This window comes from Dehalogenimonas alkenigignens, from assembly GCF_001466665.1.
Taxonomy (GTDB): Bacteria; Chloroflexota; Dehalococcoidia; order Dehalococcoidales; family Dehalococcoidaceae; genus Dehalogenimonas; species Dehalogenimonas alkenigignens.
Window position 1 is genome coordinate 1,261,013 of sequence record NZ_KQ758903.1, and the last position, 57,671, is coordinate 1,318,683.

At 51.0% G+C, this 57,671-nt stretch carries 48 protein-coding genes and 2 tRNA genes (2 of these 50 running past the window's edge); 21 read left to right on the top strand and 29 right to left on the bottom strand.

The features are described from left to right. The 7 genes from DEALK_RS06640 to DEALK_RS06670 all read left to right on the top strand — a co-directional run. A protein-coding gene (locus tag DEALK_RS06640; protein ID WP_058439477.1) for an NADH-ubiquinone oxidoreductase-F iron-sulfur binding region domain-containing protein crosses the window boundary here: on the top strand, positions 1–169 show its 3' portion. Its footprint begins 1,706 nt before the window's first position; the window shows 169 of its 1,875 coding nt (coding positions 1,707–1,875); its start codon lies beyond the left edge, outside the window; the stop codon is at positions 167–169. A 3-nt stretch (positions 170–172) separates the two neighbouring features. Further along, entirely contained in the window at positions 173–913 is a 741-nt protein-coding gene (locus tag DEALK_RS06645; protein ID WP_058439478.1) for a 2Fe-2S iron-sulfur cluster-binding protein, read from the top strand. A 38-nt stretch (positions 914–951) separates the two neighbouring features. Continuing rightward, a tRNA-Pro gene (locus DEALK_RS06650) sits at positions 952–1,027 on the top strand. 130 nt (positions 1,028–1,157) lie between these two features. Further along, a complete protein-coding gene (locus tag DEALK_RS06655; RefSeq protein ID WP_244881589.1) occupies positions 1,158–1,817 on the top strand; it encodes a molybdopterin-dependent oxidoreductase in 660 nt (219 codons plus the stop codon). Between the two features lie 53 nt (positions 1,818–1,870). Next, positions 1,871–2,176 carry a hypothetical protein gene (locus DEALK_RS06660; protein ID WP_058439480.1) on the top strand — a complete coding sequence of 102 codons (306 nt, stop codon included), beginning with the start codon at positions 1,871–1,873 and terminating at the stop codon, positions 2,174–2,176. Between the two features lie 45 nt (positions 2,177–2,221). Then, positions 2,222–3,142, top strand: a complete 921-nt coding sequence (locus DEALK_RS06665; RefSeq protein ID WP_058439481.1) for a PAC2 family protein — start codon at positions 2,222–2,224, stop codon at positions 3,140–3,142. Next, positions 3,123–3,941 (top strand): PAC2 family protein, encoded by an 819-nt coding sequence (locus DEALK_RS06670; RefSeq protein WP_058439482.1) that lies wholly within the window; start codon positions 3,123–3,125, stop codon positions 3,939–3,941. The genes DEALK_RS06665 and DEALK_RS06670 overlap by 20 nt, the downstream gene beginning before the upstream one ends. On the opposite strand, the gene DEALK_RS06675 is transcribed toward DEALK_RS06670, so the two are convergent. Next, positions 3,938–4,633, bottom strand: coding sequence for a hypothetical protein (locus tag DEALK_RS06675; protein ID WP_058439483.1), 696 nt, complete (start codon positions 4,631–4,633; stop codon positions 3,938–3,940). The two genes, DEALK_RS06670 and DEALK_RS06675, sit on opposite strands and share 4 nt — an antisense overlap. A 68-nt stretch (positions 4,634–4,701) precedes the next feature. After that, complete coding sequence (locus tag DEALK_RS06680; protein ID WP_058439484.1) at positions 4,702–5,157, bottom strand: ferritin family protein; 456 nt, start codon at positions 5,155–5,157, stop codon at positions 4,702–4,704. Between the two features lie 128 nt (positions 5,158–5,285). On the opposite strand from DEALK_RS06680, the gene DEALK_RS06685 reads away from it, so the two are divergent. Next, positions 5,286–6,137: a universal stress protein gene (locus tag DEALK_RS06685; RefSeq protein ID WP_058439485.1), complete on the top strand. Its 852-nt coding sequence runs from the start codon at positions 5,286–5,288 to the stop codon at positions 6,135–6,137. A 114-nt stretch (positions 6,138–6,251) separates the two neighbouring features. Next, on the top strand, positions 6,252–6,917 hold the full coding sequence (locus tag DEALK_RS06690) for a ribulose-phosphate 3-epimerase (protein ID WP_133240191.1): 666 nt from the start codon (positions 6,252–6,254) through the stop codon (positions 6,915–6,917). A 10-nt stretch (positions 6,918–6,927) separates the two neighbouring features. On the opposite strand, the gene rpiB is transcribed toward DEALK_RS06690, so the two are convergent. The 3 genes from rpiB to DEALK_RS06705 are packed head-to-tail and all read right to left on the bottom strand — an operon-like array spanning position 6,928 to position 10,072. Further along, positions 6,928–7,392, bottom strand: coding sequence for a ribose 5-phosphate isomerase B (rpiB, locus tag DEALK_RS06695; protein WP_058439487.1), 465 nt, complete (start codon positions 7,390–7,392; stop codon positions 6,928–6,930). After that, entirely contained in the window at positions 7,385–9,397 is a 2,013-nt protein-coding gene (gene tkt, locus DEALK_RS06700; protein ID WP_058439488.1) for a transketolase, read from the bottom strand. The genes rpiB and tkt overlap by 8 nt, the downstream gene beginning before the upstream one ends. A gap of 24 nt (positions 9,398–9,421) precedes the next feature. Further along, on the bottom strand, positions 9,422–10,072 hold the full coding sequence (locus DEALK_RS06705) for an SLOG cluster 4 domain-containing protein (RefSeq protein WP_058439489.1): 651 nt from the start codon (positions 10,070–10,072) through the stop codon (positions 9,422–9,424). 318 nt (positions 10,073–10,390) lie between these two features. Between DEALK_RS06705 and DEALK_RS06710 the strand changes: the two genes are divergently transcribed. Continuing rightward, positions 10,391–10,864: an Hsp20/alpha crystallin family protein gene (locus DEALK_RS06710; RefSeq protein ID WP_058439490.1), complete on the top strand. Its 474-nt coding sequence runs from the start codon at positions 10,391–10,393 to the stop codon at positions 10,862–10,864. A gap of 52 nt (positions 10,865–10,916) precedes the next feature. On the opposite strand, the gene DEALK_RS06715 is transcribed toward DEALK_RS06710, so the two are convergent. From DEALK_RS06715 to malQ, 4 genes are all read right to left on the bottom strand, one after another. Continuing rightward, on the bottom strand, positions 10,917–11,948 hold the full coding sequence (locus DEALK_RS06715) for a response regulator (RefSeq protein WP_058439491.1): 1,032 nt from the start codon (positions 11,946–11,948) through the stop codon (positions 10,917–10,919). After that, positions 11,932–12,363: a response regulator gene (locus tag DEALK_RS06720; RefSeq protein ID WP_116632717.1), complete on the bottom strand. Its 432-nt coding sequence runs from the start codon at positions 12,361–12,363 to the stop codon at positions 11,932–11,934. The genes DEALK_RS06715 and DEALK_RS06720 overlap by 17 nt, the downstream gene beginning before the upstream one ends. Positions 12,364–12,491: 128 nt before the next feature. Beyond that, a complete protein-coding gene (locus DEALK_RS06725; protein WP_083496390.1) occupies positions 12,492–14,960 on the bottom strand; it encodes a DUF3536 domain-containing protein in 2,469 nt (822 codons plus the stop codon). Further along, a complete protein-coding gene (gene malQ / locus DEALK_RS06730) occupies positions 14,896–17,040 on the bottom strand; it encodes a 4-alpha-glucanotransferase (RefSeq protein WP_058439494.1) in 2,145 nt (714 codons plus the stop codon). Before malQ ends, DEALK_RS06725 begins: the two co-directional genes overlap by 65 nt. 120 nt (positions 17,041–17,160) lie before the next feature. On the opposite strand from malQ, the gene glgP reads away from it, so the two are divergent. After that, complete coding sequence (gene glgP, locus DEALK_RS06735; RefSeq protein WP_058440079.1) at positions 17,161–19,314, top strand: alpha-glucan family phosphorylase; 2,154 nt, start codon at positions 17,161–17,163, stop codon at positions 19,312–19,314. 8 nt (positions 19,315–19,322) lie between these two features. On the opposite strand, the gene DEALK_RS06740 is transcribed toward glgP, so the two are convergent. Next, positions 19,323–20,525 carry a glycosyltransferase gene (locus DEALK_RS06740; protein ID WP_058439495.1) on the bottom strand — a complete coding sequence of 401 codons (1,203 nt, stop codon included), beginning with the start codon at positions 20,523–20,525 and terminating at the stop codon, positions 19,323–19,325. Here DEALK_RS06740 and DEALK_RS06745 point away from each other — a divergent pair. Beyond that, a complete protein-coding gene (locus DEALK_RS06745) occupies positions 20,506–21,189 on the top strand; it encodes a Crp/Fnr family transcriptional regulator (protein ID WP_058439496.1) in 684 nt (227 codons plus the stop codon). The genes DEALK_RS06740 and DEALK_RS06745 overlap by 20 nt on opposite strands. A gap of 284 nt (positions 21,190–21,473) precedes the next feature. Here DEALK_RS06745 and DEALK_RS06750 read toward each other — a convergent pair whose 3' ends face one another. From DEALK_RS06750 to DEALK_RS06800, 11 genes are all read right to left on the bottom strand, one after another. Continuing rightward, complete coding sequence (locus DEALK_RS06750) at positions 21,474–22,289, bottom strand: YihY/virulence factor BrkB family protein (RefSeq protein ID WP_058439497.1); 816 nt, start codon at positions 22,287–22,289, stop codon at positions 21,474–21,476. Positions 22,290–22,335: 46 nt separating this feature from the next. After that, positions 22,336–23,460, bottom strand: a complete 1,125-nt coding sequence (locus DEALK_RS06755) for an AI-2E family transporter (protein WP_083496394.1) — start codon at positions 23,458–23,460, stop codon at positions 22,336–22,338. Positions 23,461–23,532: 72 nt separating this feature from the next. Continuing rightward, positions 23,533–23,766 carry a YtxH domain-containing protein gene (locus DEALK_RS06760; protein ID WP_058439499.1) on the bottom strand — a complete coding sequence of 78 codons (234 nt, stop codon included), beginning with the start codon at positions 23,764–23,766 and terminating at the stop codon, positions 23,533–23,535. Between the two features lie 2 nt (positions 23,767–23,768). After that, positions 23,769–24,053: a hypothetical protein gene (locus DEALK_RS06765; protein WP_058439500.1), complete on the bottom strand. Its 285-nt coding sequence runs from the start codon at positions 24,051–24,053 to the stop codon at positions 23,769–23,771. A 150-nt stretch (positions 24,054–24,203) separates the two neighbouring features. Continuing rightward, on the bottom strand, positions 24,204–24,797 hold the full coding sequence (locus tag DEALK_RS06770; protein WP_058439501.1) for a phosphatase PAP2 family protein: 594 nt from the start codon (positions 24,795–24,797) through the stop codon (positions 24,204–24,206). Next, entirely contained in the window at positions 24,775–25,170 is a 396-nt protein-coding gene (locus DEALK_RS06775) for a hypothetical protein (protein ID WP_058439502.1), read from the bottom strand. Before DEALK_RS06775 ends, DEALK_RS06770 begins: the two co-directional genes overlap by 23 nt. 351 nt (positions 25,171–25,521) lie before the next feature. Then, positions 25,522–26,556 carry a dual-specificity RNA methyltransferase RlmN gene (gene rlmN, locus DEALK_RS06780; protein WP_058439503.1) on the bottom strand — a complete coding sequence of 345 codons (1,035 nt, stop codon included), beginning with the start codon at positions 26,554–26,556 and terminating at the stop codon, positions 25,522–25,524. Positions 26,557–26,681: 125 nt separating this feature from the next. Further along, positions 26,682–28,082: a cobyrinic acid a,c-diamide synthase CobB gene (locus DEALK_RS06785; RefSeq protein WP_058439504.1), complete on the bottom strand. Its 1,401-nt coding sequence runs from the start codon at positions 28,080–28,082 to the stop codon at positions 26,682–26,684. A 96-nt stretch (positions 28,083–28,178) separates the two neighbouring features. Then, entirely contained in the window at positions 28,179–28,973 is a 795-nt protein-coding gene (locus DEALK_RS06790) for a DUF7839 domain-containing protein (protein WP_186007589.1), read from the bottom strand. A gap of 92 nt (positions 28,974–29,065) precedes the next feature. Continuing rightward, positions 29,066–29,138 (bottom strand) — tRNA-Lys (locus DEALK_RS06795). Positions 29,139–29,245: 107 nt separating this feature from the next. Then, a complete protein-coding gene (locus DEALK_RS06800; RefSeq protein WP_058439506.1) occupies positions 29,246–29,740 on the bottom strand; it encodes a hydrogenase maturation protease in 495 nt (164 codons plus the stop codon). A gap of 160 nt (positions 29,741–29,900) precedes the next feature. On the opposite strand from DEALK_RS06800, the gene glgB reads away from it, so the two are divergent. The 3 genes from glgB (at position 29,901) to uvrA (ending at position 36,248) form a co-directional block, all read left to right on the top strand. Then, a complete protein-coding gene (gene glgB / locus DEALK_RS06805) occupies positions 29,901–31,772 on the top strand; it encodes a 1,4-alpha-glucan branching protein GlgB (RefSeq protein WP_058439507.1) in 1,872 nt (623 codons plus the stop codon). Positions 31,773–31,793: 21 nt separating this feature from the next. Next, a complete protein-coding gene (locus DEALK_RS06810; protein ID WP_065128850.1) occupies positions 31,794–32,771 on the top strand; it encodes an ROK family protein in 978 nt (325 codons plus the stop codon). Between the two features lie 648 nt (positions 32,772–33,419). Continuing rightward, entirely contained in the window at positions 33,420–36,248 is a 2,829-nt protein-coding gene (gene uvrA, locus DEALK_RS06815) for an excinuclease ABC subunit UvrA (protein ID WP_058439509.1), read from the top strand. Here uvrA and DEALK_RS06820 read toward each other — a convergent pair. Further along, the gene (locus DEALK_RS06820; protein WP_065128730.1) at positions 36,245–37,084 is read right to left on the bottom strand and encodes an alpha/beta hydrolase; all 840 of its coding nucleotides are present in this window, start codon (positions 37,082–37,084) and stop codon (positions 36,245–36,247) included. The two genes, uvrA and DEALK_RS06820, sit on opposite strands and share 4 nt — an antisense overlap. Positions 37,085–37,161: 77 nt before the next feature. On the opposite strand from DEALK_RS06820, the gene DEALK_RS06825 reads away from it, so the two are divergent. Next, entirely contained in the window at positions 37,162–37,710 is a 549-nt protein-coding gene (locus tag DEALK_RS06825) for an HD domain-containing protein (protein ID WP_058439511.1), read from the top strand. Here the strand turns inward: DEALK_RS06825 and DEALK_RS06830 are convergent. The 5 genes from DEALK_RS06830 to ppsA all read right to left on the bottom strand — a co-directional run bounded on the left by DEALK_RS06830 (position 37,707) and on the right by ppsA (position 47,505). Beyond that, a complete protein-coding gene (locus tag DEALK_RS06830) occupies positions 37,707–40,301 on the bottom strand; it encodes an AAA family ATPase (RefSeq protein ID WP_058439512.1) in 2,595 nt (864 codons plus the stop codon). The genes DEALK_RS06825 and DEALK_RS06830 overlap by 4 nt on opposite strands. Before the next feature lie 369 nt (positions 40,302–40,670). Further along, on the bottom strand, positions 40,671–42,188 hold the full coding sequence (rpoD, locus tag DEALK_RS06840; protein ID WP_083496461.1) for an RNA polymerase sigma factor RpoD: 1,518 nt from the start codon (positions 42,186–42,188) through the stop codon (positions 40,671–40,673). A 24-nt stretch (positions 42,189–42,212) separates the two neighbouring features. Beyond that, complete coding sequence (gene dnaG / locus DEALK_RS06845; protein WP_165802712.1) at positions 42,213–43,973, bottom strand: DNA primase; 1,761 nt, start codon at positions 43,971–43,973, stop codon at positions 42,213–42,215. 75 nt (positions 43,974–44,048) lie between these two features. Beyond that, on the bottom strand, positions 44,049–45,086 hold the full coding sequence (locus tag DEALK_RS06850) for a deoxyguanosinetriphosphate triphosphohydrolase (protein ID WP_058439515.1): 1,038 nt from the start codon (positions 45,084–45,086) through the stop codon (positions 44,049–44,051). A gap of 160 nt (positions 45,087–45,246) precedes the next feature. Continuing rightward, complete coding sequence (gene ppsA / locus DEALK_RS06855) at positions 45,247–47,505, bottom strand: phosphoenolpyruvate synthase (protein ID WP_058439516.1); 2,259 nt, start codon at positions 47,503–47,505, stop codon at positions 45,247–45,249. 335 nt (positions 47,506–47,840) lie between these two features. Here ppsA and DEALK_RS06860 point away from each other — a divergent pair, with 335 nt between their 5' ends. From DEALK_RS06860 to DEALK_RS06880, 5 genes are all read left to right on the top strand, one after another. Further along, positions 47,841–48,407, top strand: coding sequence for a bifunctional nuclease family protein (locus DEALK_RS06860; RefSeq protein ID WP_058439517.1), 567 nt, complete (start codon positions 47,841–47,843; stop codon positions 48,405–48,407). A 128-nt stretch (positions 48,408–48,535) separates the two neighbouring features. Beyond that, entirely contained in the window at positions 48,536–50,332 is a 1,797-nt protein-coding gene (aspS, locus tag DEALK_RS06865) for an aspartate--tRNA ligase (protein WP_058439518.1), read from the top strand. 25 nt (positions 50,333–50,357) lie between these two features. Then, on the top strand, positions 50,358–51,722 hold the full coding sequence (gene tig, locus DEALK_RS06870) for a trigger factor (protein ID WP_058439519.1): 1,365 nt from the start codon (positions 50,358–50,360) through the stop codon (positions 51,720–51,722). Beyond that, complete coding sequence (locus tag DEALK_RS06875) at positions 51,719–52,339, top strand: ATP-dependent Clp protease proteolytic subunit (protein WP_065128732.1); 621 nt, start codon at positions 51,719–51,721, stop codon at positions 52,337–52,339. Before tig ends, DEALK_RS06875 begins: the two co-directional genes overlap by 4 nt. A gap of 157 nt (positions 52,340–52,496) precedes the next feature. After that, the gene (locus tag DEALK_RS06880; RefSeq protein ID WP_058439520.1) at positions 52,497–53,636 is read left to right on the top strand and encodes a type II glyceraldehyde-3-phosphate dehydrogenase; all 1,140 of its coding nucleotides are present in this window, start codon (positions 52,497–52,499) and stop codon (positions 53,634–53,636) included. A gap of 40 nt (positions 53,637–53,676) precedes the next feature. Here DEALK_RS06880 and DEALK_RS06885 read toward each other — a convergent pair whose 3' ends face one another. Then, entirely contained in the window at positions 53,677–56,877 is a 3,201-nt protein-coding gene (locus tag DEALK_RS06885) for an ATP-binding protein (RefSeq protein WP_058439521.1), read from the bottom strand. Next, positions 56,870–57,671 carry the 3' portion of a polyprenyl synthetase family protein gene (locus tag DEALK_RS06890; protein WP_083496396.1) on the bottom strand. 173 nt of this gene lie beyond the right edge of the window, so only the last 802 of its 975 coding nucleotides appear in the window; its start codon lies beyond the right edge, outside the window; its stop codon occupies positions 56,870–56,872. The genes DEALK_RS06885 and DEALK_RS06890 overlap by 8 nt, the downstream gene beginning before the upstream one ends.

Below are 57,671 nucleotides of genomic sequence, written 5' to 3' on the forward strand. Positions count from 1 at the left end.
CATTATCAATGAGAAATGCCCCAATTGCACGCTGTGTATCAAAGCTTGCCCGGCCGGCGCAATTACCGGACAGGGTAAGAAGCTTCCAGTTATTCTGGACCAGGTCAAATGCACCAAATGCGGCGCTTGCTACGATGTTTGCCGCCTCGGCGCCGTGGAGGTCAGATAACTAATGGCAATTAAACTAACCATCAACGGTCGGGAGTTCCAAGCTGAACCGTGTGACACAGTCCTTACCGTAGCCAAGGCAGCCGGGATTTATATTCCTACACTTTGCCACAGTGAAGCCGTCACAGATTACGGAGCCTGCCGTATGTGTTTGGTAGAAGTAGAGCGGCGCGGGCGTAAGCGTTTGGTGACAGCCTGCCTGTACCCTGTTGAGGAAGGACTTAAAGTCACCACCGACTCTGAAAAGGTCCTTCGAGTCCGCAGGACGGTTATAGAACTGCTGCTGGCCAGATGCCCGGGATCCGCCGCGGTGAAGCAGATGGCAGCGGCTTTAGGTGTCACCGAGTCGCGTTTCAGCATCGCCGATGAAAACAGCAAAAGTGATGCCTGCGTTTTATGCGGGTTGTGCACCAGGGTATGCGCCGAAGTGGTCGGTACTTCAGCTATCAGTCTAGTCAACCGGGGAACTGAACGCGAAGTCGCTTTACCTTTCTATAACGAAGCCGGCGATTGCATTGCCTGCGGTTCTTGCGCTTATATCTGTCCAACTGGCGCCATCAGTCTGGTGGACAGCGGAAATAAACGGATCATTTCTTGGCCTCAGGGCACTGTTGACTTTGCAATGAAGGCGTGCCTCAACTGCGGTACCCATTACGCCCCGGTGCGTCAAGTGGAATTCATGGCCCGAAAGTCGGGATTGTCGCCGAGCGAGTTTGATTACTGCCCGGACTGCAGGAAACTGTAATTGACTGTTCTCCGCTCGAATAATATACTCGCCACTTACGGGGTGTAGCGCAGCTGGTAGCGCGCAGCGTTTGGGACGCTGAGGTCGGAGGTTCGAAACCTCTCACCCCGACCAGTGATTGTTCTCCCGCGGTTAAGTAAAAAATCCCGTAGGCGAAATGCCTACGGGATTTTCACAATGCTTTTGATTTGACATAAACATATGTCTGCTGGACAATTATGGTATGAAAAGTAGTCATACAATTGTGAATATCTTGATATCGGCTGCTGCCGCTATTGCGGTAATGCTGTTATCATGGCAAGTCTATCAGAGGTATCAACCGGTGAGTCTTGACGGGGTCGAAATCAGAGAATATCAAGGCGAGATGCTCTCCTCAGTAGCTAACGATTTTCGTGAAAACTCAATAAAAGGTCCCCAGTTCATCGAACGCGAATCATACCGATTGGAAGTTTCCGGGCTGGTGAATAATCGCTTGAATTTAAGTTATAGCCAGCTGACAGAAGGTTTTCAGGATTACCAGAAAGTGGTGACCCTATATTGCGTCGAGGGTTGGGACGCTAAGATCCTGTGGCAGGGTTTGAAGGTTGAAGACCTGTTCATTCAGGCTGGACTCAATCCAAAAGCCAATACCGTAATCTTCCACGCGACAGACGGGTACACGACATCGTTTCCCATTGAATACCTCATTGAAAACGAAATATTGCTAGCCTACAAGATGAACGGGGTAACCATACCCCCGGAACGAGGATTCCCTTTAATTTTAGTGGCTGAAAGCAAATGGGGATACAAATGGATCAAGTGGATTACCAAAATTGAACTGTCGGACGACGTCAACTACCAGGGGTACTGGGAAAGCCGCGGCTATTCCGATTCCGGAGATCTGGATGAGGACTTCTTCAAATAATTGTTTGACTTTGCTTCAACAGTCCGGCAACAATAAGGCACACGGAGGCTTTAATGGGATCAAAAACTGTAACGCTTAAAGTCAATGGAACCGACGTTGCCCTTTCCTTTTTTGTCCAGACATACTTCGACCATGTTTTGGATGGAATGGCTACAGCCCTGGAGAGCACATGCAAAGCGGAAACTATGACAGTAGACGCTAAAGACAGCAGGGTAACTTTGGTGATCAACGGAGCTTCGGTACACCTGAATGAGTTCGTTGAGCGCATTATTTTTAATACCGTCCAGGGGATGGTCAGCAGTTTGCGAGGAGTGACACACTTAGAGAATTTTGTGATTGCCATTGGTCCTGGGAAATAACCCCTAACTTATTTGCTGAGCTATTTTTAATTCTAGGATATCTGCGTGAGTTATCGCTTAGTTGAGATCCCCGAGCTGAATGAACCGGATCTGATCGTAGGATGGCCGGGAATAGGTAGCGTGGGAATACTGGCGGTCGATACCCTGCGGCGCCAGCTTGAGGCTGATTACGCTGGTGAAATTGAACCTGAGCCGTTTTTCTACCCCAACGGAGTGGTGATTAAAAACGGCGTCCTTGAAGAATTGAATTTTCCTACAAGCCGGTTCTATTACAAACGGCTGCCGCAGCGTGACTTGGTTATGTTTATCGGGGAAGAACAACCGGCGGAAACAGGTTCAACCTACGCGTCCGGCGGCAAAGCGTTCATGATGGCAAACCTGGTTGTCGATGTGGCTCAAAAACTGGGCTGCCGCCACATCTTTACCTCTGGCGCTGCTGTCTCGGCTATCCATCATAATTACACCCCGGGGGTTTGGGTGGTGGCAACCGAAAAAACCTTGCTGGCGGAGATCGAATTAAAGCGGTCTGGTTCTTACCTGAGCGAACATCAAGGGAAGGGAACACAAGCCAATATCACCGGCCTCAATGGTTTGCTAATCGGCGTCGCCGCCAGGCGGGGCATCCCGGGGGCTTGTCTAATGGGTGAGGTACCTGACTACCTCGCTCGAGCACCATTGCCGTACCCATCGGCTTCGCGCTCTGTTTTGGAAATACTATCACGTTTTTATGATCTGCAATTAAATTGCAGCGACCTGGAAGAAATGCGCCGGCAGACCCTTGAGATGGCGGAACAATTTTTCAATCAGTTTCCTGATGAAATTAAAGCGAAGATATCCCAACGGGCTCAAACCCGGGTTGAAGCCGAGGGTGGCGAGGCGATAACTGAGGACGATAAACAATGGATGGCTGAACACATCGAAGACCTGTTTCGTCCCGGCTGGAATAATGATGACCGGGCAGCTTAAGTATCTGACAGATCCCGGGCTGGACAGGCCCGCTATGGTGGTCGGGTGGCGCGGCGATGCCGGTATGACCGGGGAGCGTGTGATTAAACTTATAAACCAGATTTTCAAAATGAAACCGCTGGCCGAGATTGAGCCGGTCGGCTTTTTTCAACTTTCCGGGGTCGAAGTCGCCAGCGACCTTGCCAAGCTGCCAGATTCGAGTTTCAGCTATTCCAAGGAGGCTCAGTTAATCGCTTTTATCTCAGACACTCCGGCTTATGAAGTCCATCAGTTTCTGGAACAAGTGTTAGATCTGGCAGCAAAACACAAGGTCAGTCACATGATCATTATTGGGGCCTTGCCTGTGATGGCTTCGCATAATACACCGAGCACCTTAATGGCCAATCTCTCAACACCTCTGCTCCGAGACTGGCTTTCCGGGGAAGGTGTGAAAGCAGATATGGACTATATATCACCGCCGGGACAAAAGCCCGCGATAGGGACCTATCTGACCTGGGAAGCACGTCAGCGTGGTGTCGAAGCAGTCTCTTTATGGTCGCCAGTGCCGTTTTACCTGGCGCCGCTGACTGATGAAACAGGTGCCGCCAGGATACTATCATTCCTGCGCCATAAACTTGCTTTGCCTGTTAATACCCAGGAGGCTGAAGATACCGCCAGGCGTCAGCGGGAAAAAATTGCCAGGCTTCGAGCCTCGGAACCCGAGGTGGAAAAATCCCTGTCGATGCTTGAATCAAACCTCAGCCTCACGGAATACGAAGCTGGGGCCCTGGCGGCGTCCGTGAGGCAGGCCTTAAGCTAATTACCGGTTACGTCAGACGCCGGAGTTCCATCCGATGGTGAGTCATCTGCCGAGGTTTCCGGTTCCACTTCTCGATCTTTGAGTTCCGTGGGATGATTCCGCAGATAACGATTGATTTCATCGAGAGACGGGGGGGATACACTAAAAACCTCAATACCCGCGGGATATTGTATGGGGTAGCCTTCTCTTAAGAAAAGCACCCCGGTTTCATCAGGCTTGATTGTTTCGTTTATCCTGGTGACCATGAAATCGTAACGCTTTTTCATGGCTGACCTGTAATTATCAGTCACCGTTTTGGCCACCTTGGTGCTGGCGAAACCCATCATGATGAACCGCTCCCAATCAAGCGTCTCCGATACCAGTTCCCGGTCTTCCAATTGAGAAACAACAGCTCCTGAGCTAACCAAGGAAACAACAATGGCGTGACTTCTAGGGGTATACTTTTCAAGGTGGGCGATTGCGGCATCGCCCGAATGATCGGCCCCTTCGTGGAACACATACTTTACCGGTCCGATACGGCTGGATAAATTCCGCAATTGTTCACTAACCTCTTCCCAATAGCGACTGAACAGTGCTGTATATTCTGGGGCAGCCTCAGGCCACTCAAAAATTAAAGGCACTACATAAAGCTTGCGTTTACCTTTGAATGACGCGGCTTCGGGGCGCTCGATTCTTCCGATTTCCTCACTCATCTTAAGTCCTTGTTTAAAAGATTTGGTCCAGGTTAAAGCAGAACTAGCCGGAAACACCGATCTAATAGCTAGTTTTCAGTATAAAAGAGGCGCTCGTAGAGAAGCTCAAGGCGCGCTTTGTGAGCTAATTCTTGCCAGGCTAAAGCCTGGCACAAGTTTTTCAGAGCTTCAGACCCGAACAGACCCATCAAGCTGGTATAAAAGGCGACGGAGGTTGCTTCTTGGCGGATGGCGAAAAGCAACGTTTCGCCAAGGTCGGCGCCGGACAGTTCGTCCGGAGATTTAAGGTGTTGAGTCGTTTTCAGGTCTGGTATCAACCCAGAAAGTCTCGAACTCTTCGTAATTTGATCTGGTTTCAGGTTTTTAACCATGGCCAGATGTACGTCTTCCTCATCAGCTAATTCACGGAGCAGGGCGGCTGCAGCCGGATCGGAGGTTGTTTCCGCCGCTTTGCGGTAGGTTGCCGACGAGGAGACTTCTTTGAACATAGCAGTTTCTAAGATCTCTGAGATTTCGTCGTTCATCGCACCTCGAGGTTGATATTTGATATTTCTGATCTACTGATTCTAGAATCCAGTGTTTAAAGTGTCAATTTCAATTGGCCTGTGACATTGATTCGGCTATAATTACTTCGAAACAGCGGAGATGCGAGATGACTTATTCCAAGATACTAATTCCACTTGACGGTTCCGAATCAGCTGAGTTGGCATTGCCCTACGCCAAGATGCTCGCTGAAAAAACGACCGCTTTAGTCCTGTTTAGCGTTTGCCCGGAAGATGAACTCCGTTTATGCCGCCTGAATAGCGCCTACCTCGGGATCCAGGCTGGGGTGTTGGCACAGGAGGGTTTCAAGGCTATAAGCCATACCGAACCGGGCGATCTTGCGGAAAAGATCAAAGACTATGTCGCCAACGAGCATGTTGATTTGATCACCGTTTGCCGGCAGGGTTACTCCGATTTGAGTCGGGAAGAGAAGGTTCTGCATAACCTGGTTTCCGAAAACTGTTCACTGATCTTGATAAAACCTGAAAGCCGCAAACCTCGGATTTCCAAGATACTTCTGCCGTTGGACGGTTCCATAGCGTCAGAGAATGTAGTACCCCATGTGATTAGACTAGCAAAGACGGCAAAGGCAGAAGTTGAGTTGCTTTCAGTGAACGCTTATCCGGAAATACCTTCAGACCGACCGCCGTCAGCTAAACCGAGTTGGGAAGAATACGCCTTGATCTTGATGAGAGAGGTGCGTGAACAGGCTTCCGCGTACCTCGAGCGCATTGCAAAAGATTTTCTGGCCGCAGGAATCAACGTAAAAACCAATGTCGTCTTTGGAGGCGCAGCAGATGGCATAGTGAGGGCTGCTGAAGATACCCGCGCCGACGTTATCGCGATGGCGACCCACGCCCGCAGCGGTCTTGACCGCTGGGTCTTCGGGAGCGTTGCCGCAACGGTCAGTTCGGAAACTAAGCTGCCGATGCTGTTGGTACGCGGCAGCGAACGTCCATAGTCAACTGCCAGCGGGCAGGCTTTCGTAATTAGCAGAAGAAACAGACTTCAGATTTTTATGCCGGAAAGTGCATTGAATTCGCCCTCCGCCTGTGAGATTTCAAAGAATAGTTGATTGAGTTACGACATGTGTCGGTGCGTAAGAATAGTTCCAGCAATTCTGACTGATGACCCTCAGAGGCTTCGGTTAATGGCGAAGCAATTAAAAGGCGCCGTTGACTGGGTTCAGGTGGATATTATGGATGGTGAATTTGTGCCATCCAGGAGCATCGGCTGGCGAGACATAAAATCGGTCAAGCTGCCGTTCGACTGGGAAGCCCACCTAATGGTCAATGAGCCGGAAACGTATTTTTCTGGCTTTAGATCAGCAGGTGCGCGACGTGTTACCTTCCATTTTGAAGCAAGCAAAGATCCATGTGGGGTGATTGACATCGCCCGTAAGCTTGGGCTGGAAGTGGGTATTGCGCTGAATCCCGAAACTCCGGTTTCGATGGCCGCCGGTCTATTACCGCTGATCGATAGTATTCTTATCATGTCGGTCATTCCCGGCTTTTACGGCTCGAAATTTATCCCGGAATGCCTGGACAAAGCTGGAAAGGTCAGGGCGCTGGCGCCGGATATTTCAATCGGCATCGACGGAGGCATCAAAGAAGCTAATATCGTGGAAGCGGCTCTAAGCGGGGTGGACGATATTTGCGTCGGCTCGGGCATATTCTTGAGCGGCGATCCTGCAGCCAATCACCGGCGGCTGCAAGGTATTGTTGATTCCGTCATGGCTTGAAGCGAACCGTTTACCGGTTAAGGAGGGCACGCCGTTCAATTTCCGTAATCTTATCGAGACGACGGCGGTACCTTGGTTCGTCGATGAATTCGGCGCCGAGAAACGCTCGGGTCAGTTCCAGGGCAAGCGAAAGGCCCAGGACTCTGGCACCAAGGCATAAAACATTCATATCATCATGTTCCACCGACTGATGTGCAGAATAAGTGTCGTGGCATACAGAAGCGCGAATGCCGGGGATTTTATTAGCCGTGATGCAGGCGCCGGCTCCGGATCCGCAGATTAAAAGGCCTCGCCGGGTATTGCCGGCATTAATTTCCCGGGCGATTTTTTCGGCATAATCCGGATAGTCGTCATCAGGTTGAAAATCACAGGCACCGAGATCAATAATGCGGTGGCCTTCACTTCGCAATAAAGGGACCAGGGCTTGTTTCAGAGCGAAACCTCCATGATCGGCGGCGACAGCCAGGTTAACCATCTATTTCTCCAATCAGTGTCCGTGCCGCCTTGGCAATGTGCTGGGAGGTGAATCCGAATTGCTCGAACAATACATTCCCAGGAGCGGAAGCCCCGAACCGGTCAAGACCAATGATAACGCCCCGGCAACCGACGTAGCGTTCCCAACCTAGAGAACGTCCAGCCTCCACGCTCACTCGCCGCCAGATTTCCGGCGGCAGCACTTGATCACGGTAAGCCTGCGGTTGGGCTTCGAACACCTCCCAGGATGGTAGTGATACGACTCGGCTGGCGATGCCTTCACCCTGGATGATTTTGGCTGCGGCTAGGGCGAAGTGCACCTCGGAGCCGGTGGCGATAAGGATTATCTTGGGATTGTCGTCAGCCTGCCACAGGATATAGCCGCCGCGCCGGGTCAGCGTCGCTGCCCCCATTTCCGTCCGGTCAAAAATCGGCAGCTTCTGGCGGGTGAGGACCAGTGCGGTCGGTCCGTCCTGCCGCTCTAGAGCCATTTCCCAAGCGAAGGCGGTTTCCGCGGCGTCGGCAGGCCGGATTGTTACGAGATTCGGCACTGAACGCAGGCCAGCCAGGTGTTCGACCGGCTGGTGCGTCGGTCCGTCCTCGCCCAGACCGATTGAATCATGAGTAAAAACATACACCACATTGAGTTCCTGTATGGCCGCCAGACGCACTGAAGGGCGCATGTAGTCATAAAACACAAGGAATGTGGCTCCGTATGGGATTATGCCGCCGTGCAGCGCCAGGCCGTTTAGGACTGCCCCCATGGCGTGTTCCCGGACCCCGAATTGAAGATTGCGGGCGGTAGAATTGGAGGCGCCAAAGAGACTCTCGAATTCCATAACTGTTTTGGTGGATGGCGCAAGGTCGGCCGAACCCCCCAGGAGGTTTTCGATTCGTTTGCCGATCAGGTTTATGATCTTGCCGGAAGCTTCGCGGGTGGCTAGCGGTTTCTCCGACGGCTTGAACATATTTTCTAAACCGTCGTTCCAACCCTGCGGCAGGTTCCCGGCCAGAAAATCCTGGAACTGCGCTGCTTCAACCGGGAATGCAGCCGTGTATCGGTTCATAAGACGCTGCCATTCTAACTGGCGGGCTTCCCCGATGGCTCTCGCGGACATGCTAGCATGGACTTCGGCTGGAATTTGGAATGGCTCAAGATGGGAGCATCCCAGACACTCTTTAGCAGCGGAAAGTTCAGCGTCTCCCAGAGGCTCACCGTGAGCCGCGCCGGTACCAGCCCGGGTAGGAGAGCCGTAACCGATGATAGTGCGGCAAATAATCAGTTTGGGTCTTGTGGTATCGCTTCGAGCCTCCGTTAAAGCGGTATCCACCGCTTCCGGGTCCATTCCGTCGATCGGTCCGATAACATGCCAGCCGTAGGCTCTAAAACGGGCACCCACGTCTTCGTTGAAATAATTTGCGGTATCTCCTTCGATCGTGATTTTATTATCATCATACAGGTAGATCAGTTTGCCCAATCCCAGGGCGCCTGCCAGGGACGCTGATTCCGAGGCAACGCCTTCCATGAGGTCTCCGTCAGAGCAAATGACATAAGTGTAATGATCAACAATACTGTACCCCGGTTTGTTGAATCGCGCCGCCAACCACTTCTCCGCGATTGCCATGCCGACTCCGTTGCCGAAACCCTGGCCCAGTGGCCCGGTGGTGGCTTCAACCCCGGGTGTCAGCCCATGTTCCGGGTGACCCGGTGTTTTTGACCCCCATTGGCGAAAGCTCTGGAGATCATCAATCGACAGATCATATCCGGTAAGGTATAGCAAAGAATAAAGAAGGGCTGAGGCGTGCCCGGCTGACAGCACAAAACGGTCACGGTCACACCATGACGGGTCGGCTGGATTATGTTTCAGGTGTTTTTGCCACAGGGCGTAAGTCATCGCGGCGGCGCCCATCGGCGCCCCCGGATGGCCTGAGGCAGCTTTTTGCACCATGTCAGCCGATAAAAACCGGATTACGTTTATGGAAAGTTTATCGAGTTTGCTGTTCATCAAAATCCTTTACTTATTTGTGGCCTAAATGGGACTGGCGATTCCATCCGGGTTGTGCTTTTCCATCATTGCGGTATATTGGGGCAACAGGATCTGTTTATACAAATCTTCCAGCCTGGTTAATAACCGCTCCGGCACCGTGTCGTAAATAACGGTCGCTCCGGTTTCTTTCTCGACCATCCGTATAATCTCAGCTAGATGTTCCGAAATGCCGCCGGTCCCCAGAAGCACGCCGATAATCTTCCCTTCATCGTATGCAATGGCGAATTCGCCCAGCGTGCCGGAACGGCCGCCGGCAAAGATCACCACGTCGCAGGAGCGTATATTTTCAATCTCTCGCCCCATCAACCCACTGCCTGTAAACACTATCGCCCGGTAGCCGCGAGTCGGTGAAGCGTACCTGGTGACATGCTCTTCAAGGTTGAGCGCAGGAGAGATGCCTACGACAAATCCGCCGGTTTCAAAAGCGCCGAGCACCGTTTCGTGGGGTATTCCTGGTGAAGCGCCGGTGATCAAGACGTACCCTCTCCTGGCGATGCAGCGTCCGAGTTCCTTCATCTTTTCTTTAGTAGAGTCAGGGATTATCCCTCCGGCTGAACCCATGATCCCTACGGTCATGACCGGGAAAGGGAATTTGTTGGTGTCAAGACGCCCGGCGCATTCAGTAATATCCATTCGCTTCCTGTAACTATTTATTAGAGCACATTCTACCGAAAAACCGGCCGTCTTAGCCAATGATGCCCTGGGCAATCGAGTATCAAGTTAGACCAAAATATGAATACTCGGAATAATCGCACCACAAATAGCTCGAGTGCGTAATTATGCGTGATAAATATCTATGATTAGTTAGAATTCTCCTATAAACCTTTAAATGTTTCTAGATGCGGTTGTCTAAAACACGACTTTTTGGTAAAAATGAATTAGCAATCAAACAACGAGATTGCTAATTTGAATCTAAGGCGTGTTATATAAACGCCGTAAAGGAGGAACAAGATGGTAATGCAGAGGTGGGATCCCGCGCGTGAGATGAGACAACTGGAGAATACCTTTGACAGATTGTGGCGTGGCTTTGGCAGGGGATGGCCGGCGGCGACCGAGCAGTGGATGATCCCGGTTGACGTCATTCAAAGAGCGGATGAACTCGAGGTCAAAGCGTCATTACCCGGAGTCGATCCTGAAAAGATCGATGTTTCGATTGAGGACAATGTATTGACTATTCAGGCTGAGAGTTCGACTGAGTCCGAAACAAAAGAACACGGGTACCTTGTCAGAGAGCGGTCATTCGGGAGTTTCTACCGCGCGTTGAGCCTTCCTGAATCAATTGACCCGAACAAGGTGGTTTCGAAGTACAACGATGGTGTCCTGTCAGTCGTCATGCCTAAGGCAGAGGAGAAAAAGAAGAAGCAGATAAAGGTGTCCACGACTTCCGCCAAAACAATTGAATCGACAGGAACAGCCAAGAAGTAGCTTTTAAGTCCAGTAACAGGGAGGGGTTTGATAATAGGCCCCTCCCTGTTTGTTAATCTTTCGCAGCTTCAGTGATGACGCGTCGAGCTTTAATAAAAGCTTCGACGACAGAAGGATCGAATTGGCTTCCAGAACACCTGGTTATTTCGCTTACAGCGAAATCCAGACTATTGGCTATCCGATACGGTCTTTCTGATGTCATGGCGTCAAAGGTATCTGCCAGCGCCAGAATGCGGGCACCAAGGGGGATACCTGTAGCGGCAAGACCATCGGGGTATCCGCCGCCGTCCCAACGCTCATGGTGATTGCGTACCATTGCCAATATAGATGTGTCTTCAACCACCGGGGCGAGGATATGTTCGCCGATAGCAGGGTGCTTTTCCATCTCAATCCTCTCCTCAGACGAGAGGATTCCAGGCTTGTGAAGGATAGTCCCGTCAATGCCGATTTTCCCGATATCATGAACCATGCCGGCAAGGCGCAGGCTTTCGAGCTGTTCATGTCCCAACTCTAGTTCAATGCCGATGCCAACCGCTATTTCCGAAACCCGTTGCGAATGCCCGGCGGTGTAGCCGTCTTTGGCATCGAGGGCGTGGGCGAGCGCCGTGATTGCGTTGAAGAAAGAAGCCCTGATCTTTTCGGCTTGTTGCTCGACTTTGGTTTCAAGATGCTGGCGATACTCACGGTTTTCTAATTGAAGCCGCCGTTTATCCAGTGCCCGCCAGATCGAAAACGTTACTTCATCAAGTTTGAATGGTTTGGTCAAATAATCATACGCGCCCTGTTTCATGCACTCTATGGCGGTGGCTGTCTCGTTTACCGCGGTGGCGATGATCACAGCGGTATCGGGATAATTAGCTTTCACTTCGGCAAGTAGATCCATGCCGCTTTTACCCGGCATTTTCATATCGGAAACGACAAGCGCGATTTCTCTATTAACGCTAAGAACGTTAAGAGCATCGTCGACGCTTCCGGCTTCAACGCAACCATAACCGTCATTGGCCAGCTTCTGGTGGAGCAGACGTCGTACGATTTGTTCGTCGTCGACGATCAGTACGGTTTCTTTACTACTTGCCTGATTCATAAGGCAGTTGTCCCAACACTGCAGTGACGATCTCGAGCAGTTCATTCGGCGCGAATGGCTTGGGCAGACTGGGGCGCCCGGATGTCTGGATGAATCGGGCGGTGTCGCCGGAGATGACATCGCCGGTAGTTAAGATAACGCTTGGAACAAGTTCCGGTCGTTTCACCTGGATCCACTTGAAGAGTTCTTCCCCACTAATCTGGGGTGTACGGATGTCCAGCAGGCAGATATCGTATGCGTTTGATTCAAGTAATGACTGAGCTGCCTGACCGTCAACAGCAACTGTCACTTTGAAACCTCGGCCGGTAAGAACCCTCTGGCATGCCATGCCGATTGCTGGTTCATCCTCGACCAGAAGTACGTGGATATCTCGTCTTTGATCTGGGACCTTCGCTTGAGGCTCAGACAAGTACAACCGCCTCCGATAGCACTGATCTCACCTGATATTGAATATTAATTAAGGAAGTATCTAACAGTAACACATAGATAACATAAATATCAATAGAATAGTGATGGTATTTTAGTACTGGCTGCCGAAGAAGATTAATCAATCTTAAAACCCAGGAGGCCTCCCAGGTGATTATGGATGCTGCCGCCTGTATTAAATGGACTTTTTCGACCATTAACTCTTGCAGACTCTGAAATCTTCGCAAACCACGCATTCTGCACGCGCCAGAGATTTAACTCAAGACCGGAGCCTTTGGCGATTTTCAAGAGGCCTTCGGCTATATCATGAGCCTCTTTGTCTTTAGGATTATCTGTGTAAGCAATCGTCAGTTCTTCCACTCGAGAAGCAAAATAATAAGAGACTGATTGTTCGTCGACCGGCAATCCCCAAAGACTCATTTCGTTCAAAGTGGACTGTATTGTTTTGAGATTGGGCCGTCTATTCTCAAGTTCACTTTGGAGTTCGCGGTTAAGAATGAAAGCCGCGGAAACACTGAGATGGGGAGGTATTGGCTGTCCCAGGTCGGAAATAAACCTGACCGTGTCACGGTACTCGTTGAACAGGCGGCGATGAGCTTTTTCGGCTCTCTGGAGGGTGACTGCGACAATGTTTTGGACGGCCGCGGCTTTTTCGTCACCGAACAACTCGGTCAATCCGTATATAGAACCGGGGAAGTGCTGGGTCAATGTTGAAAGACGGAGAGAGAAATCAGCTTCCGATGAACCGGATAACAGTTCAGCGTTTAGATCAGCCAAATTCGCGGTCGATGTGGAATCATCAGCCACGCCGGCGTGTACCTCGCGCACACCCCAGGCATAAGCAGCGCAACGAAAACGGCATGACTCGCCGGTCACCGTAGACGTGACTTCAATCCGCCCCATTATGGTTTTTAACATGCCCGATGCTGACTTTGTTACATTAGTAGCGTTGACTCGGAAAATATAATAAGTTGATTGAAGGGATTGTTTGGAAAATAATCCGTTGATTATGACATTCGCTCCAGCTCTTTTTAGATCGGTTTGCAGAGGCCGCACTTGCTGTTCGAAGATGTCTTTACCGCTTCCTAAAGCGGGCACATTGCTTCGGGCACCCGCCAGTAACTCAAGGAATTGGGATTCAGGGGATTCACCGGAAATTTCAGCGGCAAACTGTAAGGCCATTGCCGCCTGTTTTAACACCAGCACCGATTCAAGACCGCCTATATCGTCAAAGAACCAACCGCAACTTGTGAAGGCTGACTGAACTCTCCGTTCCATTTCAAGTAGCTTTAACACTGTGAATTTTTCAGAAGAGGTCAAAGGCCGGAGCGCCCAACGATTGAGAAAGCGATTGATGTTTTCTTTGGATCGATTACTGAACACCTCGATATAGCCATCGCGTGCTGCCCGGGGATTCTGCAGCAAACGGGAAGTTTCCTTTTCATAAACATAGCTAAGTTGGTCACTCAGTAAGTCCATGGCGCGGCGCAGTGGAGACCGCCAATCCTGGTTCCATCCCGGGTGTTGGCCGGTGTTGCAGCAGCAGCCACTTCGCCAGCGTTCTACACCATGGTTGCAGCTCCATGCTGAGTTTTCCTGTATCTCGACCTCATGATCCGGTGGGAAGAGGGATAAATACTCTCCTGGCGTGGTGACACGGACATCGGCTTTGTGTAATTGGTCGAAGGCTTGTGCCAGTGCCATTTCGCCGAATTTGTGGTGATGTCCGTACGTTTCTCCATCGGTTGCGATGATCACCAGGTTTTTGCCTTCGGGTGGGACGTAGGTTTCGAGAATACGGCCGGCTAATGAGTCGCCGCTGTGAAGCAGCCCCTCAAAAGCCACGCCGCGGGATAAACTCTCGTGGTAAAAGAACAGGGTGATGTTTTTACCCTTTGGAAGGCGGCAGTTGTAAGCGCGGGAGGTGTCGAAATTTCTACCAGCTTCGATCCATGTCCCCCCGGGAGGCCTGAACCTAGCCGCCTGGTGAGGGCTGAGAATGGTGAATTTAATATCGTGGTTCGCCATGATCTCAAGAGTCTCAAGGTCCACCGCTGTCTCGGGCAGCCACATTCCCTCCGGTTGGCGGCCGAAACGGCGGCGAAAATCAGCTATACCCCAAACCACCTGGGTTTCCTTATCCTGGCGCCTGGCCAGCGGCATAATGATATGATTGTAAGCTTGCGCTAACGCCGGACCGTGACCGGAATAAGCAGCGATATTTTCGCGGTCAGAGGAGATAATGGACGCGTAAACTTCCGGCTGGTTGTTTTCCATCCAGGTTAGCAGCGTCGGCCCGAAATCAAAGCTTAGGCGGGAATAATTATTAACTATGGCGACTATTTGTCCTTTTTCGTCAAGGATGCGAGCCGCCAGGTTGGCGGCATAACATTCATCGGTGATCCGCTGGTTCCAATCATGGTAAGGAGTCGCTGATGCTTCTGATTCAATAATTTCCAGCCATGGATTTTCCCGCGGGGGTTGGTAAAAATGACCGTGAATTATGACGTATCTCTTTGTTTCAGTCATGCAAACTCCCTGCTGGCAATACTGCTTTAGTGCGACGCGCTCTAATAACTGCGACATCTCTAATCAATTCGATTATCCTCGGGTCGGTTTGGATTTCTTCAATTGACCGAAGGTTGAGAATCCTCCAATTCGGATACTCGTTCACCGTACCCGGGATATTCTGCGCTCGATAGTCGCCCAGCAGGTCAGCGATGTTCAGCAGCAAGATTGGTTCACTGCCCGAGGCTAGCAACCGCATAAATACTCTGTATACTGCATCAGCGGAGGGGTGTGTTTCATAGATCAAACCTCGGCCTCTCAGGCATTCGAGCATTGAGGTGATTCCATTTTTTCGCTGAGTAGATTCATCTTTGGCCGCCGCCGGCCCGAGAACGCCAGCCGCGGTGCGTTCTGCTATATCCGTAGCGTTGAAAAATGCCGTGAAAGGATGCATGTCATGAGTATTCATCGAGGCTGCCGCATTGTTCGGTACTGGTGCGAAACAATTCCCGTTGCCGGATAACATCTCGTACTGGGCGACGAAACTCCGAAGAATGCCGCGGCGGCGCATATACCTTCTAACCTCTGCTGGAACCAAACCCAAATCTTCCCCCACAACTACGGCTTTGTTTCGGAAAGATTCCAAACATACCACGGCATAGAGTTCTTCGGCTCGATAGTGGATGTATAAGCCTTCGGAAGGATTGAGGCCGAGCGGGATCCAGAATAAGCGGTGGAACCACATGATGTGATCTAGGCGTAGTATCTTTCCGAACTGGAAATGGTGCCGTAGGACCTGAATAAAGTAATTGTAGCCGTTAAGCCGCATGCGTTCCGGGTGTGGCGGCCTGAATCCCCAATTCTGACCGCTGGGGAATACCGGATCGGGCGGCGCCCCAACCGAGACATGATCGGTAAAATCGTCCTGGAACCGCCGAGCATCCCAGCCCTCGGGATGAGTTCCGAGAGGCAAGTCTAAGAACAGCTTGATACCCTTCACACTGAGTTCGGAGTACAATCTTTCCAGTTGTTTCTGAATCGAGAACTGGGTAAATAAATAGTAGCCGACGGGAGTATTAGCTAAACTTGAAAACTGTGTATCGTCGTCGCCCGGTGAAATCTGGCTGGACGTTTGACCCGTTTCCTTTGAAGCGCGGAAACGGGCGTATTCGAGTGCCTCAGGATGTGCAACCATGAACGCCGAGAATTCCTGGTAACGGGGAGTTTCGGTATTTGAAAAAAAATACCGGGACAGCAGTTCAAGGACTTGGCGTTTTAGAGTCCCCTGCTGGCCGTAGTTTACGAGTGCTGATTCGCGAAGGTTTTCCGCTTCAGCAGCGAACTTTTGCGAGTGTAGCAATTCTCTGGCTTCGCCGCAGGCGGCTAACTCGGGCAGCGACTCAAGATCAATGTAAAATTCATTCCAAAACAGGCGGCTGACTGGTGAATAGGGGCTGGGGTTCGATGAATCTTCCAAGATTATAGGTAGCAGCGGCAGCGTAGCGATCACCGATGCCCCTTGGGTCTCGCTCCAGCCGGCTAGGCGGCGGAAATCAGAGAGATCGCCTGCCCCCAGGCTGGTTTCAGAGCGAAGCGAATAAACCGGGCTGAATAATCCCCATCTTGCGGAGTCACATTTATCTGAATATGCTTGTTGCGGGGCCGATATGATCAGAGAGCGGTACATCCGCGTGCCGATGTGAATTTTAAGTTCGTGATAGCCTTGCGGCAAGATGCCTTTCACTTGAAGTTTATGAGTTGGTGTCCGCTGATATGCCTTTGTTTGTTTGTGATCAATCTGAGTGACGGTACAATCTGAAGATTTCCAGCAATAGTTCAAAACTCGGCCTTCTTCCAGAGTGATGGTCGCTGAGACGATTCCGTTGAACTTACGCGGTAAAGTCATCGGAATAGAGCGTAGCCTGCCGCTCCAAGCCACCAGTACCGGTTGGACTGCTTGCCGCCGTTTTATCGCAGTAAGACGCCTAAACGCCTGAGGCGCGTCAGTCTCGTCCTCGATGCGGATACCCAAACCGCGTAACGCTCCGATGATCGCCTGCGCCGATGCTCTTTTAAGACGACCGTGCATGTCGCGATAAGCTGTTTGAATACCGCAGGCGGTGGCCAGGTTATTTAGCTCTGGATTTACTTTAGCCAACCAAACTTCCCATCTTCACTTAGCCGGATTATACCGGGTAACGGCTTGACTTGGAAAAAGGCGGCAAGGATAATGGGTGCTAATTGTTCAATCGATGTAACGCTTAAGGACTTCCGCTTAATGGACTTACAACAACTAACGTCACGGATTCCGAGGCGTATCTCGCGTTTGGCAGAGCTTTCAAACAATTTATGGTGGAGCTGGAATTTGCCAGCTCGAGAACTTTTCGAATCGATAGATGCAAGATTGTGGCGGACTTCAGGTCATAATCCGGTACGCCTTCTGGCTGAAGTTGAAATCAAACGGCTCGACAGCCTGGCTGTGGACCAAGAATTCCTTGTGAAGTACGACCGGGCGATTGGTGAATTCGACAGCATCATCAAAGACGGCAACACCTGGGTATCACGAAACTTTCAGGGTGTTTTCAAAAAACCTATAGCCTACTTTTCGATGGAATTTGCCGTTCATAACTCCTTGCCGATGTATGCCGGCGGACTGGGGGTACTTGCTGGCGATATATGCAAAGAAGCTTCCGACCTTGGGCTGCCGTTTGTCGGCGTCGGCTTCATGTATCCGGAAGGGTATTTCCATCAGCGCATCAGCGACGAAGGCTGGCAAATAGAACACTACCGGCAACTCGACTTCGATCTTGCTCCTGTTTCGAAGGTAACCATGCCTGACGGCAGCCAATTCATCATGAGCCTGAGCCTCGGGGATAAAACAGTATTTATTACAGCATGGGAAGTCAAGGTGGGCAGGAGTATTCTTTACCTGCTGGACACTAACCTGCCGGAGAATGCCCCCGGTGATAGAGAACTCTCAGCCAGGCTTTATAGCGCGGGTAAAGATATCAGGCTGCAGCAAGAATATATATTGGGAATCGGCGGCGTCCGGCTGCTCCGCCTTTTAGGCATTGATCCGGCTGCCTGGCACTGCAACGAAGGTCATACGTCGTTTCTGCTGGTTGAACTGCTCAGAGAGCACCTTTTGGCCGGTGAAACGTTCGAAAAAGCGGTTGATAAAGTCAGGGCCGCAACAATATTTACCACCCATACCCCTGTTCCGGCTGGACACGATACCTTTGATGAATCGATGATCGAACGTTATTTTTGTTGCTTCTGGGAAAGCCTAGCCCTGGACCGGGAGCGCTTCATGTCATTGGGTCAAGCCTCTCCAGGCGAACCGTTCAATATGACAGCGCTAGGGATGAACCTTTCAAAAAACATCAATGCGGTGAGTAAAATTCATGGAGAAGTCTCGCGCCGCATGTGGCAGCGGCTTTATCCCCAAACTCCGGAGTCTGCCGTTCCCATTAACCACGTCACCAATGGCATTCATGTGCCTACATGGCTGACACCAGGGATGTCAAAACTGTTTGAAAAATCTTTTGGAGCAGAATGGTACCAGCGAAGACACGATATTAGCTTCCGTAAAGCGGTGGAGGCGATCCCGGACGAAGCGTTATGGCAGGTGCATCAGGACCGTAAGCAACGTTTGGCGCACTATATCAGAGAGCAAGCACGCCAGGAATGGGGAGGTATTGACGTGTCCAGCCGGCGGCTGGTGGCTTTGGGAGCAATGCTTGATCCTGAGGTGCTGACCGTCGGTTTTGTCCGCCGTTTTGTGGAATATAAACGACCGACTCTTCTTTTCAAAGATATTGAACGTCTTAAAACAATTGTCCGCAACTGGCAGCGACCGGTGCAGTTCATATTTGCCGGCAAGTCGCACCCGGCTGATTATATGGCAAAGGAACTGATTCACCGGGTATACGGCCAGGCGACCGATCGTGAGTTTGAAGGCAGAATTTGTTTTATTGAAGACTATGACCTCCATCTTGCCCGGTACCTTGTATCAGGTGTTGACGTCTGGTTGAACAACCCGCGGCGTCTGTTAGAAGCCAGCGGGACTTCCGGTATGAAAGCGTCGATCAACGGCGTTCCCAACGCCAGTATTTTGGATGGCTGGTGGCATGAAGGATTTAACGGTCGGAACGGGTGGGCTATCGGCGGCACCTTTAAGCCGGAGGATCCAAATGCAGAAGATATCCAGGACGCCTCTGAACTCTACGGGTTGCTCGAAGAACAGATTATCCCGATGTTTTATGAGCGCGACACGGCTGATATTCCCCGGCGCTGGCTGAAGATTTGCAAGGAAGCCATCGCTTCGACGCTATTTTCTTTTTCAGCCTCCAGGATGATGATGGAATATGCTGAAATGATGTATGTGCCGATAGCTCAGAGCGCGGCGACGGTGGCAATTCAATCTGAATAAGCCGGGTGTTACTTCCATGTCCAGGTGCTGTTGATAAAGAAATTCCAGCCGAAGGCGGCAATGATTCCGACTGCCGCTGATAAGATATAATGGAGCCCTATTAACTCGGTCAACGCTGCCAGCAGGCAAACGTAAATGATAAAGCCTCCCAGACTGGTGGTGTTGAATCGCCACAGCCGGCTGATGAATTTTGAACCATCGCGTTTCCGATCGCTAAAAGTGAATCGATCATTTAACATAAAATTCCATATAACCGAAATCTCGAAAGCTATTGCGCCGGCCAACAGGTAGTTAAAACCAACAGCTTCCCGCAATAACGCGATCAGGCTCAAGTTAACCACCGAACCGCTGAGCCCGACGCCGATAAATTTCAGCATCCTTCGGAGTTCACCAGTACGTCGCATTAAGGAAACAAGGTGTCGTAAATAGTCAGTCTGGGTTATCATCGATAATTTAGTCGTTCCGGCTCGCCGGTTTTCAAAAACATAAGGCACTTCAACGGTTTTAGTTGACCTGCCCAGGCAGATGACTTCCAGCAGTATTTTGTAACCCACCGGGCTTAATCCCACGCCGGAGATAACCTCGCGTCGAAATAAAAAACAGCCGCTCATGGGGTCCTTGATCCCCCTGGTTGACGGAAGCAGCAAGTGGGCAAGGAATACCGCGCCTCGTGAGATTAGTTTTCTGATAAATGACCAGTTGCCGACGCTGCCGCCCGGAACGTAGCGGCTGGCGATAACGATATCGGCTGCTGTTTGGTTTACTGTTGCCACCAGCCGGCTCATCACCTCCGGCGGGTGTTGGAGGTCGGCGTCCATGACCCCGATCAATTTGCCTTTGGCTGCGTTAAACCCGTCGACAACGGCTGAAGCTAAACCGCGTTTATCGGTTCTGACGATCACATTTGCATGAAATTGTTCAGAAAAACGACGAACAATATCAGCGGTTCCGTCAGGCGAGTTGTCATCGATCACCAGAACATCAAAAGGGTACCCTTTCAACGCCGAGTGTACCTGTTCCAGCAGTATTGGCACGTTGGCGGCTTCTTTAAATGTTGGTACCACAATAGTTAGATGAGGCTTATTCATAGCCACAATGCTATCTGAGCAGGTACGAAGCGTCAAGTTGATTCCAATTACGGACCAGAGAACTTCATTGCCGGAAATACCGGCAGTGTCTATAATTCCTGGCATGTCCGGATCGAGTGTCACGCTGAACATTATTGCTAAGGAGCAACTCCTTGCCCGCAGCCCTTATTTTATCGGGCTCTCTACCAATGAAATGAAAGAGGTGTCCCACCTGACTTTTGAGCGGCAGGTTGGGCGTGGTGAGATTGTAACTTTGGAAGGCGGAGCTGACCATAATCTCTACCTGGTAGCTTCCGGGGCGTTAAAAATATACAACACCTCCTCAGGGGGCAAAGAACAGATAGTCAGCCTTGTCAGGCCCGGCGACAGTTTCAATGACGTCGCCGCTTTTGATAGCGGCACCGTACCAGCAACAGTACAGTCCTTAACCCCAGCTCTACTGTATTATATCAGCGGCCCTGCGTTGCTTGAGAGAGCCTGCCGTTTAAGTGGACTTGCTTCGAATATTGCCCGCCTGCTTGCCGGCAGAGTGAGGGATTTGAGCAGCCTTGTTGCCGATCTTTCTTTCAGACCGGTAGCCGGCCGTCTGGCGCGTATCCTGCTTGACCAGATAAACCGGGAACCGGCCCCTTACCTGACACAAAAGGATCTGGCTTCAATGGCAGGCACTGCCCGAGAAGTGGTGGCGCGGGCACTTAAAAGCCTGGAAGACGAAGGTATTATCAGGGTAGACCGTCACAAGATCGTAATTAAAGACCGGGTAAAACTCGAAGATAAGGCCGCATGATGAAAGTCACATACATTTCGGCGGCACTCGTCGATAATAGAAATGTGCCGCCCGCGATAACAATTGACCAGGTTCTATGCGATGGATGTAATTTATGCGTCGCTGCCTGCGGCCAGGGTGTTTTAGCGATTGTGGGAAATAGGATTTCTTGTATTGAAACCGATGCTTGCGGTGACTGCCGAGTTTGTGAATATATTTGCGGCCGCGGCGCCATCCGTTGGGAATATGAATTGGTCTCCAGGGAGTCGAAGCCGGAGAGTTGAAAATGGGGCCCATGGGCTCATTTAGATAGGCTTATCGGCATCGAGAGTGAGATTTCCCTCCGCCAGACGGCGCAGCTGTTCGTTGAAAACACTTCCGGCAAGAAGTATCAGTCCAGAGAGGTAGATCCAGATCATCAAAGCGATAGCCGAATAGATTGGGCCATATATGACCGTAATCCGCGAAAACTGCACAACGAAGTAGATAAAAACATACCTCAGGACTTCAAACAAGGCCGTTGCCAGTACCGCGCCTGGCCAAATATAGTGCCAAGCGTGTCTGGTCGTTGGAAGATAAGTATACATGACGGTAAAGACAACCCAGGTGAGAATAGAGCCCACTGCCAGCAATGCGGCATTTGTTGTATTCCCGAAGAAAGGGATGACTACCGCGGGGAGTAAATTAAAAACCGTTGGCAGTACGCCGGAGACCAAAAATAGGAAACCTGCTCCCAGCGATAATAAAATATCTCGGGGTTTTCGCAGGTAAAAAGGCCGTCGTTCGCATACGCCGCAAGACCTGTTCAAGGCCACGCCGATAGCTGTGAACATGCTTGAACTGGTCCATATCAGGGCGATAAAACTGATAACGCCGACTATATTCCGTGAAGCGATAATGCTTTCGATGTTTTCTACAACAATATCTGCGGCGATAGGCAGGTTGTCTTCCATGAAGCGGAGAATAGCCTGCTGAACTGTTTCGGAAGGCAAAAAAATACCGGCTAAAGCGATAAAACCAAGCAGCAACGGAAACAGCGACAGCATCGCGAAATAAGCAACTCCGGCCGCCAGATGGGAAGCATCGTCCCGGCCAAGTTCCTCGATGGTACCGACCGCCAACCGGATTCCGGTGACGGATAACAGCCGGTCCTTAAGTCGGTTGAACCTATTTTTGAAAGATCGTCGCGTCATGGTGCAGCAACGGCAGGTGGTCTTCTAAGCGGGAGGCGTCGTTCAAGTAATAGAATATCTGAACAATGGTTGCCGTTAGAGGCACTGCGAGCAGAATACCCCATATTCCGGCGGTATAAGCGCCAAGTACAAGCAAGAGTAGTGCCACAGCTGGATGAATATGTAGCAATTGCCCTTGGATCCGCGGCACAAGGAGGTTGTTCTCCATTAGTTGGACAAACAGGAACAGGCCAATCACCCAGACGACAAGGTCGGGATAGGTCGCCAGTATTATGATCAGGGCAAAAAGTCCGCTGATCCACGGTCCGATAGTCGGCACCATCTCGAATACGCCGGCGATTAATGCCAGAAGCAATGCCAGTCCGAAATTCACACGCATCAGTAATAAACCGATGAAAGTCACGCTGCCGACTATACTTCCCAACAACAACTGAGCCCGGAGGTACCTTCCAAGTACTCCTCCGATGATAGTCAGGACGTTGCGGGTGTGGATTGCCGCCTGGCGGGGGAGATTGTTATGCAGCGCGTTGCCCAGTTTCTCCCAATCTTTAAGCAGATAAAAGAGGAACATGGGTAGCGCCGCGAAGCCAAATATTACACCGATAGTATCGGGGATCAGGTCGAAGCTCCGCCTGGCGAGATTCTCCAGAGCGGTTCCGATATTGTCGGTGACATCGGTGACAAATTGATCAATCCGGGCTTGAATATCTGGCGAAAATTGCGTCCTCACCGATTCCAGAAGATTGGAAAAGTAACTCATCACCGCGTCCATTATCTCGGAAGCATGGTCCAGCAGTTGATCAACGGTGTTGATCAGGGTCGCGATCAAATAACTGGCGACCAGGACAATTAAAGCCGCCAGCAATAATAAAACGAGAACCACCAGGATAACCCGGCGATGTCGCTTCAATTTTTCAGGAAAGGTCACATGGCTTTCGAGCCAAATAACAGCCGGATGCAGGATGAAGGCGACCAATACACCAATAAAAAACGGTAGAAGAACGCTTCTCAGTGCGTATGCGAAGCTGAAAAATACGACCAGTATTGCTACGAATACTATCGAGCGCCAGTGACGGGAGGTCAAATGAAGGGCTTGCACCGTCTATTCCAACATGCCTAGGCGCCCGGTGCCAAATTGACGTTAGTCTCGGGCACCTGCACGGATACGGATTTACTCGGCAATGGGTGATAGGCGGCTTTCCAGATTGCTCCTGGCCGCCGCGGCTCCTTCTTTAACCTTATCAGCCAATTCTTCAGCTTTGTCGGATAGTTCAATGGCTTTTTCTTTAAGCAACGCGCGCGTGGCGGCGCCTGGTTGCGGCGCGTACATGAATCCGATACCGATGCCGATAGCCACGCCAAGAATGAGGCCGATAGCGAAGTTGCCACCAGAATCGCTGGACATATTCATTTCCTCCTATTGAAAATCACACCCAGCCCCGCCTTGAGACCCTGAAATAGAGCGGCGATTTCAATTACAGGCTTGATGAGTTCCTGGGTGGCAGTTTGGGTGAAATCTTCGACGCGGTCAGCGGCTTTTTCCAGTGAGTTCATAACAGTCTTGGAGCGTTCATAAATGGCGTTGGTTTTTCGGTAGATGGAGATAACCAGCAAAAGGATGACAATGCCGATAAGAATGGCGATGACGCCGCCTATCACTATCACCAGATCGCGATACCATTCAATACCCATTTTGCCTCCAGTTGAACCGGCTAACGCGTTTAGTTCAATCGTTCGAATTGATGATAACATGCGATATTAGGCTGTGCAAGTAACGGGATTAAAATGCTTGGTTCCGGCATGCTATTTCCTCGTGTCGTAGGGCGATGGGGTGGTGTCCGCTCAATCCGCCAGGTAGATGATCTTCCCAAGACTCAGTACATATCGAATGAACGGCTTTAATAGTTTAAAAATTAGCCTGGTGAAAAATGCGATGGCTAAGCCAACCATCAGACCGCCGGCGATATCGCCGGGATAATGCATCCCTGCGATTACTCTGGCAACTGAGTGGACGACGGCTCCGGTTAAAAATATTCGGCCGTATTTTCGGTTGCCTAACCAGATGGTAAAAGCTAAGCCGAAAAGAATGGACGCGGAGTTGGCCGGAAATGAGGAATCTGTGGGTTGATAGAGTAAAGCGTTAACCGCGATTTCATCAAAAGGCCTGGTCCGATAAAAGAATATATTGACCAGATAAACCGCCAGAGTAGTCAACCCGATACTGGCAGCGCCTTGTAAAACTATTTCCTGGCCTGTACGGCGGTCTTCCTTTTGCTCTGAACCGAACCAAAGGAAAAACAACCCCAGCGCACCGCCTACTATTGTGAAGTAGTCGTTGGCTAACCCTTTAATAACTTCGTCAATGAAACCTAAGCGGCCTGCCACAAAGTTAAGAAAAAGAGCCAGTGATTGATCAATTCTGATTAGCGTTTCCAAATTTAGCCTTTAAAATTTGATAGTAAGTACGCGACTTGAGAGCTTCGAGACCTGCGTCAAACTTTACGGAAGGTTTTAACTTGTTGCGGTTAATCAAGGAGCTTAGTGCCAAAGTGAAAAGGATGGATAACGCCGCAGCCAGTGAAAACAATCCCGCTTGCTGAGCCCCTTCTATGATACCAACAGGATTGCGGTAGTTCCAGGTGAAAAAGGCCAGCATAGCCGGAAAAGCGAGCACAGCTGCATAAAAGCGATTTCTGGAGGAATCGAGGCTAAGCCAGATGCCCCGGAGCCCGCCCTTCATTGCGGCGAACTGTAAAAAACCAAGCCCGGCGATGAAAACCAGTAAGAAATATTCGAAGGTTAACGACATCTATCGGAAATAGGTTTTTCGGTGGGAGTTAGGAAAACCCAACTGCCTCTAATTATGCCCGGCCAGCGGTATAGCACTGCCAGCAGACAATTTCGCAATCAGAGGCGTCCGGCCGAAATTGGCCGCTTTTACTTTCTGCGACCCAAGCTCCCGGCTTACTCTCGCCGGTCCGCCGCTCCCAAATGAGCAAGCGGTTGCATCTTCCCGGGTGCTGGTGGTTGCCGCGGGCGCATTCACACCTCCCGGAGGAACGGGTCCAGGCCTGCTGCACCACAACATACGAGAACATACGCTGACCTCACCGATTAATTCGAAGGAGATTATAGCACCGCATGAACCATTTGGTAAGGGTTATCCGGCAATAGATTTCTGCCGTAGCTGGCCGCAGGCGGCGTCAATTTCGATGCCTTTACGCTGCCGGCGGGTAACCTTGACGCCGCAGTGGATCAGTTCCTTTTGGAAGTCTGACGACCTGAAGCTGGATGATGGCTTAAATGGTGAATCGGGTATCGGATTCAATGAGATCAGGTTGACATGGCAGTTCAGGGCTTTCAGCAATACGCCCAATTTTCTGGCATGCAAAATGCTGTCGTTAACGCCGTCGATCAGACAATACTCGAAAGTGACCCTGCGCCCGGTCTGTGCGACATAGGTTGCGCAGGCCTGAACTATTTCGGCGACCGACCATCGGGCGAAGCCCGGGACGAGTTGCTGCCGCGTAGCGTCATCGGTCGAATGGAGGGATACTGCCAGTGTCATCGGCAGATTTTCGTCAGCCAGGCGCATCATACCTGGGATGTAGCCTGATGTCGAAATAGTCAGATTGCGGCCGCTGATACCCACCTCTTGAGCCAGAAGATGAAGTGATTTGACCGTCGCATCATAATTAAGCAATGGTTCGCCCATTCCCATGAACACTACATGGTCAACCGGTTTTTCGGCACGAGCTTTCAACTCCAAGACCTGACCGACGATTTCCCCGGCGGTAAGATTGCGTTTGAAACCGGATAATCCGGTAGCGCAAAAGGCACACCCCACCGGGCAGCCTACCTGGGTAGACACGCAAGCGCTGAACCGGCCGGAATAGGGCAGCCCGACGGCTTCAACTGTACACTTGTCTTGAAGCTGCAGCAGAAGTTTAAAGGTGCCGTCTGTTGCTTTCTGTTCTTTGAGTAAATTGGGCCGCCCGACGCAGTATTCTTCTTCAAGGCGCCGTATTAAGGACGAATGCAGGTTCCTCATGGCTCCAATGCTGATTATTCCTTTACGGTAGATCCACTCTGCCATCTGGTTGCCGCGAAAGGTCGGCTCTCCAAAAGCCTTAGCCAATGAGCCGAGTTCTAAGCTATTTAAACCGAGGAGGGGTGTTGCGGTTGTTTCAATCACGTTTGAATTATCTCAAAACTTCCTGCAGGCTACAAAGGTGCCAAATGTATAAGATACCGTTTTGGAGATTGGTACAGCTTTTATTCGGAGGGGCGGATAAGACTGGAGGTAATAACTCTGTAAAGTCAACTGCTCGCCGAAGCGGTCTGTGAGCCACGTACGCATGACTCAACGAATCGTTTCGCCAATCTGGAATCGCTGCCGAAATGAAGATGCAAATAGCTGGCCAATAAATTGTTGTTCGGCCCCAGACAAAAGCCTTCGGCTTGCGTCTCGGGTTCGATTATCCGGTAGGCGGCTGATTTGACGTCCGGCGCATCCAGTCTTGACCAGTGGAATAGATGGCCCCTGACTTCCTGGCCTTTTTCGGCGAGCGGCGAGTTTTTTACCACGCTGGCTATGGTGTACCCCAGTCGCTGGAGTTTGGACTGCATCTCGCAGCATCCAGGCAGCAGGCCGACCATATCGTAACGGTTGCCTTTGAAATCTGCTATACCGCCGGAAAGATACATCAGACCGCCGCATTCGGCATAGACCGGCATACCGGCAGCCACAGCGTCACGTAGGGAATGTTTCATTGAGAGATTTTTTTCCAATTCTGATAGAAATACTTCAGGAAAGCCCCCGCCGATATAAACGCCGTCAGTACCGATCGGCAAGCCGGCATCCGCAATTGGACTGAATTCAGCAATATCGGCGCCCCACGCCTTAAGTAATTCTATATTGGCTTCATAATAAAAATTGAAGGCGGCATCTCTGGCGACGGCGATTCGGCATCGTCGAAGTTGAGGCGTAGCCGGGAAAAGGAACGGTTCCGACATTAACGCGAAATCCGGGGCTTGACGCGCCAGCCCGATTAACAAATCAAGGTCGATATGTTCTTCTATCAAGTCTCCGAGCTCGTCGAGAAAATTGGATTCGTTGTCTCTTTCAGCAACCGGCACCAGGCCAAGATGCCTTTCTGGTAAAACAAGGTTGGGCGCCTTGGGTAAATAGCCTACTACAGGTAAGCCGGTACGTTCTTCAATCGCGCTTTTAGCGGACCTTAGGTGACTCGGACTGCCGACCTGGTTGAGGATAACACCCGAGACATGGACACCCGGATCGTACGTCGAGTAGCCTAAAGCCATGGCTGCGGCGCTTTCACTCATTTTGGCGATGTTAAGGATCAAAAGAACCGGGGCTTCGATGATGTTCGCGATCTTGGCAGTAGAGCCTCCTCCGCCGGACTTACGGTGGCCATCATACAGCCCCATGACTCCTTCAACAACGGCAATGTCGGTTTCCCGGTTGAAATACGCGAACAATTCTTTAAGGTTAGCCTCAGGCAACATCCAGGAATCCAGATTATGGCAGGGAAGTCCGGCTGCCCTGGTTAGATATCCTGGATCTATGTAGTCCGGACCGCATTTGAACGGCTGCACATTCAGGCCTCGCCGGTGTAACGCATAAGTCAGTCCGGTGGAAATAGTGGTTTTACCGACGCCGCTTGAAGTCCCGGCAATAACGAAACGCGGGATGTTCATTTTATCCTGACCAGGCAAAGCATCGGATTATTAGGCATATGATTGACAACTCATTATATGACTGTGGATTGTACAATACCATCAGACCCAAATGTCTTAAGATTTGGTTTCTCGTAGGTCAACCACCTGAGGTTCCAACCCGGAATCTCTCAGGCGCTTTATAAAGCCCGGCAGTTCGTCGGAAATACAAACAATGAACACTTCCAGACCGTAGCGTACAGCCTGAATGGCTACTTCCTGGACGGCATAAAAATATCTCGGCTCTATGTCGGCACGCCGGAGAGCGGCATAAGCCTCGATGCCGACAGCCCCGATATGTTTATGGCCGCGGCAAAAATCTTTTAAAGCATCCAGGTTCGTTTTAGCAGAACCGCCGCCGCTTATCGAAGGCACAATGGCTACGGATACGACACCTGGTTTAAGTTCGATAATACCTTTTACTGAAGTGACACCGACGTCCTCTCCAGCTTTACCATTCTGAAAAGCAGTCCCGCGGGCTGCGGCGCCGCGGGCGTTTCCCGCAGTAAGCAGGCCGTCTTTCATCCTCAGCCCAACCTCTTGACCGGCATCGATGTCATTTTCGGTCAGCGCGGCGTTGACGGTGATATCGGTGACTGCCTTTTCGGCAAAGTTTACATAATTATTGAGATCACGCAGCTCGCTGAGCATCCAATTGACGCCGGAAGAGGTGACTCTGTAGCGGGAGCGGCCTTCAACCTGGACCAGACCCTCGGAGACTAAATGTTTAAGATACTCCGAAATAGCTTGGGGGGTGATTCCCAAAGCGACCGCAATGTCTTTTTGTTCGATTGCTGGCCCTTTTGATGCAATCTCCACGATGATCTGGAAACGGGTTGAGGCGTTTTTGTTGTGCAAAATGCTTTTCATCATGGTGGCCATGGATCAAAGATTAAAGACTGTTGACTGCGGTTCTATGCCCTGCATCTCGAAGTGAAATTTGCGCGGGTGAAAGGAGGCGGATATAGGCCGTACAGGGATCGAACCTGTGACACCCTGATTAAAAGTCAGGTGCTCTACCAACTGAGCTAACGGCCCGAGCATAGATGAGTTTAGCAAAAGGCCGCAGGCTTATGCAACCGGTCTTATGCTCAATAACGAACAGTTAGGAATTTTATTGGCCGGTAAGTAGTGCTGGAGATGGTTTATAGGATTGCGAGATCCTGGAGGATGAACTCTTTAACTATTTCAACCGCGGCTTTAACTTTCGGGGTAAGCCCTTCACCTAATGCTAGGTTGTCCGGCTGAATGCCGTAGAAGACAATATCCGGCGGCAATTCGCCTAAAAGCCTCAATTGAAATATGGCTTCGTGCACGCCGATGTCATGTACTGAAACGCTCATCTGTCGCAATTCCGCCAGTTGATCGATGCCGAACCGGAATACCGCCCCCGGTTCAGAACCGGCGGCAACAGCATCCGCAATAATCACTTTGTCGCGGCCGCGCATGATATCGGCTAGTTCCATTGCCCTGGTCGCTCCGTCAACCAATTCAATATATTCAGGCAGCTTGCATTGATTCAGTCTATTTATAACTTCTACCCCGGCGCCCTCGTCAGAAAGGAGGATATTGCCGACGCCCAGAATCAGGATCCGCGGCAGGGCCGCAGCATCGGCAATAGGAAGTGCTGCATCGTTCATGATAGCTGTAAAATTACCATAATTGAGGTTGAATATACAGATTTACGGGTATACCTTGACTTAACCGGCGGCTAATGATATAGGTACTCCAAGGCGAATTTCGCCTTCATTCTCATTCCCAACATGGCTGCTCTGCGGAAAAGGAAATACTGTCTGGATTATGCCGCATGATACAGAATCCGGCTTTGGAACCAGCCCCTCCCGGCTTTACGAACATTTCGGTGCCCATTTAACTATATCCGCCGGCGGAATCCCTGGCGCATCGTTCCAGGTCTGGGCGCCGAATGCCGATGCCGTTTCGGTGATCGGCGATTTCAACGGCTGGAATCATTCCTCGAATCCCCTCAGCTTTGACCGGCAATCAGGAATCTGGAGAGGCTTCATACCGGGAGTAAACAAGGGGCACCTTTATAAATACCGGATATGCCGGCGGGATGGGGATTATATCGCTGATAAATCCGATCCCTTCGCTTTCCATACCGAAACACCGCCAGGAACGGCATCGGTGGTTTGGGATAACCGTTATCGCTGGCATGACCGGAAATGGATGGCCGAGCGGGGGAAAAAGCTTGCTACAGACGCGCCCGTCGCCATCTATGAAGTCCACCTCGGTTCATGGCGCAGGAATAGCGGCCGCTGTCTCGGGTATCGAGAAATCGCCCTCCAATTGGCGGATTACGTCCTTAATATGGGATTTACTTATGTCGAACTGATGCCGGTCATGGAGCATCCATTTTACGGTTCCTGGGGCTATCAGGTGACCGGGTTTTTCGCGCCCACCGCGCGTTACGGAACGCCGCAGGATTTCATGTATCTGGTGGATTACCTGCATCAGCGTGGCATCGGCGTCATCATGGACTGGGTGCCGTCTCATTTCCCGGACGATGCCCACGGCCTGACATTTTTCGACGGCACCCATCTCTATGAGCACCGGGACCCCAGGCAGGGTATACATCCCGAATGGCACAGCCTGCTCTTCAACTATGGCCGTAAGGAAGTCAGGGATTTCCTTTGCGCCAGTGCCCTTTTCTGGTTGGAAAAATACCATATAGACGGGTTGCGGGTAGACGGCGTCGCCTCGATGCTATATCTGGATTACGGACGCAAGCCGGGAGAATGGCTGACCAATCGGCTCGGCGGCCGGGAAAATCTTGAGGCGGTTGAGTTTTTACGGCAAATGAATACCCTGATTTCCAGGGATTTTGAAGGTGTTCAAACCATTGCGGAAGAATCCACCTCATGGCCGTTAGTCTCCCACCCGGTTCAACGGGGAGGTTTGGGATTCGGTTATAAATGGGATATGGGATGGATGAACGACACTCTGCGTTATATGGCGGTAGATCCGCTGTTCCGTTCTTTCCAGCACCATCAATTGACGTTTCGGGGCATGTATTCCAGTTCAGAATCATTCATCCTGCCGCTGTCACATGATGAGGTAGTGCACGGTAAAGCGTCGCTGCTCTCAAAAATGCCCGGCGATGACTGGCAAAAATACGCCGGTTTGAGGCTGATGCTCGGATACCAATACTCCTTGAACGCCAAAAAGCTGCTGTTCATGGGCGGTGAGTTCGGCCAGCGCGGCGAATGGAACCACGACGCTGAACTTGAGTGGCGCCTGCTTGATTTCGCACCGCACCGTGGTATCCAGAAGTGGACTGCTGACTTGAATCATCTGTATCGGAGCGAACCATCTCTGCATCAACGGGATTGCCATGAAGACGGCTTTGAGTGGATCAACCCCGATGATTCAAGTAATTGCGTGCTGGCATTTATACGTAAAGCCCCCGGCTGTGCCCCGGTCGTGGTTGTCTGTAATTTTACGCCAGCGGTCCATCATCATTATCGCGTCGGCGTACCGGAAGCAGGGTCGTATCTAGAACTACTTAATAGCGATGCCGGGATTTACGGCGGCAGCGGTCAAGGTAATTTGGGCGGGGTCGATTCCTATTCAGAACCCCGGCACGGCCGCCCGTACTCGCTTGATCTTACCCTGCCGCCTTTGGCGGTTGTTTTTCTAAAACGCCGGTCGTAAGATTTACTTCGAACGTAAATGATGAATCTGAATTCTGTGGTTCTCGGCATAGATCTTGGTGGTACCAAAATCCTTTCAGCCGCAGTCGATAGGCAGGGTAAGGTACTCTGCCGTGACCTGACTCCTACACCCGTCGCTTCCGGTCACCCTGGGGTGATAGAGGCAATCAAGGAGTCAGCAGGACGGGCTATCGGGCACAAGCCTTTTGACACCAAGGCTGTCGGTCTCGCGGCTGCCGGTTTGGTTGAGTCGGCCGGAGGCATTGTCCATACTTCTCCCAATTTACCCGGGTGGACTGACGTTTCCATAACCCAGGAGCTAGCCAGGACGTTCGGCAAACCGGTCTTTATTATCAACGATGCCCATGCCGCCGCTATTGGCGAGCTTAAATACGGCGCCGGACGCGGCTGTCGGCACTTCATTTTTATTACCCTGTCCACTGGAATTGGAGGCGGTCTGGTGCTCGATGGGAAAATTTACGAAGGCTTCAGCGGCTTCGGCGGTGAAATTGGTCACATGGTCATTGACGATGATGGACCGGAATGTGCCTGCGGTAACCGTGGTTGCTGGGAGATGCTCGCCTCCGGTAAAGCTCTCGAGCGGGAAGCCCGCCGCCGCATCGCGTCGGGTGAACCAACATCCATTTTATCTTACTGTCGTCCCGAACCTGAGCGGGCGCAGATCGATTGCCTCAATGCCAAAACCATCCACACCGCCGCCGTTAACGGAGATATACTCGCTCTTGAACTGATTAAGCGCCACGCCTACTACGTTGGTGTCGGACTAGCTAATATAGTCAACATCTTCAACCCGGAGCGGGTTATCATCGGCGGTGGGTTGTCGAACATTGGTGACTTGCTACTGAAACCTGCCATCGAGGAAGCCGCCCGCCGCGCCTTCAAGCAACCGTTCAAAGGCGTCCGCTTCATGAAAGCCGAACTCGGTGCCGATGCTGGTGTCATCGGTGCCGCGGCGCTTGCCTGGAACCACGTCATGTAGTTTATCTGGGTTCCTTCATCGTATGTAACAAACCCAGAGGTATAAAGCAACAGGGCAACTAAACTAGTGAGTCGCCAACACTCTTCGGGCCATTTTTAACTCTACCCCAAATCGATACTTGGCAAATTATTTTTCTCTGTACCTGTCAAAAACGTCATCACCCGCTTGACATATCTAAGGAACGTATGTGCTATAATATGTCAATCTTTATTGCTAAAGGTTAACTAATAATAGTTCCAAATTCCGACCTGCTGATTAAGGTCAGGGGGCATGGCGTTGACATGTAAATCAGGACAACTAAACTTAAGCGCTGCGATACAGTGGGCAGTCGAACAGGCGTGCCCGATCGTGAAGCGAAAAGGCTACTGTCAACGGTTTGGCTTGGTGCCGAGTAGCAAAAAGGATTGTAAAGTGTTCGATTCAAAAAATATCGATAAACGAAGCGTAGCTTTATCAGGCGATATCAGCAAACGTACATCAGCGGCTTCGTTTCACTTAAAATATATTTTTATGAAAATATACAAAGATGAAAAAGAAAACCCATCCGCCTAAGACCTATAACTGAAAGCTGGCAGCTACCCCGATGATTGCCATAATTGACATAAAACAGCTATAATGCAAGGTTAATTTTCAAGGAGTCGTAAGTAAATGCCGTTAGATAAGATCATTGTTAAAGGCGCCAGAGAGCATAACCTGAAGAATATAGATGTCACTATCCCTCGGGATACACTGGTAGTCATCACGGGCGCTTCTGGTTCCGGCAAGTCATCCCTCGCTTTTGACACCATCTACGCCGAGGGCCAACGCCGCTACATGGAATCCTTGTCGGCTTACGCCCGTCAGTTTCTGGGACGAATGGAAAAGCCAGATGTCGATTACATTGAGGGATTGTCGCCGGCCATTTCCATAGACCAGAAAGGCGCGTCGAGGAATCCTCGCTCTACAGTCGGTACGACGACCGAAATTTATGACTATCTGAGACTGCTGTTCGCTCGGGTCGGACACCCTCACTGCCCGAACTGTGGTCGGGAGATATCCATGCAGGCAGTGGAACAGATAGTGGACACAGTTAAAGCCCTGCCGGAGGGGTCGAAGATTATCGTCTTGGCGCCATTGGTCAAGGACCGCAAGGGCGAACACCAGGCCATCTTCAAGGAACTCAGGAAGTCAGGCTATGCCCGCGTCCGTATTGGTGGCACGACACGCGATCTCTCTGAAGACATCGAACTCGACAAGAAAAAGAAGCATAAGATTGAGGTTGTCATCGATCGGCTGGTTATCGGGCAGTCTGATACCCAGGCACGCTTGGCTGATTCAGTCGAAACGGCCTTGAAACTGGGTGAGGGTATCGTCGTCGTATCAATCGTCGATGGCCTGGAGTATCTCTTCTCTGAAAAGTTCGCTTGCGCTGACTGCGGTATTTCCCTGGGTGAAATCGAACCCAGGAGTTTCTCATTCAACTCCCCCCATGGCGCCTGCCCCGACTGCACCGGCCTGGGCATCAAAATGGAGTTCGACCCTGACATGGTTATCCCCAACAAAAAACTGTCTCTAGCTGAGGGGGCTATTCATCCCTATCAGTGGCAAACGTGGTACTTTTCACAACTTGAAGACGTTGCCCGTAAACACGGTTTCAGTCTAAACGCGCCGGTGGAGCACCTCACGCCAGGGCAGTTAGACATTGTTCTCTTCGGCGAGAATGGCAACAAAATCAAATACAAGAACCGCTTCGGAAAAACGCGAGAGTATTCCTCTGGATTCGAGGGCGTCATTCCGCGACTTGATAGGCTATACAGGGATTCGGAGTCTGAGCAGGTCCGTGCCGGTATTGAACGGTATATGGTGGCCAACCCTTGTCCTTCCTGCGGCGGCAAAAGGTTGAAACCGGAAGCTCTTTCGGTGCTAATCAAAGGTAAAAACATCGCCGACATCTCCGCTCTGTCGGTGGTCGACTCCCTCGATTGGGTTGATGCTCTCGCCGACCCCAGCACACCACTCTCGGAGCGCGAACAGATCATCGCCAGGCAGATCTTGAAAGAGTTGAAATCACGCCTGGGTTTCCTCGAGGATGTGGGACTGGATTACCTGTCTATTGACCGGGCTTCGGCGACACTGTCCGGCGGCGAAGCGCAGCGCATCAGACTGGCAACGCAGATCGGTTCCGGACTGATGGGCGTACTCTACATCTGCGACGAGCCGACGGTAGGCTTGCACCCTGCTGATGACTCCCGTCTCATTGATACTTTGAAGCGGCTTCGCGATCTGGGCAACTCAATACTGGTCGTCGAACATGATGAAGCGATGATGCGGGCCGCTGACTGGATCATCGACCTTGGTCCAGGTGCCGGGGAGCACGGAGGACATATTATAGTATCGGGCCCACTACAGGAAGTCCTCGCTTGCCGCCACTCGATAACCGGCGCCTATCTCTCCGGCCGCAAGTCAATTCCACTACCGGATCAACGTCGCAGGGGTAATGGGCACGAGATTGTTATCCACGGGGCACGGCAGAACAATCTGAAAAATATCGATGTCCGGATACCATTGGGTGAACTGGTGTGCATCGCCGGGGTGTCGGGTTCGGGTAAGAGTACCTTGGTCAACGAGATCCTGTTCAAAAAACTTGCCCAGGTATTTTCCGGTTCGCGTGAAAAGCCTGGCGACCATGATGGCATCGAAGGGCTGGAGTATATTGACAAGGTTATTTCTATAGACCAGTCTCCGATCGGTCGGACACCCCGATCCAATCCGGCAACCTACACCGGGGCTTTCACCCCTATACGCGATCTCTTTTCCACTGTGCCGGAGGCGCGAGTGCGTGGCTACAACCCCGGACGTTTTTCCTTTAACATCAAAGGCGGCCGTTGCGAGATATGCCGTGGCGAGGGCTACATCGAGATCGAGATGCAATTCCTTCCTGACGTGACCGTGCCATGCGAGGTATGCCGCGGTAAACGCTACTCCCGCGAGGTTCTAGACATCAAATTCAAAGATAAGAACATCGCCGAAGTCCTCGATATGACCGTAGATCATGCCCTTGATTTTTTCGACCATTTCCCTGCGATAAAGTCCAAGCTTAAGAGCTTGCACGACGTTGGTTTGGGTTACATTCGGCTCGGTCAACCAGCGCCGACCCTATCCGGCGGTGAAGCACAACGCATTAAACTTGCCTCGGAGCTAGCACGTCGCGCTATTGGTCATACCCTTTATATCCTGGATGAACCGACTACCGGTTTGTCATTTGATGATGTTGCGGCGCTGCTTAAGGTGATGCAACGATTGGTGACATCGGGTAACTCCGTCGTAGTCATCGAACACCAGTTAGACATTATGAAGAATGCTGACTGGCTTATCGACTTGGGACCAGGAGCTGGGCACCGCGGTGGGCAGATTGTTGCAGAGGGCACCCCGGAACAAGTGGCGCGGGTGCCGGGCTCGGTTACCGGAGAATATCTAAAAAAAGTCTTGCCTGTTTAAGCGAGGATATGCTTGTCCAGCCAGCGGATTAAAGTACCCAATACGAAATCATGGCATGGTTCGTTGAAGATCTCGTGATAACACCCGGGAAAGAGGTGAAGTTCTTTGTCAGAGGAAGCGATGATGTCAAAGAAAAGTTGGCTTCCGGCAGGCTCAGCCAGACGATCTGAAGCACCATGCATGAGAAGAACCGGCAGATTGATCTTTCCAGCTAATGATTGGACCTTTGACATAGCATCGATCATTTCAGCGCCCGTACGAGCCGGTATCTTACCTGTAAAAACCAATGGATCTCCAATGTAGTTTTTAACGACTGTTTCATCGCGGCTAATGCCTCCACACTCGAGTTGTCTCGCGCCAAAACGAGGAACGATCACAGACAGTATCTTAACCAATTTCTGAGTTCGTTTGGGGACGCTCTCTCCAGCCTTAAGCACCAGGCCTGAAAGTACAGCGCCGGTGACCCATGCCGCGTGGCTAGTACAGTACAAGGCTGCCTCCAGTGCGCCTAAGCTGTGGCCGACGATGAACAGCGGCAGACTAGGGTTTTTTTGTTTTATAAAATCAACAAAAAGACCAAGGTCGCCAGTCAGGTCGGCGAATCGATGAACATAACATCGCTTGCCCGGAGACTTACCGTGACCGCGTTGGTCGTAGCTCCAAACGGAGTAGCTCTTGGGAACCAGGTAATCAACCACGTTGCCATACCGGCTCGAGTGATCAGCTAGGCCGTGCACTAGTAAGATGACCGCCTTAGGCTGGGTAGCAGGCAGCCAAGCTTGATAATACAACGCCTGCCGCTTGCCAACATTGAAAGTTCCTTCTAGATGACGCATTGGATGTAAATATAGCAATTGACTAATCTTTTGACAACGCCAAACGATGGTCTTTAAGATATGCCAAGGAGCACACTATGAATCGGGAACAAGCCCTGTCTGAGGTAAAAACCAAGATCTCCAACATGAATCTAATCAAGCATATGCTGGCCACTGAGGCTGTCATGCGCGCTATGGCTGAAAGATTCGGAGAGGATGTAGAAGAGTGGGGTTTGGCAGGTCTTTTGCATGATATTGACTTAGACGAATGCCAAGGTGATATGAAAGTTCATGGCAGGATGTCGGCGGAAATAGCGCGGGGAATGGGCTTATCCGAGGCCGGTTGCCGTGCCATCAGGTGCCACAGTTTGTCCAGTGAATCCTGCCAGAGCCTTCTAGACAAAGCCCTCTATTGCGCAGACCCAGTGACCGGGCTTATTACCGCCGGCGCACTAATCCGAACAGAGAAGAAGCTAGCCGTAACTGAAACCAGGTCCATTTTGAAACGCTTCAAGGAGAAAAGTTTTGCCGCTGGCGCCAACCGCGAACAGATCGCAAAATGCGCAGACATAGGCCTGTCATTGGAAGAATTCATCGGATTATCGCTCAAGGCGATGCAGGGCATATCCGATCAGCTAGGTCTCTAGTTATAACTGACCCGGATACTGCTACCGTCGGAAGTCTTAACGACCTCGATACGTGCAGGAAAAGCATCCTTGAACTCTTCGATGTGGGTGATAACCAGGATGCAGTCAAACTGGTCCTGAATAGAGGCAATCGCCTCCTTGAGCTTTTCAATGCCAGTGGTGTCCTGTGTGCCGAAACCTTCGTCGATAATAAGAGTGCGTAATGGAGCGCCGGCGCGATGGGCGAGCACACGAGATAACGCCAATCTAAGGGCAAAGTTAATGCGAAAGGCCTCGCCGCCGGAGAAGAGGTCGTAATCGCGGGTGCCAAGTTCGTCGCCGATCTTAATGTCGAAAGTCTCTGCCAGTTCTCCTTTTCTGGTAGCTCGCTGAAGCTCCAGCTTCAGGCTCATACGGTTGTCGGTCATCCTGGCGAGCAGCCGGTTGGCCTCAGCCTCCACCTCCGGAACTGCATTCTCAATCAACACCGCCTGGATACCGTTTTTACCGAATGCTAGATGCAATTCTTTGTAGATACCTTCATCAGCTGCGTGCTTTTTCATCTTTACCGTCTGCTCGGCAAGTTTCTGTTCGAGGTCGTAAAGTTGGGAAAGTCCCTGTTTTAAGCTGCCAACATGCTCGGCAGCCTGGCTAGTAGTGGCGGCGAGCACTTTCAACTCGGTCTCGGCGGCAGCTAGGTCTTGGGCTTCTAGGCCTGGTAATTCTGCCAGCGCCTGCCGAAGTTCCTCAACCTCCGTCAAGCGCTTCCGAAGCCTTTCTTCCAACTCTTGTACGGCCGCCTGATTATTTTTAAAGTTTGACTCTTCTCTGGCAAGGAGCTTCTCGGCTTGCGCGAGTTCTTGCCGGCGCGTCTCCCAACATTCCAGGGATTTAACCTGCGCAATCAATGTCTTGTGTTTCGCTGAGTCGTAATCTAAACGGCTGATGATCTCATCAAGAGAATTCAGCGCCTGACGCTCTTCATGGGCGTATTCATGCTGCGCGATTAGGCGGGTGATCTCTGCGATTTTCCTTTCGCCTTCGGGCAAACGCCCGGCGGCAGCTTCTGCTTCAGCGATCTCATTTAGTAGCCGGGCTTCCAGGGTATTCAAATGTGCACGTTCAGCCTTGATTGTATTTTCGAAAGCCAGGCGGCGCTCAAGGGAGCTAATCTCACAAGCCTTGTCGGCCATTTCGGCAGTCAATTCGGCCAGGCGGCGGTCGGCCGCGGCTCGTTCGGCGTTATATTTAGACTGAACCATTTTAAACCGGTCACCGCCTAATTCGGCGTCGCACACCGGGCAGACTGCGGCTTCACCGGTTGAGGTAAGCAATTTCAACTTTTCGGTGATTTCAGCAAGGCGCTGAACCTGCCCCTGCTCCGCAGCGCCAATGGCAGAAAGTTCTACCTTGAAAGCCTGGAGCCTAAGTTTGTCACCCTCCAGCAAACGCTCCCTGTCAGCAAGCTTTTCTAACTCCAACTTGAGCGAATCGGCGTTCAGCCGCAATTCACTGAGTTTCCTGGACTTTTCTAAAAGCTCTTCATATTTCGCTTGCCAGGATGCGCGTTTATTTTCTAAAAGGTGGCGGGCTTCGATCACCTTCTTCTCAACGATCTGCCGCTCACTCTCGAGACGGCGCACCTCGGCCAGCTTAATGCCGTATTCATCATTCGCCTGCCGGGCGGCGATATATCTCGAATAGTTTGACTCTACCTCAGCCCGATCAGCCAGCACAGCCCGGTGAATGGCAATACGTTTCTCCGTTTCCGCTCCATCGGTTTTCCGAAGACTCAGGTCATCGAAGATTTCCTTCGCAGCTGCTTCGGCTCGTGTGAGCGACTGCTCGTATGATTCGATGAGTTGACGCGCCTGCCTCATCGTTTCCATGGCGGCGCGTTTTTCGATTAAGGCCGCCTCGGTATCAGTAAGTTCCCGCCGGGCAGCGGCTAGAGATGACTCAAGGGCTGGTCGTCTTTCAAGCTGGCACTGCTCCAATTCTATACTTTGAGCGAGGAGATTTTTCGCCGAAGCTGCCTGATTTGCTTTATCTTTGGCTTTATCAGCCAGTTCATCATAGGCGTCCAAACCGAGGATGCTGACCAATACTTCTTTACGTTGTGAGGCGGTCAGCCCGGTGAAGTGGTCCGCCTCTCCTTGTTTTAGATAGGCGGAACTTACAAAAGTATCGTAGTCGAGGTGGATTATTTTCTTTATCTTGTCTTCGGTTTCACCGATGGTATTCCCGGAGATTGATTTAAGACCTTCTTGGGAGACAAGGTAAAGCGCCAGGCTGCTCTGACCGACGCCTCCGGTCTTCCTGGGCTTAACTCGGCGGCGGATAACCCGATGAACCTGGCCGTCTCCGGCGCGGAAATCGAAGATAATTTCGGTTTCCGATTCGCCCTGAGTGATCAGATCGTCGTCAGTAGTTGAACGGCTGCGCAAGCGGGACTTCCCCCAGAGTGCCCACGTCATGGCATCGATGATGGAAGTTTTACCGGCACCGTTGTCTCCGGTGATGCAAGCGAGATGTATGCCCTCAAAAGAAAAAGGCGGCAGGCTGCCGCGGTAAGGCAGGAAATTTTTCATCTGGAGGCGGACTGGTATCATTTGCGACAGACCCTGGGCAGGAGTTTTATTGTAACCCTGTCGAGAATTAAAAACTTCAAGCAAAAACGATTGAAACGATACGTTTTGGCGATTTGTTTGGACTGTCCGAAAAGCGTTTTTTGATAAAAATTGAACGGATCCAATTCCAAACCCAGATTGCGGCCCGTTTTCAGATAAGAGTCCGGACTGTTGTAGACGAAATTCGCTGCCGGGCGATATTCAACATAATTAGTTGAGTCGCTAAATAGAGCACCGGAAAAGGACGCGCGTAGGGAATTCACGGGAGTCATTATAGCACCGGTGTTCTTTTATCTGTCAAGCTTCTTTTGTCGTTTTTCGCCAGCGGCTCGAAAATATTTTCCAAAAAGATTATTCAAGGTAATCTTTTAGTTTGCGGCTTCGGCTGGGGTGGCGCAATTTACGCAAAGCTTTGGCTTCAATCTGGCGGATGCGCTCCCGGGTGACGTTGAACTCTTTGCCTACCTCCTCAAGTGTCCGGCTGCGGCCGTCTTCCAGACCGAAACGCAGTTGGAGAACACGCCTTTCACGGGGCGTCAAACTACCCAGAACACTGTCGATCTGCTCTTTAAGAAGCTGGCGGGAGGCGGCATCAGGCGGAGGCAGAGCATTCTGATCTTCGATAAAATCGCCGAGATGGGAATCCTCTTCCTCACCGATGGGTGATTCCAGGGACACCGGCAGTTGAGAGACTTTGGCGATTTCCCGGACTTTATCGGCCGGAAGTTCCATTTCCACAGCGATTTCGTCAGGAGTCGGTTCGCGCCCGAGTTTTTGCGACAGTGAACGTGAAACCGAAAGCAATTTATTGATCGTTTCAACCATGTGCACCGGAATGCGGATGGTGCGAGCCTGGTCGGCGATCGCTCGGGTAATGGCCTGGCGAATCCACCAGGTGGCGTAAGTAGAGAATTTGAAGCCGCGGTGGAAATCGAATTTTTCGACCGCGCGGATCAGCCCGATATTTCCCTCCTGAATAAGATCAAGCAGCGGCATGCCGCGGCCGATATGTTTTTTGGCGACCGATACCACGAGACGAAGATTTGCCTGGATCAGGTGACGTTCAGCCTTTTTGGCTTCAATCTCTATGGTATCAAGGTAGTTTTTTATCTGGTGTTCATAGTGTTCCAGACGAGAGAGGAAAACCGGGTCTTTCACCAGGGAGTCGATATCGGAGAGCTGTGTATCAGCCGGTATGCCGTCCAGCACCTTCTTAGGCAATAGTTCGGAGTTGAGGGACAGGTCTATCAACGCCTGTTCGATTTGGGACACGGGAGCACCCTGGGCTTCAGCGATGCTTTTGGTCAGTTCCTGATCAATTTCCTGATCGATGCTGGCGCGTAGCTTGGGTTCAAAGACAGCCTCTTTGAAATTGGTGGAAACCGAAAGCCCGAGCTGCTGCTGCAACAAAGCCACGGTCTCCGCTGCCTTAACAAGTTCCTGCAACATGCACACCATTGTCTCAACCGCAGTAGGATTGTGACCGTCTCGAAGACGGCAGGCATCGCGAATCTCCCGGATACGCTTCCCCTCCTCCATCTTTTTAGCCAGCATTTTTTCGGTTTCAGCATTCAGCAATGGGACCCGGCCTATCTCATGAAGATACATGCGTACCGGATCGTCAACGATGCCGTGTTCCAGTTGCTCAAGCGGCATTTCAAGATCCGGCAGCATATGCTCCGCCCCTTCGGGAAGTGCCTCTGAATCAGCTTCGGTCTCGGCAGTCAGTTCTTCTCCGGTTAATTCAGCTGCCATTTCTTCAGAGGTAAGGTCAGGGGGGGAAAGCGGTTCTAACTCAGCTTCTTTGTCTTCTTCCTGACTCTGGATGTCCGAAGAGGAAGGCTCCTGTTCGTCATCATTCACGGGCAGTTTAATAATTTCTTTTTCCATTCTCTACCTCTTCGGGGCACGGCGCCGTATGGCGTCCTGAGCGTCGAGTTCCGCCAGTTTGCCTGCGATAGCGGAGATGTGCTCGGTCAGCTCGGGCGAGCCATCGGCGCTGCCCTCAGAATTGTTTCCTTTCATAGCTTCCTGGATTTTTATTAAAAGAGTCTTCAGATATTCTTTTTCAAGCCGGCGGCAGCATTCCTGAAATTTCAAAGCAACATTTTTGTCGTCCAAATGAATACCAGCGATAAGGTCGAAACGGGACCTGGTGAATGAATCAAGTTTATCCCTGATGGACTCAGCACCGGGATATTTGAGAAGCAATTGAATGATTTCCTTGTTCTCCAGACTTTGGAATATTTCAGGATCCGGTATTCTCTGATTCTCTACAATTGACGGATGTTTAAGAATAATGGCAAGTAAATAATCCTCACAGGCATTGCCGTGAAGTCCTGAGGGCGAATCATGGGGCGGCAGGGTAGAGGATTTACCGACCGAGCGCAACAAGGCTTGTCGGGACAACGAATACTGAAGTTCCGACGGGGAAGTCCCAACTTTGCCAGCTAAGATAGCCAGGTAGTGGCCTCTTCGCACCGGGTCTTTGATTTCAGCCACCACCGGCAGGAGACGCTCGGTCAATCCGGCTTTACCGCGGGCGGTTCTAAGATCGAACTTCGAAGCCGCCATATCGAATACAAAATCGACAATAGGGAGGGCATTGCCCAGCGATGTCTCCCAGGCGGAGGGGTTAGCTCTAATGGTATCGTCAGGATCTTTTCCGGGAGGAGCCAGAACTACCTTAATTTCACGTCCCAGCAAGTTTTCAAACGAAACGCAACGGGCGGTAGCGGCTTCTCCGGCGGCATCGGCGTCGAAGGCGATGATCAAGTTGGGAGACAACTTCTTGATGATTGCCACCTGTTGTTCGTTGACGGCGGTACCCATTGATCCGATGGTGTTCTTAAATCCGAATTGATGACTGATAATGACGTCAAAATAGCCTTCGACGATGATTGCGGCGTCGTTGGCGCGTATCGTCTGGGCCGCCAGATTGATGCCGTAGAGAGCCCCGCTTTTACTGAAAAGGGGCGTCTCCGGTGAATTAAGATATTTCGGCTGAGAGTCGTCGAGAACGCGGGCGCCGAAGCCGGCGATTTTGCCTCTGGCATCAGAAATCGGGAAAATGATCTGATGGCGGAATCTGTCGTACAGGCGCCCTGAATCGGCTTGCCCCAGAAGCCCTACCTCAACCAGAATGTCATCGGCGTAGCCGGCACTGTTCAGGTGATCTTTCAAAGCCTGCCAATCCGGCAAAGCATAACCGATCTGGAAATCTTCTATCGAGCCGGCGTTGACGCCCCTTTTTTCAAGGTAAGCCCGGGCTTTAGCGGCCGAAGGCGAGTTGAGCAAAAGGTCATGAAAATAAAGAGCCGCGGCGGCGTTGACAGCGACGAGTTCGTTACGATGTTCATTATGTGTAGAAGCCTCTGAACGACTAGGCAGGACAACGCCGTACGTTTCAGCCAACCGTTCCAGGGCTTCGGAGAAATTCAGCCCCTCCATTTTCATAATGAAGGAAAAAACATCGCCGCCTGAGGCGCAGGCGCCGAAGCAGTGCCAGGTACCGGATTCCGGGTAGACAAAGAAGCTGCCGTGTTTCTCCGAATGAAAAGGGCACAGTCCTCTCATAGTTTTACCGGAACGGGTAAGAACCGTATATTTGCTGATCAGCTCAACGATGTCAGCCCGATTTTTTATTTCGTTCACAGCGTCCATATCACTAACTTGAACAGGTACCCTGGCGCCCCGATATTCCTATTGTTGGTCCATTCTCCCGGGGAGCTAGGTCAGCCCGAAAGACATAGCCATGCGGGTTGCGTAATAGTCAGTCATGCCGGCGATATAGTCGACAACGCCGCGTTCCGGGTCTTCCGGATTAATGTACTCTCCAGGCATGCGGTGGGGGTATCGAAGCAGAAAATCATACAGATTGCGGACGATGTTCCGGGCATCATCGGCGGCCTGGTCACGGATGGTATAAACACGTTCAAAAAGAAAATCACGCAGTTCGTTACAGGCATCAAGGACAGTTTGACTGAGCCCTATCATCGCCGGTCTTAAAGGAGCCATTCCCGAGACTCCCCAGGATGAAACAATAACATCTTTGACCATTGTGTCGACACGCTTTGAATGCCGGTCGCCGAGGACTTTAACCGCCTCCCGGGGCAGGTCCGACTCACGGATAAGCCCGGCGCGAATGGCGTCTCCAATGTCATGGTTAATATAAGCCAGAGCGTCAGCCAGGCGGCAGACCTCTCCTTCCAGGGTAGCCGGGTTCCCGGTGGCGGCGGCTTGAATACCGGAACGGGCCTTGGAATGGTTCAGGATACCGTCGCGGACTTCAAAGGTCAGGTTTAAACCCCGGCCGTTATTTTCCAATTTCTCCACGACATGTAAGCTCTGTTCGTTATGCCGAAACCCGCCGCGGTACAGTTCCGCAAGGACTTCTTCCCCAATGTGGCCGAACGGGGTATGACCGAGATCATGTCCCAGGCTGATGGCCTCGGTAAGATCTTCGTTGAGCCGTAACGACCGGGCAATAGTCCTCGCCAGTTGCGATACCTCCAAGGTGTGTGTGAGCCGGGTCACAAAATGGTCGCCGGTGGGTGTTATGAATACCTGGGTCTTGTGTTTTAGCCTGCGAAAGGCTTTGGAATGAATGATACGATCACGATCCCTCTGAAAATCCGTCCGGATTTGGCAGGGTTCTTCAGGAATTTCACGGCCACGGCTTTCGGCAGAGCGAGTGGCAAATGGCGAGAGCCACTGACGTTCACGGTTCTCTGTCTGAAGGCGAATATCAGGGATGGTGCCGTTCAATCAAGCCCTCCAGCAGGGTTGTGCCCCCGACTGGAGAGGCAACGTGTTGTTGAAAAAATGACGCAGCTTCGCCCTGCCTCTGTCAAGTCTCTAACCGCAAGGGCGGTAAAGTTAAAAAATAGCCTCAAAAAAACACCTTGCCGGGCCCTCCGGCCCGCTTTCAGACCTTGAGCTTGGCTTCGGCTTTGGCGATGATCTCCCGGGTGGTGCCGATCATATCAGGGCTTACGGAGACCGATGTAATACCCCATTCCATCAATTTTTCGGTTAGTTCCGGGTATACCGATGGCGCCTGGCCGCAGATTGACGAGGTGATCCCTTTACGTTTAGCGGTTTTTACCGCGATCTCAAGAGCGGCCATGACCGCTTCATTGCGTTCGTCAAAGGTATCCTGGAGTTTTTCACTGTCACGGTCAATACCAAGCGTTAACTGGGTCAGATCGTTGGAGCCGATGGAGATGCCGTCGATGCCGACGTCAATAAACTTTTCCATCAAGAAGATATTCGCCGGAACTTCAGTCATCATCCACAATTTGAAGTCCGGACCGCGTCGTAATCCTTCTGCTTCAAGTATGTCTTTGGTGCGCCGTAATTCTTCCACGGTACGTACGAACGGAATCATCACCCAAAGATTGGGAAAGTCCTTACGCACCCGTTTAATGGCCTCTATCTCCATTTTGAAGGACTCGATATCCCGGATATAGCGCGAAGCACCTCGATAGCCTATCATCGGGTTTTCTTCAGGCAGTTCGTATTTGTCGCCGCCTTCAAGTTCACGATATTCGTTGGTTTTAAAGTCGGTAGTCCGGTAAACTACCGGCCTCGGGTGAAAGGCCTTGGCGAACGGTACAATCCCCTCGTAGAGCTTCTGGATGAACTCTTCACGCCTTCCGCTCTCAAGCATATAGCTCGGATGCTTGCCGATGCACGAGATAATGAATTCGGCTCTGAGCAGGCCGACCCCGTCAACATTGCGGGCAGCTACCATATCCGCCAGTTCCGGTTGAGCCAGGTTTACATAAACACGGGTTTTGGTCTTGATGGCGTCGCGAACGAGGCTGGTTACGGAAGCTGTCTGGATTCGGCGGGTAACTTTACCGTTGTATATTTTACCGTGCGAACCATCAACAGTAATGACCTGTTCATCATGAAGGACCTTGGTTGCCTCATGGGTGCCTACCACGCACGGTATGCCGAGTTCACGGCTCACAATCGCAGCGTGTGAGGTGCGCCCGCCTCGATTGGTGACAATGGCGGCGGCCCTTTTCATGGCTGGAACGAAATCCGGAGTGGTCATTTCAGCCACAAGGATATCGCCGGAATCAACGCGGTGGATTTCCGAAGGGTTCATGAGTATTTTCACCGTACCCGAGGCTAAACCGGGACTCGCGGGAGAGCCTTCAAGGATACTTGGCTCTTTTATTTCCGCCTCCTCCTCGAGTGCCTGCTCCTTGATAGCTGTTACCGGGCGCGATTGAACAATGTAAATAGTACCGTTTTCTTTGGCCCACTCGATATCCTGGGGTACGCCGTAGTGCTTTTCGATGTGAACAGCCAATTCAGCTAGATGAATGATATCCTCATCGGGCAGTTTCTGCTGTTCTTGTTTAGCTGAGGGCACCTGCTGCCAATAGTTGGCTGTTTCTCCAGAGCCGGCGGAATTGCGTACCAGACGGCGGTCCTGGAAACTGATTCTCCGGGATAGAATGGTTGGTCCATCCTTGGAGACGATAAACAAATCAGGATTAATTTCGCCGGAAACCAATCCTTCGCCAAGGCCGTAGATCACCTCGATGACGATCTTGGACGGGTCGTGTGTAATGGGCTCAATGGTAAAAATAACACCGGAAGTCACCGACTGAACCATCCGTTGCACCGGAACGGCGATGCCGACCTTAAAGTGATCATAATTCTGTTCCTGACGGTAATAGATAGCCCGCGCTTCGAAAAGCGACGCCCAGCATTTCTGCACCGCATGGACTACCATTTCCCAGCCTTCTTGATTCAAATAGGTACTCTGCTGACCGGCGAAAGAAGCCTCCGGAAGGTCTTCAGCGGTAGCCGAAGAGCGGACGGCGACTGCCCCCCCGCCGAGTTGTGCGTAAGCTTTGCTGATTTGGCCAGCAAGCTGATCAGGCAGAGGAGTGCCCATGATCAGGTCTTTAACTTTTTGAGAAGCCGTGGAGAGCGCTTTTGAATCTTCAACATCCAGTCCTTTAAGAAGGGCTCGGATCTTAGGTTGAAGATCGGAGTTTTCAATAAAATCAAAATAAGCAGCTGAAGTAACGATAAAGCCTGGGGGGACTGGGATTTTTGCCCTGGTCATCTCGCCGAGATTTGCGCCTTTCCCGCCGACCAGGGGAATGTCCTGTTTGTCAACCTGGTCGAACCAGACAATCGCTTCCGGCTTATTTTGCATTGCTACTGTCTCCTTTACGTCGTTAAACCACTTTATCGCGCGGTTGAGGCAGGGTACAGCACTTCCTGGGAAAGGAGTAAACCTCTTTTGGATAAGGCCTTTCATTCTACAACAAATCGAGGCTCTTTTTAAAGAGCAAATTGTAACCATCAAAGAATAATGTCGGCCTGTTGCCTAGCGGGTCAATTGGAAGTGTTGGAGGGCGCAATACCTTGTTACCCGACTGTTCAATACATGAAGTCAGGAAAGCTCAATTCATTGACACCCCAATGGTATAAAGGTAGAATTGATGACTAGTAAGCGGTTCGAAGTCAGCATGGAGGCCCCCATATCACATGATTGAAATGACTATTGAAAGCATCCGTGTCAGTCTGGTCAACTACCAGCGAGTGGTGATGCTAAAAGAAAAAAACACTTTACGGTACCTGCCCATCTGGATTGGTTCCGCGGAAGCGCAAGCTATAGCCATCAGGCTGCAAGACGGCATTCAGGTGCAGCGGCCGATGACCCACGACCTGCTGGCTACTTCCATTGATGTTCTAGGCGGAAGAGTGGATCACATCATTGTCAGTGACCTGAAAAATGACACTTTCTATGCCAAAATCATGATTAACACCAAAGATGGACAGATAGAAATCGATTCCCGCCCGTCAGACGCCCTGGCGCTCGCGGTGCGGGTTGAAGTCCCGATATATGCCGATGAATCGGTGCTTGACAAAGCCGGTATCGTGTTGGAGAGGGAAGTTGAAGGCGGTGAGATACTCGAAAATGCTGACGGCGCTGTCGAAGCGCCGCCCGAGCGGCGCAAGAAAGCCTCCGAGGATGAAATCAGCAAAATGAGCGCTTTCCGGGATTTCATCGACAACCTCGACCTTGAGGACTTTGATAAGCGAAAATCTTGATTGCGGCACGGTTACCTGTCTGATAGAGGGGGTTATATACCCTCTCTTTCTTTAGATAACTTGAGCTTTGAAGATTGCCTACCCCTGGGATATAATCAACCGCCAATTAATCTATCAGGAGCCGGCGTTTGTTAAAAGACCGTAATTGCGGCGAAATTGATGAAAAACTAATCGGGCAAAGTGTTACCCTGGCCGGGTGGGTACATAGGCGGCGCGATCACGGTAATTTGATATTTATTGATCTCCGGGACCGAACAGGCCTGGTACAATGTGTTTTCAATCCCGAGCAAGATAGCGAAACCCACCACCTGGCGGAGTCGCTGCGGATCGAGTACGTGATCCAGGTGTCAGGCCGGATAAGTCCAAGGCCTCAGGGAACAGAGAACCGCAAGCTCGCGACGGGCGCGGTCGAGATACTGGTCGAAAGTCTGGTTATTCTCAACGAATCAAAAACACCGCCTTTCTATGTTAATGAAGATGTTGATGTAGATGAGAGCCTGCGCCTGAAATTCCGTTATCTTGACCTCCGGCGTGAGCGGATGCGAAACAACATCATTTTGCGCCATAACGTTGTTACATTCATCCGACAATACCTCAATGAGCGTGGATTTCTCGAAATTGAAACACCCATCCTTCTAAAAAGTACCCCTGAAGGCGCGAGGGACTACCTGGTTCCCAGCCGGTTGTATCCCGGAAAATTCTATGCTCTCGCCCAGTCCCCACAGCAACTCAAACAACTCCTGATGGTGGCAGGTGTCGAGAGGTACTATCAGATAGCCAGGTGTTTCCGAGATGAAGACCTGCGCGCTGACCGGCAAATGGAATTCACGCAGCTCGACCTCGAGATGAGTTTTGTCGATGAAGACGACATGATGACGCTTCTCGAAGGTCTATTTTCGTCACTGGTCGAAAATGTGGCTCCAGAACGCCGTTTCAACCAACCGTTTCCGCGACTTAGATATGCCGATATCATGGAGCGGTATGGCTGCGATAAACCGGACCTGCGCTTCGGCATGGAAATCGCTGACCTGTCCGATATCGTAGCGCAAAGCCTTTTCGGTGTATTTTCAGGTACCATCGCAAAAGGCGGCGTGGTCAAAGCCATCGGCGTTCCGGGCTGCGGTAAATACACCAAGAGCCAGATCGAAGAACTTATCGAAACGGCGAAAAAAAACGGCGCCGGCGGATTGGTTCCAATTTCGCTGGGTAACGAAGCGGGAGTGCTGGCAAATCTGACAATGGAACATGTAAAGTCAGTAGCCGCCAAATATCTTACGCTCGACCAGATACAAGCGATTGCCAGTCGTTGCGAAGCCCAGCCTGGCGACCTGATACTCATCGCCGCGGGCGACAGGAATCGGGTTAACGCCGCACTGGGGACCCTCCGCACCGAGTTAGGGGGCCGGCTGGGGCTAGCCGATCCAAACGCGCTGGCTTTCGCTTTCGTCACCGACTTCCCGCTGTTTACCTGGAACCAGGAGGATGAACGGTGGCAACCGACCCATCACCCCTTCACTTCACCCTGGGAACAAGATTTGCCGCTCCTGGAAGCCGAACCAGGTAAGGTCAGAGGCCGGCATTATGACCTGGTGTTGAATGGATACGAAATCGCCGGAGGGAGCATCCGCATTCACAAAACCGAACTTCAAAGAAAGGTCTTCCAGATTCTCGGTCACACCGAAGAACGAATACAAGCGCTGTTTGGTCAACTGCTCGATGCTTTCGAATATGGCGCACCTCCCCATGGCGGCGTAGCTCCAGGCATCGACCGGGTAGTGGCGATACTCGCCGGGGAACCGACAATCAGGGAAGTTATTCCTTTTCCGAAGAACCAGGCCGGGTTAGACTTGCTGTTCGGATCACCTTCGGAAGTGAGCCAAGCTCAAATAGATGCCGTTCATATTTCTGTGAAGACCGATCAGTAGATTATAATATTTGATTGAGGAATAGATGAAAGTTACCGAAAAGCAGTTTGAAGCTTGCGAAGCTCTGTTGACAGTAGAATTGGATTCCGACGCTATGGAATCCGCAATGGATACGGCATACCAGCGCCTGGTAAAAAGGACTGATATACCGGGGTTCCGTAAAGGGAAGGCGCCGCGTCCTATACTCGAGAGATTTATCGGACGGGAACGACTGATCGAAGAATCGCTCGAGGATGTTTTACCCAAAGCTTGCGCTGATGCCTTAAAAGAAGAACAAATTCAGAGCTTCGGCCGTCCCGGCATAGAGGTAATACAAAACGACCCGATTATTTTCAAGGCCAGAGTTCCGCTACCGCCCAAGATAGAACTGGGTGACTATAAAACCATCAGGATGTCACCTGAAACAGTTGAGGTTAAGGAAGATGTGATCGATAGCATGATCGAGCATCTCCGACATGAAAAGGCCACCTGGGAACCGGCGGACCGCCCGGTGAAAAACGGCGATCTAGTAACACTGGATCTTGAGAGTAATATCGACGGCATCAGGTTCATCAACCAAAAATCAGCCCAGTTTGGAATTGACGAAAAGTCTAATTACCCAGCACCCGGCTTTTCCCAAGAAATCATCGGATTGAGCCGAGACGGTGAAAAGACTTTTAAGTTGAAATACCCCGATGACTTCGCAAAAGTTGAGCTGGCGGGCAAGGAACCGGAATTTAAGATTAAAGTGGTCGAGATCAAAGAAGAGAAAATGCCGCCAGCTGACGACGAATTTGCGGCTTCGCTAGACGTCGAAACGCCAACCTTCGATACTTTACGGCAGCGGCTGACAGAAAACTATCGAAAACGGATGGAACACCTGGCGGAAGAAGCTTTTGAAAACAATATTGTTGATCAGCTGGTAAAAATGAGCACGATCGAATTTCCGTCTAACCTGCTCGAAATGGAGTATGAACGGCTGGTTAACCAGCAAATGGACAAGTGGCGCTCTCAGATGAGCTCCGAAGCCGAACTTGAGGAGTTTTTAGCTAAGGTCAATCCCGAGGAGCTTTCATCAAAGCTCAAGCCCATGGCTGAAACCAGATTAAAGATATCTCTTGCCCTGGGCAAACTGGCTACAAGCGAAAACCTGACAGTCGGTGATGACGAAATCAACGCAGAGATTGCTGTCATGCTCAGCAGCGTTCCTGAAGATCAGCGCGACAACCAGATGCGGCAATTCGACACTGCCCAGGCAAGAGAACAGTTACATCAAATACTCCTATCCCGAAAAACCTTGGACAGGCTTAAAGCGATCGCGATGAGTACGGGCGATTCTGCATCCGCGGACCTGGAAATGACCGCTGAAAACAAAGAAAGCACCGAAAACAAAGAGGAGGCTACTCAATGATAACGAATCCATCCAGCATCATCCCGATGGTAATAGAAAGCAGCTCAAGAGGAGAGAGGGCTTTCGACATCTACTCTCTGCTGTTGAAAGAACGCATAGTTTTCCTGGGCACCGAGATTAACGATCAGGTGGCTAATATTATTATCGCGCAGCTTCTGTTTTTAGACCGCGAAGACCCGGATAAAGACATCAGCCTTTATATCCATTCGCCCGGGGGTGTTATTTCCGCCGGATTGGCAATCTATGACACCATGCAGTTGATCCGGCCCGCGGTTTCGACCATTTGCGTCGGTATGGCCGCATCGATGGCTACTGTGTTGCTGTGCGCCGGCGCCAAAGGCAAGCGCTATGCGTTGCCCAATGCTACTATTCATATGCACCAGGCGATCGGAGGCGCCAGAGGCCAGGCGGCGGATATCGTCATCGCAGCCCGGGAGATTACCCGCATGCAGGACATCATTAGAGATATACTCGCCAAGCGTACCGGGCAGCCGCTGGATAAAATAATCCATGATACCGACCGGGACTATTATCTGAACCCCGAAGGGGCCAAAGAGTATGGTTTGATTGATGAGATACTGCGGAAACCCGAAGAAAAGAAGCCAGTTAAGGAATAATCTAAAATCATTACGGCCAGAGAGCGGCGCGCCGGAACACCGGCGCGCCGCTCTTATATGTCAGAGAGTTATAAAGCGATTTGCACAACAGCGATGGACTCAATTACAGTATGTACGCGGTACTAGTACCCAACAAAACAGAAACAGCAGGTGAATTATGAGCAAAGTCAAAGTGGGGATAAACGGCTACGGAGTGATCGGTAAAAGGGTAGCTGATGCGATATTACTGCAAGATGACATGGAACTGACTGGAGTAACCGCGGTTAACGCCGATTACCGGATCCGAGTTGCCGCCGAAAAAGGCTATTCTATTTTCGCCGCGACCGAAAGCCGACAATCAATGATGAAAGAAGCCGGAATTCCGGTTGAAGGCTCACTTAAAGATTTACTTAAGAAAGTAGACGTTATCATCGACTGCACGCCGAAAGGCATTGGGGCGGAGCAAAAACCTATCTATGAATACGCCCGTGTTAAAGCGGTTTTTCAAGGCGCCGAAAGGCATGAACTGACCGGCATATCGTTTGTGGCCCAGGTTAATTATGAAGAAGCTTTAAATAAGCAGTTCGCACGTGTTGTATCCTGTAATACGACGGCGTTATGCCGGGTATTGAACTCATTCAATAAACGAAGCTGGTTGAAGCGAGTCAGAGCTGTGCTGCTCAGACGCGGAACGGATCCCTGGGAAAGCCACCGCGACGGTATGATCAATACGTTCATACCTGAGACTAAAGTTCCAAGCCATCAGGGGCCAGACGCCCGGACGGTCATTAAGGGACTGGATATAACTACTATGGCCGGAGCCTGTTCACATAATCTCAGTCACGTTCATTACGCCATGGTCGAAACCAAACGTCCGATCGGGCTTGACGAGTTGAGATATGCATTGTGGGAGGAGCCAAGGCTGGCATTTGTCCGGTCAAGCAATGGGTTGGTTGCCCTAAACTCGGTAATTGAACTGATGAGAGACCTGGGACGACCGCGCAACGATATGTGGGAAGTGGCGGTATGGGAAGATGCCCTCGCGGCAGACGAGCGGGAAACCTACCTGGTATTTCAGGTTCATAATGAGGCCATTACGGTACCCGAAAATATCGATGCCATACGCTCGCTTTGCGGTCTCGAAAAAGACGGCGCCAAATCAATCGCAAAAACCGACAAGGCTATGGGCATACTCAAATGTTTCTTGCCCAAAACAATACCCGAAGCCGCCGTTCACGCCGAAATAGGAGCGGCTTTAAAGTTAGAGCGCCGCGAGTTCATCGAGGAAGGTTACAAGGGCGCCGAAGAACCTTTTTGAGACTAACAGGTGAGCCCTGTCCCGGAAGGAGGTTTCGGCGTCAAATTCGGCCTTTAACATCGTTCAGGGTCTGGGAGACCGCGAGGGCGAGTGCTGCCGGCTCAAAGGGTTTCACCAGACTGGGTAGACGGTGCTTTTCCAGGAACATTTTGACATCTTCACCCAGGGTATCGCCGGTGATAATTACGATACGTCCAGTCATTTCCGGCCGGCGGTCAATAATCTCGGTGTAAAGCGCCATGCCGCTTGTCCCGGGCAATCGAAGATCCATGACGATAACATCGTAGTCTTTTTTGCTTAGTAGAATCAGTGCTTGCGCGGCTGAAGCCGCGGTGTCAATGTGCCGACCTTCCCCGGAAAGAGATTCAACCGCCAGGTTGCGTATGCACTCCTCGTCGTCTATCACCAAGATAACGGCCGCTGATTGATGTCCGAGGTTGATGACACTTGGGTCACGAGTTTCGGCTGCCGCACCGGAGGATTGAACAATAGGCAACAGGATGGTGAAAGCAGCCCCGCAGCCGGGAGACGATTCCACCTCCAGAGTGCCGCCGTGTTCCTCAACGATTGAACGTGAAAGCGATAACCCCAGACCGGTGCCTTCGCCGGGATTTTTGGTGGTGAAGAACGGCTGGAAAATCTTTGTGACAGTTATGTTGTCGATTCCAGGACCGGAATCGGCGAAAACCAACCTGAGATATTTCCCCTCCAAAGCGGCGGTGATGGTGAGTTTCCCTGGCTTGCCACTATGCTTGATGGCATATTCGGCATTGACGATGAGATTCAGGATAACCTGCTGCATCTGGCCCGGATCAACGATTATCCACGGTAAATTTTCAGAATAATTTTTAACAACCTCGATGCCAGCAGTCTTCAATACGTATGCCCTGAGTTCGAGAGTATTATCTATCAGCTCAGTAATATCCACGCGCGATTTCAAAGGTTTGGTTTGGTGGGCAAAGGTCAGCATTCTTTTGACGATTTCGGCCACTCTTCTGGAGCCATCAACGATAACTTTCAAGTCGTCAGCGACTTCCGGCGCCAGATCGCTGCGGGCAAGCAACAACTCTGAAAAACCAAGGACACCGGTGAGGGGATTGTTAATCTCATGGGCAATTCCGGCGGCCATTTCGCCGACGGCAGCCAGGCGGCTGGACAACTCGGCTTTTTCTTTTAACCGCTGTTGTTCAGCTTCGGCCTTTTTAATGGCAGTGATGTCGCGGGCGATATGGACGTATCTCCCGCTGGATTTACCGCCAATTTTGATAGGAGTGATGTTGACCTGATAGGTATTATCACCCTGAACGATCTCATCACCCAAACCGCACCGATTCCGGTCGCCGAGGCCAGGACAAAAGCCGGGCAAGACACAGGTATCGTGCATTATTTGATAACACTTTTTACCTACCGCCTCGGCCGGAAGCATTCCGGTCTTGTCGGCCATGGAACGGTTGACGCGGATAATGTTATGGTCCTTATCCAAAATACAAATCAGGTCAGGTATGGAGTCAAAAGTGCTTTCCCACTCCTGTTTTGCAATTAAGATTGCCTGATCATTCTTGCGGCGTTCTAAGATATCACGTTCAGCGATCAGCAGTCCCCGTAATGATACTGCGGCTACCGATGTGAGCGAACGGATGAGGAAATGATCGCTGTTCGAGAACTCCTGACGGCTTGCTTTATCCGAAAGGAACAAAACGCCAACGGTCTTGCCGGCGGCCGTGAGCGGAATCATATAAGCAACATCTTTTGAGCCCACAACGTTAGGATATTCCGTCGAAGGCGTTCTCCGTTTAACAAAATCCATCAATTCAAATTCAAACGCTCTATCAGCGTAAACACCTCGCGCGGCGGCGAATACAAAACTTGTTTCATCAGTAGCTACAAATAGGCAGGCGCCTGATAGGTTCATGGATGTCATCGGGGCGTCGATGATCAATGAGGAAGCCACCTCAACGCTAGCTGTTGCGCTGAGCGATGCGCTCAAGGTTTGAATTATTTGCTGGTAGTCATGACGGTCTTTGTAGAAGAATTTATCAACCAATGCTTCTGTGGCGCTTCTGGCTGGGCCTAAGAGAAGAACCGCTATAGCTGAAAGGAATAAGGCCAGGATGAATTGCTGAGTGAAACCTGGAGCGACTCCACCTGATAATACCAATGCAAAAACACCGGCAAGGACCGCAGCCATCGATAGAGTGATAAGACCGTACACAACTCCTCTTCGAACCACCACATCAATATTCATCAATTGGCGCGCGATGACGGCATAACCGAGAGACAGTGGTATGAACGACAGGAAGGCTACCGTAATATTTGACTGTAGAAATACACTGTCATCCTGAACCCCAGGGAAGACACTGAACACCAAAAAAGGTAGCAAAGCAGCCATGCATCCTAAAAGGATGATGACCATTTGCTGCCTGGTCCGCGAATCCGCTGCTCTTAAGAGATTGAATACTACGACACCTATAACACCCAAGAAACCGACGCCGTATCCGATCAGCCTGAAGGTCCGAAAATCCGGGAGAGGCTGCCCATTCGACTGCCCAATGAATGGATATGCAATCACAATCAACGCCGGCAAAACATAAACCAGGTATTGGTAGGGCTTATGTCTCAACCAGGCGCGCTCCTGGGGGAGAATCAAAAAGAAGTGGAGCAGCAGCCAGGGGCCGATGGTAGACGCAACAACGGTGATATGCAAAGCCAATGGGGCCAGACGATCCGAAGCCATATTCGAACTGAGAGCCAGTCCGAACACAAGACCGCAGGCCAACAAAAGTACCGACGCCTCGTTTTTCGGATTACGGAGATAAACATAAATTCCGACAACCCAAAACGCAAGGCAAGGAAGAAGCCACATGACGAGGTCTATTGTCGCGGTTGAAGTAGGTTGAGTCAGAGATGAATCCGCATCAAGTATTGTGCCATTAGGATTTACCACAGTAATTTGGCGAACTACTCTGATCCAACCTGAATCTTTAAAAGCTGACAAATATTGATCAGCCGGCAGTCCATCGATGATTAATGGAATATCTCCCGGGGCGATACCTAGTTCATTACCGATCCCATATGGATCCACGCTCTCAACAACCCATTGTTCATTATCATTTTTGAGGGAAATGCCAATGTAGGAGTGACTAAAGCTATAAACAAAATAAAAAGCCGATATAATTAGCACGAAAACCGAGAAAACAATCGGGAGACGGTACAGGTTGAATTGAAGGCGGGCGTTATTCATTGAAACCAGCCATATTCAGAAAAGGTGATAGGAGGCTAATATTTACTTTACTCGGAGGCAAAGATTCTAACTGATCGATAGCCAGATGGATGAATTTTTGAGCTTGAAGAAGGGTATAATGTACCCCCCCTGATTGAAATAATACCCGCTTCACCGGTTCAGGGTCATCTGTGACAGGGGTGCCGGCATCATAGGTGCAGTCGATGTAATTGGATTGATCACGAAGGGACCCGTTCCTTGCGAATATCACAGGTAAAGTGACTTTTTTACCGCAGATATCTTTTCCCGTGGTAATATCACGAATATCATTACACAGTTGTAACGCTGTTCCAACATACTTCCCGAAATCCGCGAAAGAAGTGATTACTCCTGGATCATTTGTCGAAAGAATGGCGCCAATATGGCAGGCACATTGGATTTGAGACGCTGAAGTTTTTTGGATATGGGCGATATATGCTGTCTCATCAAAACAAGAACGCAACGAACCGGATAAATCTTCGTGTTGCCCGCTGGAAGACTGAATAAAATATCCAGTTAACGTTTCGAGGGCAGAATGAAATATTTGGTACGAAACGAGGTTATTCATTCGAGCGAAAGCAGCGTATGCGAGCAATATCAGAGTAGAGCCGATATTCATCCGGACGGGTTTGCTTAGGCCGGTAAAACCAGTGAGGATAGTGTCGTCATCTTCTAGATCGTCGAATATATCGGCCGCTGTCAGCATGAACTGCATTGCGGCAGCGAAAGGTAAAGCATGTGTCCATTCGCCGTTTATGCTCTGGGCAACATACAAA

Bases quoted from the DNA above. Each gene is read 5' to 3' on its own strand.
- glgP (WP_058440079.1), top strand. From the start codon at position 17,161: ATGGACTTACAACAACTAACGTCACGGATTCCGAGGCGTATCTCGCGT.
- DEALK_RS06745 (WP_058439496.1), top strand. From the start codon at position 20,506: ATGTCCGGATCGAGTGTCACGCTGAACATTATTGCTAAGGAGCAACTC.
- glgB (WP_058439507.1), top strand. From the start codon at position 29,901: ATGCCGCATGATACAGAATCCGGCTTTGGAACCAGCCCCTCCCGGCTT.
- DEALK_RS06645 (WP_058439478.1), top strand. From the start codon at position 173: ATGGCAATTAAACTAACCATCAACGGTCGGGAGTTCCAAGCTGAACCG.
- DEALK_RS06775 (WP_058439502.1), bottom strand. From the start codon at position 25,170: ATGTCGTTAACCTTCGAATATTTCTTACTGGTTTTCATCGCCGGGCTT.
- DEALK_RS06765 (WP_058439500.1), bottom strand. From the start codon at position 24,053: ATGGGTATTGAATGGTATCGCGATCTGGTGATAGTGATAGGCGGCGTC.
- DEALK_RS06670 (WP_058439482.1), top strand. From the start codon at position 3,123: ATGATGACCGGGCAGCTTAAGTATCTGACAGATCCCGGGCTGGACAGG.
- DEALK_RS06705 (WP_058439489.1), bottom strand. From the start codon at position 10,072: ATGGATATTACTGAATGCGCCGGGCGTCTTGACACCAACAAATTCCCT.
- DEALK_RS06830 (WP_058439512.1), bottom strand. From the start codon at position 40,301: ATGATACCAGTCCGCCTCCAGATGAAAAATTTCCTGCCTTACCGCGGC.
- DEALK_RS06820 (WP_065128730.1), bottom strand. From the start codon at position 37,084: ATGCGTCATCTAGAAGGAACTTTCAATGTTGGCAAGCGGCAGGCGTTG.
- DEALK_RS06825 (WP_058439511.1), top strand. From the start codon at position 37,162: ATGAATCGGGAACAAGCCCTGTCTGAGGTAAAAACCAAGATCTCCAAC.
- tkt (WP_058439488.1), bottom strand. From the start codon at position 9,397: ATGAACAGCAAACTCGATAAACTTTCCATAAACGTAATCCGGTTTTTA.
- DEALK_RS06810 (WP_065128850.1), top strand. From the start codon at position 31,794: ATGAATCTGAATTCTGTGGTTCTCGGCATAGATCTTGGTGGTACCAAA.
- DEALK_RS06885 (WP_058439521.1), bottom strand. From the start codon at position 56,877: ATGAATAACGCCCGCCTTCAATTCAACCTGTACCGTCTCCCGATTGTT.
- DEALK_RS06715 (WP_058439491.1), bottom strand. From the start codon at position 11,948: ATGAATCAGGCAAGTAGTAAAGAAACCGTACTGATCGTCGACGACGAA.
- DEALK_RS06675 (WP_058439483.1), bottom strand. From the start codon at position 4,633: ATGAGTGAGGAAATCGGAAGAATCGAGCGCCCCGAAGCCGCGTCATTC.
- DEALK_RS06680 (WP_058439484.1), bottom strand. From the start codon at position 5,157: ATGAACGACGAAATCTCAGAGATCTTAGAAACTGCTATGTTCAAAGAA.
- uvrA (WP_058439509.1), top strand. From the start codon at position 33,420: ATGCCGTTAGATAAGATCATTGTTAAAGGCGCCAGAGAGCATAACCTG.
- DEALK_RS06785 (WP_058439504.1), bottom strand. From the start codon at position 28,082: ATGAACATCCCGCGTTTCGTTATTGCCGGGACTTCAAGCGGCGTCGGT.
- DEALK_RS06710 (WP_058439490.1), top strand. From the start codon at position 10,391: ATGGTAATGCAGAGGTGGGATCCCGCGCGTGAGATGAGACAACTGGAG.
- DEALK_RS06760 (WP_058439499.1), bottom strand. From the start codon at position 23,766: ATGTCCAGCGATTCTGGTGGCAACTTCGCTATCGGCCTCATTCTTGGC.
- DEALK_RS06860 (WP_058439517.1), top strand. From the start codon at position 47,841: ATGATTGAAATGACTATTGAAAGCATCCGTGTCAGTCTGGTCAACTAC.
- DEALK_RS06685 (WP_058439485.1), top strand. From the start codon at position 5,286: ATGACTTATTCCAAGATACTAATTCCACTTGACGGTTCCGAATCAGCT.
- tig (WP_058439519.1), top strand. From the start codon at position 50,358: ATGAAAGTTACCGAAAAGCAGTTTGAAGCTTGCGAAGCTCTGTTGACA.
- DEALK_RS06725 (WP_083496390.1), bottom strand. From the start codon at position 14,960: ATGTCGCAGTTATTAGAGCGCGTCGCACTAAAGCAGTATTGCCAGCAG.
- DEALK_RS06660 (WP_058439480.1), top strand. From the start codon at position 1,871: ATGGGATCAAAAACTGTAACGCTTAAAGTCAATGGAACCGACGTTGCC.
- rpiB (WP_058439487.1), bottom strand. From the start codon at position 7,392: ATGGTTAACCTGGCTGTCGCCGCCGATCATGGAGGTTTCGCTCTGAAA.
- DEALK_RS06880 (WP_058439520.1), top strand. From the start codon at position 52,497: ATGAGCAAAGTCAAAGTGGGGATAAACGGCTACGGAGTGATCGGTAAA.
- DEALK_RS06790 (WP_186007589.1), bottom strand. From the start codon at position 28,973: ATGATGAAAAGCATTTTGCACAACAAAAACGCCTCAACCCGTTTCCAG.
- ppsA (WP_058439516.1), bottom strand. From the start codon at position 47,505: ATGCAAAATAAGCCGGAAGCGATTGTCTGGTTCGACCAGGTTGACAAA.
- DEALK_RS06800 (WP_058439506.1), bottom strand. From the start codon at position 29,740: ATGAACGATGCAGCACTTCCTATTGCCGATGCTGCGGCCCTGCCGCGG.
- DEALK_RS06875 (WP_065128732.1), top strand. From the start codon at position 51,719: ATGATAACGAATCCATCCAGCATCATCCCGATGGTAATAGAAAGCAGC.